General features: G+C 62.0%; 57 protein-coding genes (1 of these 57 only partly in view). 36 read left to right on the plus strand and 21 right to left on the minus strand.

Features of this window, described 5'->3' with window-relative positions:
• Positions 1–231: 231 nt before the first annotated feature.
• Positions 232–2,040, plus strand: a complete 1,809-nt coding sequence (locus ACT01B_RS15210) for a hypothetical protein (protein ID WP_445144075.1) — start codon at positions 232–234, stop codon at positions 2,038–2,040.
• 116 nt (positions 2,041–2,156) lie between these two features.
• On the opposite strand, the gene ACT01B_RS15215 is transcribed toward ACT01B_RS15210, so the two are convergent.
• Positions 2,157–2,759, minus strand: coding sequence for a TetR/AcrR family transcriptional regulator (locus ACT01B_RS15215; RefSeq protein WP_445144076.1), 603 nt, complete (start codon positions 2,757–2,759; stop codon positions 2,157–2,159).
• A 418-nt stretch (positions 2,760–3,177) separates the two neighbouring features.
• Between ACT01B_RS15215 and ACT01B_RS15220 the strand changes: the two genes are divergently transcribed.
• From ACT01B_RS15220 to ACT01B_RS15235, 4 genes are all read left to right on the plus strand, one after another.
• A complete protein-coding gene (locus ACT01B_RS15220; protein WP_445144077.1) occupies positions 3,178–4,164 on the plus strand; it encodes an alpha/beta hydrolase in 987 nt (328 codons plus the stop codon).
• Positions 4,165–4,276: 112 nt separating this feature from the next.
• Positions 4,277–4,744 (plus strand): nuclear transport factor 2 family protein, encoded by a 468-nt coding sequence (locus tag ACT01B_RS15225; RefSeq protein WP_445144078.1) that lies wholly within the window; start codon positions 4,277–4,279, stop codon positions 4,742–4,744.
• Positions 4,745–4,866: 122 nt separating this feature from the next.
• The gene (locus tag ACT01B_RS15230) at positions 4,867–5,448 is read left to right on the plus strand and encodes a TetR/AcrR family transcriptional regulator (RefSeq protein ID WP_445144079.1); all 582 of its coding nucleotides are present in this window, start codon (positions 4,867–4,869) and stop codon (positions 5,446–5,448) included.
• Positions 5,449–5,507: 59 nt separating this feature from the next.
• The gene (locus tag ACT01B_RS15235) at positions 5,508–6,257 is read left to right on the plus strand and encodes an SDR family oxidoreductase (protein WP_445144080.1); all 750 of its coding nucleotides are present in this window, start codon (positions 5,508–5,510) and stop codon (positions 6,255–6,257) included.
• A gap of 234 nt (positions 6,258–6,491) precedes the next feature.
• Here the strand turns inward: ACT01B_RS15235 and ACT01B_RS15240 are convergent, their stop codons facing one another.
• Positions 6,492–7,391 carry a LysR family transcriptional regulator gene (locus ACT01B_RS15240; RefSeq protein WP_445144081.1) on the minus strand — a complete coding sequence of 300 codons (900 nt, stop codon included), beginning with the start codon at positions 7,389–7,391 and terminating at the stop codon, positions 6,492–6,494.
• A gap of 116 nt (positions 7,392–7,507) precedes the next feature.
• Here ACT01B_RS15240 and ACT01B_RS15245 point away from each other — a divergent pair, with 116 nt between their 5' ends.
• On the plus strand, positions 7,508–8,386 hold the full coding sequence (locus ACT01B_RS15245) for an NmrA/HSCARG family protein (RefSeq protein ID WP_445144082.1): 879 nt from the start codon (positions 7,508–7,510) through the stop codon (positions 8,384–8,386).
• Positions 8,387–8,494: 108 nt separating this feature from the next.
• Here ACT01B_RS15245 and ACT01B_RS15250 read toward each other — a convergent pair whose 3' ends face one another.
• On the minus strand, positions 8,495–8,656 hold the full coding sequence (locus ACT01B_RS15250; RefSeq protein ID WP_445144083.1) for an SDR family oxidoreductase: 162 nt from the start codon (positions 8,654–8,656) through the stop codon (positions 8,495–8,497).
• 168 nt (positions 8,657–8,824) lie between these two features.
• Between ACT01B_RS15250 and ACT01B_RS15255 the strand changes: the two genes are divergently transcribed.
• The 6 genes from ACT01B_RS15255 to mug all read left to right on the plus strand — a co-directional run bounded on the left by ACT01B_RS15255 (position 8,825) and on the right by mug (position 15,776).
• The gene (locus ACT01B_RS15255; RefSeq protein WP_445147500.1) at positions 8,825–9,208 is read left to right on the plus strand and encodes a nuclear transport factor 2 family protein; all 384 of its coding nucleotides are present in this window, start codon (positions 8,825–8,827) and stop codon (positions 9,206–9,208) included.
• Between the two features lie 348 nt (positions 9,209–9,556).
• A complete protein-coding gene (gene speC, locus ACT01B_RS15260) occupies positions 9,557–11,809 on the plus strand; it encodes an ornithine decarboxylase (protein WP_445144084.1) in 2,253 nt (750 codons plus the stop codon).
• Between the two features lie 281 nt (positions 11,810–12,090).
• The gene (gene tehA / locus ACT01B_RS15265; RefSeq protein WP_445144085.1) at positions 12,091–13,047 is read left to right on the plus strand and encodes a dicarboxylate transporter/tellurite-resistance protein TehA; all 957 of its coding nucleotides are present in this window, start codon (positions 12,091–12,093) and stop codon (positions 13,045–13,047) included.
• 41 nt (positions 13,048–13,088) lie between these two features.
• Entirely contained in the window at positions 13,089–13,337 is a 249-nt protein-coding gene (locus tag ACT01B_RS15270; protein WP_445144086.1) for a hypothetical protein, read from the plus strand.
• Positions 13,338–13,450: 113 nt separating this feature from the next.
• Entirely contained in the window at positions 13,451–15,109 is a 1,659-nt protein-coding gene (locus ACT01B_RS15275) for an acetolactate synthase large subunit (RefSeq protein ID WP_445144087.1), read from the plus strand.
• Positions 15,110–15,263: 154 nt separating this feature from the next.
• Complete coding sequence (gene mug, locus ACT01B_RS15280) at positions 15,264–15,776, plus strand: G/U mismatch-specific DNA glycosylase (RefSeq protein WP_445144088.1); 513 nt, start codon at positions 15,264–15,266, stop codon at positions 15,774–15,776.
• Positions 15,777–15,809: 33 nt separating this feature from the next.
• Here the strand turns inward: mug and ACT01B_RS15285 are convergent, their stop codons facing one another.
• The gene (locus ACT01B_RS15285; protein WP_445144089.1) at positions 15,810–16,433 is read right to left on the minus strand and encodes a DNA-3-methyladenine glycosylase; all 624 of its coding nucleotides are present in this window, start codon (positions 16,431–16,433) and stop codon (positions 15,810–15,812) included.
• A gap of 437 nt (positions 16,434–16,870) precedes the next feature.
• Here ACT01B_RS15285 and thiM point away from each other — a divergent pair, with 437 nt between their 5' ends.
• Positions 16,871–17,674 (plus strand): hydroxyethylthiazole kinase, encoded by an 804-nt coding sequence (gene thiM, locus ACT01B_RS15290; protein ID WP_445144090.1) that lies wholly within the window; start codon positions 16,871–16,873, stop codon positions 17,672–17,674.
• 79 nt (positions 17,675–17,753) lie between these two features.
• Here the strand turns inward: thiM and ACT01B_RS15295 are convergent, their stop codons facing one another.
• Complete coding sequence (locus tag ACT01B_RS15295; protein WP_445144091.1) at positions 17,754–18,740, minus strand: oxidoreductase; 987 nt, start codon at positions 18,738–18,740, stop codon at positions 17,754–17,756.
• Positions 18,741–18,816: 76 nt separating this feature from the next.
• On the opposite strand from ACT01B_RS15295, the gene ACT01B_RS15300 reads away from it, so the two are divergent.
• Positions 18,817–19,785: an AraC family transcriptional regulator gene (locus tag ACT01B_RS15300; RefSeq protein ID WP_445144092.1), complete on the plus strand. Its 969-nt coding sequence runs from the start codon at positions 18,817–18,819 to the stop codon at positions 19,783–19,785.
• Between the two features lie 718 nt (positions 19,786–20,503).
• Entirely contained in the window at positions 20,504–22,180 is a 1,677-nt protein-coding gene (locus ACT01B_RS15305) for a hypothetical protein (protein WP_445144093.1), read from the plus strand.
• A 206-nt stretch (positions 22,181–22,386) separates the two neighbouring features.
• Here ACT01B_RS15305 and ACT01B_RS15310 read toward each other — a convergent pair whose 3' ends face one another.
• On the minus strand, positions 22,387–22,809 hold the full coding sequence (locus tag ACT01B_RS15310) for a YciI family protein (protein ID WP_445147501.1): 423 nt from the start codon (positions 22,807–22,809) through the stop codon (positions 22,387–22,389).
• 316 nt (positions 22,810–23,125) lie between these two features.
• Between ACT01B_RS15310 and ACT01B_RS15315 the strand changes: the two genes are divergently transcribed.
• The 3 genes from ACT01B_RS15315 to ACT01B_RS15325 all read left to right on the plus strand — a co-directional run bounded on the left by ACT01B_RS15315 (position 23,126) and on the right by ACT01B_RS15325 (position 26,621).
• On the plus strand, positions 23,126–24,670 hold the full coding sequence (locus ACT01B_RS15315) for a glycoside hydrolase family 30 protein (protein ID WP_445144094.1): 1,545 nt from the start codon (positions 23,126–23,128) through the stop codon (positions 24,668–24,670).
• A 71-nt stretch (positions 24,671–24,741) separates the two neighbouring features.
• Positions 24,742–26,184, plus strand: coding sequence for an MFS transporter (locus ACT01B_RS15320; protein ID WP_445144095.1), 1,443 nt, complete (start codon positions 24,742–24,744; stop codon positions 26,182–26,184).
• On the plus strand, positions 26,181–26,621 hold the full coding sequence (locus ACT01B_RS15325) for a MarR family winged helix-turn-helix transcriptional regulator (RefSeq protein ID WP_445144096.1): 441 nt from the start codon (positions 26,181–26,183) through the stop codon (positions 26,619–26,621). Before ACT01B_RS15320 ends, ACT01B_RS15325 begins: the two co-directional genes overlap by 4 nt.
• A gap of 147 nt (positions 26,622–26,768) precedes the next feature.
• Here the strand turns inward: ACT01B_RS15325 and ACT01B_RS15330 are convergent, their stop codons facing one another.
• A complete protein-coding gene (locus tag ACT01B_RS15330) occupies positions 26,769–27,230 on the minus strand; it encodes a VOC family protein (RefSeq protein ID WP_445144097.1) in 462 nt (153 codons plus the stop codon).
• Between the two features lie 208 nt (positions 27,231–27,438).
• On the minus strand, positions 27,439–27,921 hold the full coding sequence (locus ACT01B_RS15335; RefSeq protein ID WP_445144098.1) for a YybH family protein: 483 nt from the start codon (positions 27,919–27,921) through the stop codon (positions 27,439–27,441).
• A 252-nt stretch (positions 27,922–28,173) separates the two neighbouring features.
• Here ACT01B_RS15335 and ACT01B_RS15340 point away from each other — a divergent pair, with 252 nt between their 5' ends.
• From ACT01B_RS15340 to ACT01B_RS15350, 3 genes are all read left to right on the plus strand, one after another.
• Positions 28,174–29,001, plus strand: coding sequence for an alpha/beta fold hydrolase (locus ACT01B_RS15340; protein WP_445144099.1), 828 nt, complete (start codon positions 28,174–28,176; stop codon positions 28,999–29,001).
• A 382-nt stretch (positions 29,002–29,383) separates the two neighbouring features.
• Positions 29,384–29,893 carry a peptide-methionine (S)-S-oxide reductase MsrA gene (msrA, locus tag ACT01B_RS15345; RefSeq protein WP_445144100.1) on the plus strand — a complete coding sequence of 170 codons (510 nt, stop codon included), beginning with the start codon at positions 29,384–29,386 and terminating at the stop codon, positions 29,891–29,893.
• 41 nt (positions 29,894–29,934) lie between these two features.
• Positions 29,935–30,336, plus strand: a complete 402-nt coding sequence (locus ACT01B_RS15350) for a cupin domain-containing protein (RefSeq protein ID WP_445144101.1) — start codon at positions 29,935–29,937, stop codon at positions 30,334–30,336.
• 125 nt (positions 30,337–30,461) lie between these two features.
• Here the strand turns inward: ACT01B_RS15350 and ACT01B_RS15355 are convergent, their stop codons facing one another.
• Entirely contained in the window at positions 30,462–31,259 is a 798-nt protein-coding gene (locus ACT01B_RS15355; RefSeq protein WP_445144102.1) for an SDR family NAD(P)-dependent oxidoreductase, read from the minus strand.
• 117 nt (positions 31,260–31,376) lie between these two features.
• Between ACT01B_RS15355 and ACT01B_RS15360 the strand changes: the two genes are divergently transcribed.
• Positions 31,377–32,354: a GlxA family transcriptional regulator gene (locus ACT01B_RS15360; protein ID WP_445144103.1), complete on the plus strand. Its 978-nt coding sequence runs from the start codon at positions 31,377–31,379 to the stop codon at positions 32,352–32,354.
• Between the two features lie 29 nt (positions 32,355–32,383).
• Here the strand turns inward: ACT01B_RS15360 and ACT01B_RS15365 are convergent, their stop codons facing one another.
• From ACT01B_RS15365 to ACT01B_RS15375, 3 genes are read right to left on the minus strand one after another with little or no spacing between them, the layout of a single operon-like run.
• Positions 32,384–33,703 (minus strand): HAMP domain-containing sensor histidine kinase, encoded by a 1,320-nt coding sequence (locus ACT01B_RS15365; protein WP_445144104.1) that lies wholly within the window; start codon positions 33,701–33,703, stop codon positions 32,384–32,386.
• Positions 33,700–34,440, minus strand: a complete 741-nt coding sequence (locus tag ACT01B_RS15370) for a response regulator (protein ID WP_445144105.1) — start codon at positions 34,438–34,440, stop codon at positions 33,700–33,702. Before ACT01B_RS15370 ends, ACT01B_RS15365 begins: the two co-directional genes overlap by 4 nt.
• Positions 34,441–34,476: 36 nt before the next feature.
• Positions 34,477–35,163: a thioredoxin family protein gene (locus tag ACT01B_RS15375; protein WP_445144106.1), complete on the minus strand. Its 687-nt coding sequence runs from the start codon at positions 35,161–35,163 to the stop codon at positions 34,477–34,479.
• A 174-nt stretch (positions 35,164–35,337) separates the two neighbouring features.
• On the opposite strand from ACT01B_RS15375, the gene ACT01B_RS15380 reads away from it, so the two are divergent.
• The 7 genes from ACT01B_RS15380 (at position 35,338) to ACT01B_RS15410 (ending at position 39,373) form a co-directional block, all read left to right on the plus strand.
• Positions 35,338–35,757 carry an organic hydroperoxide resistance protein gene (locus ACT01B_RS15380; protein WP_445144107.1) on the plus strand — a complete coding sequence of 140 codons (420 nt, stop codon included), beginning with the start codon at positions 35,338–35,340 and terminating at the stop codon, positions 35,755–35,757.
• Between the two features lie 47 nt (positions 35,758–35,804).
• Positions 35,805–36,080, plus strand: a complete 276-nt coding sequence (locus tag ACT01B_RS15385; protein WP_445144108.1) for a BufA1 family periplasmic bufferin-type metallophore — start codon at positions 35,805–35,807, stop codon at positions 36,078–36,080.
• Entirely contained in the window at positions 36,077–36,634 is a 558-nt protein-coding gene (locus ACT01B_RS15390; RefSeq protein ID WP_445144109.1) for a DoxX family protein, read from the plus strand. Before ACT01B_RS15385 ends, ACT01B_RS15390 begins: the two co-directional genes overlap by 4 nt.
• The gene (locus tag ACT01B_RS15395) at positions 36,627–37,382 is read left to right on the plus strand and encodes an alpha/beta fold hydrolase (RefSeq protein WP_445144110.1); all 756 of its coding nucleotides are present in this window, start codon (positions 36,627–36,629) and stop codon (positions 37,380–37,382) included. Before ACT01B_RS15390 ends, ACT01B_RS15395 begins: the two co-directional genes overlap by 8 nt.
• Positions 37,383–37,433: 51 nt before the next feature.
• A complete protein-coding gene (gene bufA2, locus ACT01B_RS15400) occupies positions 37,434–37,718 on the plus strand; it encodes a BufA2 family periplasmic bufferin-type metallophore (protein WP_445144111.1) in 285 nt (94 codons plus the stop codon).
• A gap of 63 nt (positions 37,719–37,781) precedes the next feature.
• Positions 37,782–38,627, plus strand: a complete 846-nt coding sequence (bufB, locus tag ACT01B_RS15405; RefSeq protein WP_445144112.1) for an MNIO family bufferin maturase — start codon at positions 37,782–37,784, stop codon at positions 38,625–38,627.
• Positions 38,624–39,373 carry an HvfC/BufC family peptide modification chaperone gene (locus ACT01B_RS15410; RefSeq protein ID WP_445144113.1) on the plus strand — a complete coding sequence of 250 codons (750 nt, stop codon included), beginning with the start codon at positions 38,624–38,626 and terminating at the stop codon, positions 39,371–39,373. The genes bufB and ACT01B_RS15410 overlap by 4 nt, the downstream gene beginning before the upstream one ends.
• 94 nt (positions 39,374–39,467) lie before the next feature.
• On the opposite strand, the gene ACT01B_RS15415 is transcribed toward ACT01B_RS15410, so the two are convergent.
• From ACT01B_RS15415 to ACT01B_RS15440, 6 genes are all read right to left on the minus strand, one after another.
• Positions 39,468–40,733, minus strand: coding sequence for an MFS transporter (locus ACT01B_RS15415; protein ID WP_445144114.1), 1,266 nt, complete (start codon positions 40,731–40,733; stop codon positions 39,468–39,470).
• 109 nt (positions 40,734–40,842) lie between these two features.
• Positions 40,843–41,082 carry a tautomerase family protein gene (locus ACT01B_RS15420; RefSeq protein ID WP_445144115.1) on the minus strand — a complete coding sequence of 80 codons (240 nt, stop codon included), beginning with the start codon at positions 41,080–41,082 and terminating at the stop codon, positions 40,843–40,845.
• A 50-nt stretch (positions 41,083–41,132) separates the two neighbouring features.
• Complete coding sequence (locus tag ACT01B_RS15425; protein WP_445144116.1) at positions 41,133–41,843, minus strand: SDR family NAD(P)-dependent oxidoreductase; 711 nt, start codon at positions 41,841–41,843, stop codon at positions 41,133–41,135.
• 101 nt (positions 41,844–41,944) lie between these two features.
• Positions 41,945–42,916, minus strand: a complete 972-nt coding sequence (locus tag ACT01B_RS15430; protein WP_445144117.1) for a LysR family transcriptional regulator — start codon at positions 42,914–42,916, stop codon at positions 41,945–41,947.
• A 424-nt stretch (positions 42,917–43,340) separates the two neighbouring features.
• On the minus strand, positions 43,341–44,417 hold the full coding sequence (locus tag ACT01B_RS15435; RefSeq protein WP_445144118.1) for an NAD(P)H-dependent flavin oxidoreductase: 1,077 nt from the start codon (positions 44,415–44,417) through the stop codon (positions 43,341–43,343).
• Between the two features lie 519 nt (positions 44,418–44,936).
• Positions 44,937–45,281: a glycine zipper 2TM domain-containing protein gene (locus ACT01B_RS15440; protein ID WP_445144119.1), complete on the minus strand. Its 345-nt coding sequence runs from the start codon at positions 45,279–45,281 to the stop codon at positions 44,937–44,939.
• A gap of 519 nt (positions 45,282–45,800) precedes the next feature.
• On the opposite strand from ACT01B_RS15440, the gene ACT01B_RS15445 reads away from it, so the two are divergent.
• The 5 genes from ACT01B_RS15445 (at position 45,801) to ACT01B_RS15465 (ending at position 50,766) form a co-directional block, all read left to right on the plus strand.
• A complete protein-coding gene (locus ACT01B_RS15445; protein WP_445144120.1) occupies positions 45,801–46,091 on the plus strand; it encodes a lipid-A-disaccharide synthase N-terminal domain-containing protein in 291 nt (96 codons plus the stop codon).
• Positions 46,091–46,366, plus strand: coding sequence for a lipid-A-disaccharide synthase N-terminal domain-containing protein (locus ACT01B_RS15450; RefSeq protein ID WP_445144121.1), 276 nt, complete (start codon positions 46,091–46,093; stop codon positions 46,364–46,366). Before ACT01B_RS15445 ends, ACT01B_RS15450 begins: the two co-directional genes overlap by 1 nt.
• Before the next feature lie 47 nt (positions 46,367–46,413).
• Positions 46,414–47,940 (plus strand): ArnT family glycosyltransferase, encoded by a 1,527-nt coding sequence (locus ACT01B_RS15455; protein WP_445144122.1) that lies wholly within the window; start codon positions 46,414–46,416, stop codon positions 47,938–47,940.
• A 57-nt stretch (positions 47,941–47,997) separates the two neighbouring features.
• Positions 47,998–49,878 (plus strand): asparagine synthase (glutamine-hydrolyzing), encoded by a 1,881-nt coding sequence (gene asnB, locus ACT01B_RS15460; protein WP_445144123.1) that lies wholly within the window; start codon positions 47,998–48,000, stop codon positions 49,876–49,878.
• Between the two features lie 297 nt (positions 49,879–50,175).
• Positions 50,176–50,766 (plus strand): lipid-binding SYLF domain-containing protein, encoded by a 591-nt coding sequence (locus ACT01B_RS15465; RefSeq protein ID WP_445144124.1) that lies wholly within the window; start codon positions 50,176–50,178, stop codon positions 50,764–50,766.
• On the opposite strand, the gene ACT01B_RS15470 is transcribed toward ACT01B_RS15465, so the two are convergent.
• The 3 genes from ACT01B_RS15470 to ACT01B_RS15480 form a co-directional block, all read right to left on the minus strand.
• Positions 50,763–51,236, minus strand: a complete 474-nt coding sequence (locus tag ACT01B_RS15470) for a hypothetical protein (RefSeq protein WP_445144125.1) — start codon at positions 51,234–51,236, stop codon at positions 50,763–50,765. The two genes, ACT01B_RS15465 and ACT01B_RS15470, sit on opposite strands and share 4 nt — an antisense overlap.
• A 185-nt stretch (positions 51,237–51,421) precedes the next feature.
• Entirely contained in the window at positions 51,422–51,853 is a 432-nt protein-coding gene (locus ACT01B_RS15475) for a hypothetical protein (protein WP_445144126.1), read from the minus strand.
• A 315-nt stretch (positions 51,854–52,168) separates the two neighbouring features.
• Positions 52,169–53,818, minus strand: coding sequence for a M20/M25/M40 family metallo-hydrolase (locus ACT01B_RS15480; protein ID WP_445144127.1), 1,650 nt, complete (start codon positions 53,816–53,818; stop codon positions 52,169–52,171).
• Between the two features lie 135 nt (positions 53,819–53,953).
• Between ACT01B_RS15480 and ACT01B_RS15485 the strand changes: the two genes are divergently transcribed.
• Together ACT01B_RS15485 and ACT01B_RS15490 are read left to right on the plus strand one after the other, a co-directional pair.
• Entirely contained in the window at positions 53,954–54,886 is a 933-nt protein-coding gene (locus tag ACT01B_RS15485) for a hypothetical protein (protein ID WP_445144128.1), read from the plus strand.
• 107 nt (positions 54,887–54,993) lie between these two features.
• A protein-coding gene (locus ACT01B_RS15490; protein ID WP_445144129.1) for an alpha-amylase family glycosyl hydrolase crosses the window boundary here: on the plus strand, positions 54,994–55,862 show its 5' end (the start). 1,462 nt of this gene lie beyond the right edge of the window; 869 of the gene's 2,331 nt are visible here — the first part of the coding sequence; its start codon is at positions 54,994–54,996; its stop codon lies beyond the right edge, outside the window.

Here is a 55,862-nt window from a genome sequence, read left to right on the forward strand (position 1 = left end):
GCACAAACTCTGGTAATCCGTCCCGGACAGACTTTGGTGTCATGCCCACTCGGCGCAAGCACCTGGTCCACGCCAGCACTGGATCGGTCTTGGAGCGCCGGCTCGCCAGCTGCACCGGCGGTCGCGGCAGTGCGTTTATACTTAAGCTTTGACCCAGAACAATACCCACCAAACATGTTGCGAAGCGATCAAGTTCTCGTCACTGTCGGCACGGCCTGCACGATGTCGGCAGTGGGCTCCACCGAAACGTACCAGGCCCTGGTGGCCCGGTCCGAGGAATTCCTACCACTGGCGGCGTTTGACGCAGGCCTGGTTGAAATCGACCCAACCGCTGAAAGCGCTGTGCACGGCATGCGCTGGGCCACGGGCGAGCATGCGGGCGAGCGAGCCACGCTGGAAGACCTCAGGCGCCTGCATGGTGATTCCCTGCGCGCAAACCTCGGCATCCGCCACGTGCCGGGCGTGCGAACGCTTGCCCCGCGTGTGGTTACCGACATCGCAGCACCTCTTCCGCACGATCTGGAAACCGTGGGCCTGCGCAGGCTGGCTGGGCTGCGCTTTGACGATATCCGTGGCTCGGGTCTCAAAGATATGCACGGACTCTTCCAGGACGACCCGCTGCTCAGCCCGTCGTTGCAGTCCCAGCTCTTTGCTTATGGCGCTCTCGGTGCTCTGGCAGGACTGCCGCGTCCCCTCTCCGAACTCGTGCCCAACCCGTTCGGCTTCCGCGTCGTCTCGGCTACCGCCTTTGGTGGCATGGAAGCACTTGGCCACTGGCTGCGGCCGGATGCGCCGTTGCCCGAGGGAGGTTTGCCCAAGGACACCTTCGCCGTGCGCCTGTCGCATTCGTTGGGCTCCCACGGCCCGGCGCTGGTGTCGACCATGCTGGCACCGTCGTACAGCATCAGCCGCGTGCTGAAGAATCCGGCGTTGCGCGAATCGCTTAAATCGGACGATGTCGGTTTCATGCGTGTGCCGCAGACGCCCATGACGGTCGTGGGCGCCTGCGCTTCCAGCCTGGTCGCCCTGGCGGATATCGCACCCCAACTGCTGTTTGATTATCCCGGCTTCCAGAAGCCGCAGATCGTGCTGCTCACCGCCGCAGACGCTGCTCTCCAACCGAGCTACGGCATTCTCGAGGCCTTTGGCGGCGGCGCGCTGATGACCGGCGAGAAGCTCGCCGCCAAGAATGCGGCCCATGTCGACGGCATGAATCGGAGCGTGCACGACTCGCTCGCTCCGTTCGACGTGGACGCCGACGGCACCGTAGTCGGTCATGGCGGCTCGGGACTCTTGGTTACCACGCTTGAGTTCGCATTGCGCAATCAGCTGGACATCACGTCGATCATCGTTGGCTGGGGCCAGAGCGCGGAAGCCGGCGGCAAGGCGCATTTTGCCGGCGTCGGTTTCGGAGGCGAGAACGCCCTCGTTCAAGCGCTTGACATGGCCTACCAGGGTCACGGCTACGGCGTGAGCGAATTTCAGTACCTGGCAGCGCACGCCACGGGCACACGCACCAACTCCAAGACCGACCTCGGCACCGCGTTGGCGGGCTTGCGTGGCGCCGCGCAGCGACAGGGGTTTGAGGGCGAACTGCCCAAGGTTTTCGTCGGTACGCCAAAGGCCGTCGGCGATGGTCATACGATGGGCGAAACGGGTCTGAAGGCGCTATCGCAGGCCCTGCAGTTCGTGCTCGGTCGCCAAGCCCCCGGCGTGCCGACGTTACGTCGGCTCGACCCGGACCTGGCCGACGTCGCTGGCCATTTCCTGCTGCAGGCGGAGCCGTCACCTGGCAATGCCAATGGCGGCGCGATCTGCGCCACTCAGGGCTTTGGAGGCTACAACGGCGCAGTGGCGCTGCGATCGGCAACACCCGAGGCCCTGGCGCGCTACGAGTGCGACGCCGATGTACTGGCAGCCTACCTTGACGCCTGGGTGGCCATCCGGGCTGAGCGTGAGAGGCGTGAGCGAGTATTCCGACGTGGTCCGAAACTGGCCCTGGCGATGGCCGAGATGCATCGCTGGATTGGGCTCGATTGATCCAAGCCCTCTTGCGATATTTGCATTAGCTGCCCGATCGACGGAAACGGGATCGGAAAAGACACCGGGGGAAGTTACATGACACTTGGACGCCTCTATCCCCGGTGTCGCGTGTCTTAACTACCCCCGGTTTGCTGTTCGGCCTCGTGTGAGGCCTGCAACGCTCGCAGCAGAAAGGTCAGTGGCTCCAACGCTTCATCAGCGCTGTGTGTGTACTGGGCGCGAACGCAGGCGCCATCCACGGCGAGCGCGATGGCCGATGCTTCCAGCTCGTTGGCTGCCCCGGGTGGCAGCAAGGCGCGGATAGCCTCGGCCATCTCCTGCTTGTGCTCCCGCGAGGTCTGCTCGAAGGTCGGCACGCTGGTGCCCAACTCCACGACCGTGTTGATAAAAGCGCAGCCGCGGAATGTGTCTTGCGTGAACCACTCGCGCAACGCGCCAATCACGGCGTTCACGCCCTCTTCCTTGCGGCGCGCCAGGGCGTCCCTGAACCAGCTCATCCAACGCTCGTGGCGATATTCCAGATAGGTCTGCACAAGGTCGTTCTTGCTGGGAAAGTGCCGATAGAACGTGACCTTGGTGACCCCGGCCTCGGCGATGACACGATCGATACCGGTTGCACGAATGCCGTCCTGATAGAAGAGGTCGTGCGCGGTGCGCACGATGCGCTCACGCGCGGGCAGCGATTCGGCTGAAGTGCGGGTTGAGGACTTGGCCATGCGGGCATTGTAGACAGAATTGTCTACATACGCCAGGACGCGACCTGCAACAACCCTGCTAGCGCTGCCCAGGACCAAGCAAGCCATCCAAGCCTTGGCCACATTCCAGCGGTCGCCAGACCGTTTTCTTGCACCCGTCGCGTCCCGCCTGTCGCGCCCGGCCAGGCGCGCTCAAGCCAGTACAAAAATAAATGTAGACAAGTCTGTCTACATGGATTACCTTGGCCATGTAGACAGACCTGTCTACGTGCCGCCACCGTTGCCGGGACGGCAGCAGGACTCGACAAGTCAGTCACCAAACCTCGATCACCACTTAGGGCAGAGCCGCGCTTACCCCGCGTGCCACCCCTCACCGGAGCCTATGACCATGAAACGCCATGCCTTTCTAGCCGCCACCCTCCTAATGGGAGCTTCCGTCATGAATCACGCCGCCTACGCCGCTACCGATGTCGCTACCGACTCGAACCTGGATCCGCAGATTCGCTCATTCCTGGTCCAGATCAACAAGGACGCCAGCCCATTCTGGACGCTTCCCCAGCCCAAGCCCCAGGAGATCCTCACTGGCTTGCAGGCGCAGACCCCAGTCGACATGTCGGGGGTGACCACGACCGTGCAGACCATCACCCAGGATGGCCGGTCGGTGAAGGTCTACATCATGAAGCCCGATCACGTACAGGGTAAGCCAGGCGTGCTGCTGTTCATCCACGGCGGCGTGTGGATCGTCGGCAATTTCCAGAACCACCAGCGCCTGCTGCGCGACTTGGTGGTGGGCTCTGGCCAGGTCGGCGTGTTCGTCGAATACACCCCGCTGCCGCAAGCCAAGTTCCCCACCCAGCTGGAAGAGAGCTACGCCGCGCTGAAGTGGGTTTCACAGCACGCCGGCGACTTCGGCGCTGACGGCAGCCGCATCGCGGTGGCCGGCAATTCGGTCGGCGGCGATATGACTGCCGCGCTCACCCTGATGGCCAAGGATCGCAATGGCCCCAAGATCAGCTACCAGGTCCTGCTGATCCCGGCCACCGACGCCAGTGTGGACACGGCGTCGTACCACGCATACGGCGATGGCCGCTTCCTTTCCCGCGACTTCATGAAGTACGGCTGGGACCTGTACGCGCCAGACGCCAAGACGCGTGACAACCCCTACGTGTCGCCGCTGCGTGCCAGCACGGCCGAGCTCAAGGACCTGCCGCCGGCGCTGGTGATCACCGCGGAGAACGATCCGCTGCGCGACGAGGGCGAAGCCTATGCGCGCAAGCTCAAGGCCGCTGGTGTAGAGGTGAACGCGGTGCGCTACAACGGCACCATCCACGACTTCGTGTTGCTAAACGCCTTGCGCCATGTGCCCTCCACGGAAGCGGCCTTGCAACAAGCCAGCGAAGGCATACGCGAGCACCTGTCGCACTGATGCGTCGTTGTGCGCCAAGCGATTCATACCTTTCCGAAGCCCGCAGTCCGACGTGCCAACTCACCCAAGGTGAGTCGGCACGTCCATCCAAATCCCATGTCGAGGTGCTCCTATGGAAACCCGTCCCCCCGTACCACCGTTCACCGTTGAAACCGCTATTCAGAAAATCCGCATGGGCGAGGATGCATGGAACAGCCGTGACCCCGCGCGAATCGCTTTGGTCTACGCGCCTGACACGCACTGGCGCAATCGCGCGGAATTCGTCGATGGCCGTGACAGCGTCCAAGTCTTCCTGCAGCGCAAATGGGACCATGAGCTGGACTACCGCTTGATCAAGGAACTCTGGGCATACGCCGGCAACCGCATCGCCGTGCGCTTCGTCTACGAGTGGCACAACGACTCCGGCCAATGGTTCCGCAGCCATGGCAATGAAAACTGGGAGTTCAACGAACAAGGGCTCATGACCTATCGCCACGCGAGCATCAACGACCAGCCCATTGCCGAAAGCGAGCGCAAGTTCCACTGGCCGCTTGGGCGTCGCCCCGATGACCACCCCGGCTTGAGCGATCTCGGGCTCTGAACGACCAGCCTAGCCGCCGCGTCTTGATCATCGGTAAGAAGCGCGGCGCTTTCAAGCATTCCACTGTCATCGTGGCCAGTCTAATTATTGACTACTTGTTCCATAACTGGCAGGATGCATCCATGGCTCGACCACGCAACTTCAACGAGGACCAGGTTCTCGACATCGCCATTGGGGTCTTTCGCGAGAAAGGTTACGAAGGCACGTCGACTGAGGATCTCGTTTCCGCCATGGGCATTGGGCGCCAGAGCCTCTACGGCGCGTTCGGCGACAAGCGGTCGCTCTATCTCGCGGCGTTGCGACGCTACAACACGCAGAGCGTGACGGAGCTGCTTGACGTCGGTCGTGGTGCCTCGTCGCCGATGAAGGCCATCGAAGCCATACTGGTCCATTTCGTGCGCCACCATGGCCGCCCCGAAGCGTCGGCTTGCATGGGTGTCAACGCCATTTGCGAGTTCGGCACGTCCGACGAGGACGTACTTAGCATCACCCGCCAAAGCGGCAAATTGCTCGAACAATCGCTGGCGCGATGGATCAACGAAGCTCGGGACAAGGGCGAAATCGACAAGACGATCGAGCCCAAGGCCGCGGCCCAGTTCGTGGCCGCCGCGCTGACCGCCTTGAAGGTCACTGCACGTGGAGGGGCCGCACCCGCCACGTCCCGCAACATCGTTGCCTACACGCTGAGGAGCCTGTCCAACTGACGGACCAGGCATTTTTATTTGCTCAATTATTGACTGAATAGTCAACTAAGGATCACGACATGAACCGTTTTCAAGACAAGATCGTTGTCGTCACGGGTGGCAGCTCCGGCATAGGCCTCGCCGCGGCCAAGCAGTTCGTCGCCGAAGGTGCACACGTCTACATCACCGGACGGCGGCAGCGCGAACTGGAGCTCGCCGCACAGGAGATCGGCCACAACGTCACGGCCGTGCAGGCAGACGTCTCGGTGACCGCTGACCTCAAACGTCTCTACGACACCGTGAAGACCGGGCATGGCCACATCGACGCAGTGTTCGCCAACGCGGGCTTCGTTGAGAGAGGCGCCCTGGGCGAACTTTCGGAGGAGCAGTACCACCGCCAGTTCGATACCAACGTCAAGGGTGTGGTGTTTACCGTCCAACTCGCCCTTCCGCTCATGGCACCGGGTGGAACCATCGTGCTGTGCGGCTCCATCAGCGGATCGAAAGGCTTCGCTGACAGCAGCCTCTATGGCGCATCGAAAGCCGCACTGCGCTCGCTTGCCCGTTCGTGGACAGAAGATCTCAAGCAGAGGGGTATCCGCGTCAACGTGGTGAGCCCAGGACCCACACACACGAACGTGCTCGAAGCGAGCGGATATACGTCCGCTCAGATCAGCCATGCACACGATCAGCTCGCACGCATCATTCCGCTGGGCCGCATGGCCGATTCCGCGGAAGTTGCCCGCAGCGTCCTGTTCCTTGCCTCCAATGACAGTAGCTTCGTGGCGGGCGCCGAGCTGTTTGTGGACGGCGGTCTCGCGCAGGTGTGACGGTGCTGACGCGTGCGGCGTTGGCCTCCAGCGCGCGAGCCCAGCCAACTCGAAGGACATGTCCGCCTGGGGCGATAGTGGACGCCCCGAGCTTCTCACTGACACACTCATTGGTTTCCTAACCTGCACACATTTTGATGTCATGCCCACAGTGTGGGCACGACATCCATGTAAGTACCGGTTGTGCAAGCATCGGCATCACAGGCGACGCAAACGTTGAAAGTCAGTGTTGCCTCATATCGGCGAAACAAACGTCCGATTGGGAAACGCCTCCTCAAGCACATCGAGGAACGCCCGCACCTTGGCCCCCACCAAGTGACGCGAATTTCGGAGCGCCCAGATTTCCACGGGCGGGCTGATATCCGTCCCCCAATGCGCCAGACGACCGCTCTTGATGTCCTCTTCGACCAGCAGTTTGGGCAGCAGCGCTGCTCCCGCGCCGGCCAAGACCGCATCGCGCACCATCTGAAGCGAGGATAGGCGCAAGGACGATACCGGCTTCAATGCAACGTTCGCCCCATGGTTGTCGCGAAATCGCCAGACAACATCGGGCGCGGCCCGGTTGAACAAGACAGCGCTCACCTCGGACACCAGCGTCTCGTCGGTCGAAGTGGAAGGCATGACAAGGTCCGGGTGCGCAACCACCAAGCGCTGATCATCCAGGATGCGCCGACCAACGAGTCGTTCGTCGCGAGAAGGATCGACGCGGATGACTAGATCGAAGCCATCTTCGACCGGATCGACGTACCGGTCGTCGGCCACGACTTCGAGCTGCACTTCAGGATACGCCAGGGCGAAGCGCGCGCTCACCCGACCGAGCGCGACATGCGCCAACACCAGCGGTGCGCTCACCCGCAGCCGGCCCCGTGGAATCGATGCCCCAAGCGTCACGGCTTCCTCCGCTTCGACGATTTCCGAAAGCGGCCCTTGCGTGCGCTCGTGCAGCACGCGCCCCTCGTCCGTCAGGCGCAAGCTCTGGGTGCCACGTTCGATCAATCGAACCCCCAGGGTTTGCTCGAGTTCCGCCACGCGTCGCGACAGCGTGGCTTTGGATCTGCCCGAAATCCGGCTGGCTCGGCCAAAGCCACCATGGGTAGCCACCAGGGCGAAATCGGTGAGCGCTTGCAGATCCATAAGGATGTTCCAAATATGAGACGGCCTGCCCAATTATTGGCATCTTCTCGCCATAATTGAAACCACTTAGCGTGTGCCTACCCCAACTGTCCATGTCACACGACGAGGAGATTCAAATGTCCATTTTGGTAACCGGTAGTACCGGCACGATCGGCTCCCAGGTGCTGAACCACCTGAGTGGATCGGAAGCCGAGATCCGTGCGCTCACCCGTGCACCTGGCAGGGCTCAGTTCCCCCACGGCGTCGTCCCCGTGGCCGGCGATCTCGCCGACGTCGATTCGTTGCACGCGGCACTGGAAGGAGTCAGCACGCTTTTCCTGCTGATACCGAACGTGGCCGACGAGCTGACCCAAGCGATGCAGGCACTGACCGTCGCTCGCGAGGCCGGCGTCAAGGGCATCGTCTATCTCTCCGTGTTCAAAGGCGAGGCTTACGTCGACGTTCCCCACTTCGCGGGAAAATACACGGCAGAACGGATGATCGATGCGCTCGACCTGCCCGCGACTGTGCTCCGTCCCGCCTATTTCATTCAGAACGACCTTCGCCAGAAAGATCCGCTACTGAATGCAGAGGTCTATGGCGTGCCGATTGGCGACACGGGCATTTCGATGGTGGACATTCGGGACATTGGCGAGGCCGCCGCCCTGGAGTTGCTGCGCCGGGAGCGTGCACCCGCGCCCTTGCCACGAGCAACCTATGCCTTGGTCGGCCCCGATCCACTGACCGGCGGCGACATGGCCCGGATCTGGAGCGAGGCGTTGGGACGCCAGATCCGTTACGGCGGCAACGATCTTGTTTCGCTGGAGAAGCGTATGAAGACCATGATGCCCGCATGGCATGCGCGCGACCTTCGCATGATGTTCGGCCGCTATCAATCAGACGGCGCCATTGCCGCGTCGGACGACGTCGAACGCATGACACGCCTGCTTGGTCGTCCGCCGCGCTCCTATCGCGACTTCGCGAACGAAGCGGCGTCGCAATGGCAAGGCCGCTGAATTCGTCGGATATTCAACGCTCATGGCAGGAAGCGGAAGCGCGGTGTATCAAACGGAAAACACCGCGCTGCACGCATCGGTACCACCGACGGAAAGCGAATCCATGGCTTAGCGACCCGCACTCTGACCGCTGTCGACGTGCAGGACTTCTCCCGTGATGAACGCTGCCGTATCAAGAAACAGGATAGCGTTGGCGATATCGCTCATCTCGCCTATACGCCCGAGCGGATGGAGCGCGCCCAAGGCCTGGTGCGTTTCGGGCGCGTGCATAGGCGTCGCTACTCAAAATCGGGGGGACGTCACTTGTCTCCCAGCTTGGCCCAGTGCAACCTAACTATCCATCCAAGCGCTTTCGCGCACGGCGCGCCGCTCAAGACGGGCGTCGGATGCCGCCAAGCCTTGGTGTTGCAAGCATGCGAACTCGAACGGAGGCCGATGATGGAAGCGCAGCAGATTCGGATAGCCATTGATCGACATTGGGCTGCATCCGCTGCCGGCGACCTGGTTGCCGAGCATGACATCTATCACGACGATGCCGTGTGCGAGTACCCACAGTCAGGCGAGGTCATCCACGGCCGGCGTAACCTGCAAGCGCTGCGTAGCCATCACCCAGGCCGACCGTCGGGGTTTGTGGTCCGGCGTATCGTCGGCGAGGTCGATCTCTGGGTCACCGAGTATGTGATTACCTACGAAGGCAAGCGCGCCTACACCGTGAGCATCATGGAATTCCGCGATGGAAAGGTGTCGCACGAGACTCAATACTTCGCCGATCCTTTCGACGCCCCTGCTTGGCGTGCCCAGTGGGTGGAGCGGCAGGCGTGAGCAACGGCATCTAACCACGACAGGCAGCCGATACCGAATACGGTGCGGCGGGTGCCGCGCCTTTGGCCTCCACGACCAAGGCTAAGCATGGCGACGGCCGTCTATTCCTGGCAGCGGTGCCATTCATTCCGGGCTTCATAGGCGCCTTCGCCGCGTACGAGATGTCCATCCCGTGGTGCGCATGCTCAGCCTCTTGATGCGGCAAGCCTCTTCGCGACCGATTCACGCCATCGCGCGCATGCTCCCGGCGCCGCCCGAGGTAGGACCCCACTCGGGGGCTCTCAAGGGGACTCGGGTCGCCGCCGGCGAACATCAGTCCGCGCAGCCGTTCCAACGGGAGTGGTCACGATGAGTATCCCCTTCATCCATTATTTCCGCGTCCTCGTTGCAGGCGAGCGGAGCGAAGAAGTCAGCAGCGTCATCGAGCAGGATCTGCATATCAGGACCGTCGTCGTGCCCGCCTCGGGTATCGCCGAGGCCATCCGCTCCGGCGCCGACCTGGGCGCCATCGTGGTGTCGCGTGAGCTTACGCCAGCAGCCATCGCGGCACGCGACGAGCGTGGCTTGCGCATGCCCATCTTCATGATCAGCGAGCGCCATGATGAGACCTTTCACGACCCCTTCCTGAAATCGCTCGACGGCATCGTCATCGCCGATCTGGAGAGCCGGGACTTCTATGAGAAGCGCCTGGTGGCCTCCATGGAGCAGTACGTGTCGAGCCTGCTGACGCCCTTCTTCGGCACGCTCATGCAATACGACTTCGACGCCAATCGCACCTGGGCGTGCCCGGGACACCAGGGCGGACAAATGTTCATGCGCCATCCCGTAGGCCGTCTCTTTTACGAACATATGGGCGAGAACGTCTTCCGCGACGACATCTGCAACGCGATGGTGTCGCTGGGCGACCTGCTGATCCACGAAGGGCCCGCACTGGCGGCGCAGCAGGCGGCGGCACGCGTGTTCCAGGCCGACCGCACCTACTTCGTGCTGAACGGAACATCCGCGTCCAATAAGGTGGTCAACACTGCCCTGCTCACCAGCAGGGATATCGTTTTGTTCGACCGCAACAACCACAAGTCCAATCATCACGGCGCACTGGTCTTCGCGGGCGCCATACCGATCTACCTCGAGACCGATCGCAACGGCTTCGGCATGGTGGGCCCGATCGACTGGTCGGCCTTTGACGAGGGCGCGATTCGCGACAAGCTCAAACGCCACCCGCGCCTCAAGGATACCGATGCCTGGAAGCGCGAGCGCCCGATCCGCGTGGCCATCATCGAGCAATGCACGTATGACGGCACCGTGTACAACGCAAAGAAGGTACTGGAGAAGATCGGGCACCTGTGCGAGTACATCCATTTCGATGAGGCATGGGCGGGCTTTGGCGCGTTCCATCCCTTGATGAAGGATCACTTCGGCATGAGCCTGTCCCTGACCGACAAGGATCCGGGCATCATCGCCACCCAGTCGACACACAAACAACTGGCGGGCTTCTCCCAGGCCTCGCAGATTCACGTAAGAGACACCCACATCCGGCAGCAACGTTTCCGCCTGAACCATAAGCGGTTCAACGAGATGTTCATGCTGCAGGCGTCGACTTCACCTTTCTATCCGTTGTTCTCGAGTCTCGATGTCAACGCGCAGATGCATGCCGACAAGGCGGGACGCGTGCTGTGGGACGACATGGTGAAGCTGGGCATCGAGGCGAGGAAGGCGATACGCAAGCGCTTTGCCGGCTTCCTCAATCCCTTTGTGCCCGACACGGTGAAGTACCAGGGCGAGCGCATTAAGTGGGAGGACGTACCCACCGACGTGCTCGCCAGCGAACAGCAGTACTGGCAGCTCGACCCGAGCGAGAAGTGGCATGGCTACAGCCACCTTGGCCAGGATGTGGCGATGGTGGATCCGACCAAGCTGATGCTGACAACGCCCGGCGTCGATCCCAGGACCGGCACCTATGCGAGCACCGGCATACCGGCCACGATTCTTGCCAATTACCTGCGCGAGAACCACGTCATCCCGGAGAAGAATGATCTCAACAGCATTCTTTTCCTGATGACCCCTGCGGTGGGCGAAGGCAAGATGGCCATGCTGCTGGCGGCGCTGGAGCGCTTCAGGGATCACTACGATGCGGACGACCTGCTCGATGACGTGCTGCCGAACGTAAGCCGCAAGTATCGGGAACGCTACCAGGGCTACACGGTGCGCCAGCTCGCCCAGGAAATGCATGACTTCTACGCGTCAAGGAACGTGAAGGAGCTGCAGCGACTGAGTTTCCGTCACGAGTCGTTCCCGGAACAGGCCATGTCGGCACGCGACGCCAACGAGGCGCTCGTTGGCGGTCATGTCGACTTCGTAGCCATGGACGAGGTGCAGGGAAGGGTCGCGGCAACCCTGGCACTGATCTATCCCCCAGGCATTGGCATCATCGTGCCAGGCGAGCGCTACGACGAGCGCGCCAAACCGATGATCGACTATTTCCTGGCCTTCGAGGAAAGCTGCAATCGCTTCCCGGGCTTCTCCTATGAAGTGCAGGGTGTCTACCAGGTGCCCGAGGGCGGCAAGATCCGCTTCTATACCTACGTGGTCCAGGAAAGCTGAGCCGGTCGTGCCAAGCGCCGCCTTGGTGCAATCGCGGTAGCGATACCGGGCGAGCACGGTGCGCGAAGGAGGCAACGCGTGCCGGCGCTTGGGTGCAATGACACTCAGGGAGGCGCTTGCCTTCACTTCGCACGACGTAGACGTGCGGAATGCTCGAATCGGAACTGGGGCGTGGGCGACAGCGCGAAACGCTCTGCGATCTCACAAAAAGATGCTTTCTCCAAACGACCTGGCGCAAGCCGCACATCGCATGTCGCTCCGATCCATCGAGGCGCGCCACCATGGCACTTCTGAGCAAGCTACCGATTGTCCCCGCAAGCTTCTTTGGCATCGTGCTTGGAATCGCAGGGCTGGGTGGCGCCTGGCGAGCGGCACACCGCGTGTGGCACCTGCCGGCGCTGATCGGTGAGGTGCTGCTGCTCGTCGCGACACTGGTCTGGCTGATCATCTTGGCCCTCTATGCGGGCAAGTGGATCTCTGAGCGATCCGAAGCGCTCGGCGAGATTAGGCATCCTGTGCAATGTTGCTTCGTTGGGTTGGCCGGACTTACGACGATGGTGATCGCGGCGGCGGCGCTGCCCTATTCGCGCACGGCAGCCCTGATCCTATTCGTGCTTGGCTTCATCTACACCGTTGCCTTCGCCGTGTGGCTGACCGGCAGCCTATGGGAAGGTGGGCGAGACAACGCGCATATCACGGCTGCGCTCTATCTGCCTGTCGTAGGTGGCTCGTTCGTCGCGGCGGCGGTCGCTGCCGCCTTGGGGTACGCTGGTTGGGGCGAGCTCGCGTTTGGTGCCGGCGCATTCACCTGGCTAGCCGTTGATGCCATGCTTCTGCAGCGCCTTTATGCCTCCGAGGCGCTACCACTCAACATTCGCCCGACCATCGGTATCCAATTGGCGCCGCCAACGGTTGGCGCGCTGGCCTATATCAACCTGAGCAATGGGCCGCCGGACATGTTCGTTCACGCCATGCTTGCTTATGGCTTGATGCAAGCAGTTGTGCTCATACGTATCCTTCCGTGGATCGTGGCGCGGCCTTTTTCAGTAAGCTACTGGGGCTTCACGTTCGGCGTGACGGCGCTTTCAACCGCGCCCTTGCGGCTCATCGAGCGTGGCGAAACCGGGCCGTTTGCCGCGCTCGCGCCATATTTGTTCATCGGCGGGAATCTGATCATCCTCCTGATGATCGTGGCGACCATCCGCTTGCTATTTCAAGGGAGGCTGCTTTCCGCCTAAGCCAGACCCTACTTGAGGGCAGGTCAGATAAGGAGTTAGCCATGATTTCAGCCATTTTCTTGATCGCGCCCCACCTTGCCAGGACGGAGCACCTTGAGGAGGCGCCGGAGCTTCTTGAACGCGATGGCGTCACCTTTTCTCTTCGTGGCGGACCTCGGCAACCGAAGCCAACGGACCGCGTCTGGGATTGTGTCGCTGTATATGCGCCGGACGAGTTGACGGAAGAAGAGTTTCAAGCACTCTACGAAGCCAGCCGGCCGCAAGTACCCGAGTTGAATCTGCATTACTGAGAGTCACGAACGTCGCGCGTTGATCGATAGGGAAGCGTTTGACGTCGTGAGATCCGAATTCCCCCTCGCGGCTTCCAGCCGGCTTTGGAAGCTGCCACTTGAGGTAACCGATCATGGCCAAGGGCTCTGACTTGTTGGTGGCGGCGCTGGAGAACGAAGGCGTCGATCGCATCTTTGGTATTCCCGGTGAGGAGAACCTGGACTTCGTGGAGTCGTTGCGGGCATCGAAGATCGAGCTTGTACTTACGCGCCACGAACAAGCCGCGGCCTTCATGGCCGCCACCCAAGGTCGACTCACCGGTCATCCTGGCGTGTGCCTATCGACGCTTGGGCCCGGGGCGCTGAACTTCACTACCGGCGCCGCCTATGCGCATCTCGGTGCGATGCCGATGCTGATCATCACCGGGCAAAAACCCATCAAGAGCGCGCGGCAGGCGCGCTTCCAGATCGTCGACGTGGTGGCCGCCATGCGGCCGCTGACGAAGATGACGCGGCAGATTGTGTCAGCGGCGTCCATACCTACCTTGGTGCGCGAGGCATTTCGCGTGGCCAGTGAGGAGCGGCCGGGACCGGTCCATCTGGAGCTACCGGAGGACATTGCGGTGGAAGAGGCCGAAGCACGACTGCTGCCCCCGCACCCAGTCGACAACCCTGTAGCGGCTGCGCCCGCCGTTGAGCGAGCGGCCGAGATGATCGCCAGGGCCGCATGCCCCATCATCATGATCGGTGCCGCGGGCAACCGACCGCGCCTGGTGGAACCGCTTTCGGATTTTGTGCGCCGGCTAGGGGTCCCCTTCTTCAACACGCAGATGGGTAAGGGCGCCGTCACCGGCGGCTCGAATCTGTATCTCGGCACGGCTGCGCTCTCTGAGCACGACTACATTCATAGCGCAATCAAGCGGGCGGACCTGGTGATCGCGGTCGGCCACGACACCGTGGAAAAGCCTCCGTTTCTGATGGGAGGCATCACCGGTGGCCCGAAAGTCATCCATATCGGCTACGAGTCCGCCCATGTAGAGCAGGTGTTCTATCCCGACGCCGAGTTGATTGGCGATATCGGCGCCAACGTGACTGCGCTGGCCGACCGTCTTGCTGGCCGCGTGAAAACCGACCCGAACATGCTGGCTCTACGCAAGCGCATTCTTGAGCGTATCAACGAGCGAGGCGATGACGCCGCATTCCCGCCTATTCCACAACGCATCGTGCGCGATGTCCGTGCGGCGGTGCCCGACGATGGCATCGTCTGCCTCGACAACGGCATGTACAAGATCTGGTTCGCCCGCGGGTACCGCACGCATGTGGCCAATACCCTGTTGCTCGACAACGCGCTGGCCACGATGGGCGCCGGCCTTCCTTCGGCTATCGCAGCAAAGATGCTTTATCCGCATCGTCGCGTCATGGCGGTCTGCGGGGACGGCGGCTTCATGATGAACAGCCAGGAGTTGGAGACAGCCGTCCGGCTGGGGCTTGATCTGGTGGTGCTGATTATTGAGGACAGCGCCTTTGGCATGATCCGCTGGAAGCAAGCTGTCGATGGATTTCCCGACTTTGGCATGGGCTTCGGCAATCCCGACTTCGTCCAGTACGCCAAGGCCTACGGTGCGCAAGGCCACCGCATAAGGTCTACCGATGCGCTCTTGCCGACGCTTGAGCTGGCGCTGAACGCCGGCGGCGTGCACCTGGTCACCGTGCCGGTGGACTACAGCGAAAACACGCGCGTGCTTATCGATGAACTAGGCAACCTGCCCGACAACATCGACTCGATTGAATGATCTCCTGGTCAATCAAGGGAGATCGACGGGCGACGGCGAGCTCGCCTTGAGTTTCAATGGCCAAGTCTGCGCGAGGGAGCCGGTCATTTGCCCTGGGCCCACCAGCAGCATCGGATGACGGCAGGCAGTGCTTGTCGTGTGCGAGAGGCGCGCCGTGGTTGATCCGCTTCCCGACATCATTGCTCCGCGTCTTGCCGTGCTGTTCTGCGGGATCAACCCGGGCATGCTGGCGGCGGCCACGGGACATCATTTTGCCGGACGAGCGAATCGGTTCTGGCGGGTCGTACATCTCGCCGGCTTCACGCCACAGGAAATCCAGCCCGAGAACGATCGCCAGATCCTTCAATACCAATGTGGCCTCACGTCGGTGGTCAAACAGCCAACCGCACGGGCGGACCAGTTGTCGCCGGGGGATTTCAAAGCTGCCGCCGCCGAGTTCGAGCAGAAGATTGCGCGTTATGCACCTCGTTTCGTCGCCTTTCTCGGCAAGACGGCGTACGCCGTGCTATCGGGTCAACGCGAGATCGCCTGGGGTTTGCAAGACGCCACCATCACGGGCTCGGCCATTTTGGTACTGCCCAATCCCAGCGGGCGGAATCGTGCGTTTACGCTCGATCAACTGGTCGAGGCTTACCGGCAACTCTATCTGTTAGCACGAGAGGGTTGAGCTTGACCCACGCACCGGTCACGCGCCATTCCCTCAGGCCCTGGTTACCATGGGGCCGGATACGTAACGATTGTTCGGTACGCTCCATCGCCACGGCAGATCTTTTGCGAGCCGGATGCCGATTCGCGGCCCACCCGCTAGTCCTTTCGGCGGCGCGGTGCCGTCGTCAACGATGGCATAGCCATCGCGCGCGCCTACCAGATCAATGCCATTTTGCGCCCCTGTGATGCCCATGGCTTGCGTCAAGCGAGCCGGCCCACGGCACAGGTCACGGTCCTTGGTCGCCCACGGGCGCGCATCACGCATTCGCTCCAGGCCATGCAAGGGCTCCAACGCTCGTATAAGCACACCCTCGCCCGCCGGCATGCACACGCAATTGCAACACCAGTGCATGCCGTAGGTGAAGTAAACATACATATGCCCGGCCGGGCCAAACATGACGGCGTTTCTCGCCGTCTTGCCACGAAACGTGTGCGCTGCAGGGTCGATAGACCCGACATAAGCCTCCACTTCGACGATGCGACCCGCACGGCCGTCTGCGCAGGCCAGGATTTTATTGAGCAAGTGCGGCGCCACGGTGGTTGCCGGTCGCTCGAAGAATCGCCGCGGCAAGACAGATCCCGGCCAGACGACCGTCTGATGGGTTCTTTTGGCCATCCAACCGCTCCGTCCATTGCGCCGATGACGACATTCTAGGCGTTCCGAGCGTTGCCCTTGGTCAAGATGTCCCAAAAGAGTGCCTCGACGTGCGGGTAATCAGGGCCACGCGGGCGCGATCCGGCGTAGCACGCACTTTGATTTTCAGGTCTGCGGATTGACCGGATGGCCGCGCCGGCCGCGTTTGTTGCCGGCCTTGAAGGCGCGTACATTCCGGCGGCGAAACTGACGCTTGATGGCGGAACGCGTTTTGTTGACACGCGAGGGGACGCCGCATCCGTCTACAGTGGACCGCTAGTGCGATTGCTTCCATCATAGGCTGAGTCGACGCTTGCGTACCCCAAGTACGGTATTCAACCCACCCGAGATAAGCGTTGGTTGTGGTCTACGCGGTAGCCCACAGCCAGGCGTTTCCGCTCTGCCCGGAGTATGGTTTCATGTCGCTAACCCAAGGCGATGAGCTGACATCGATGCGGGCATCCGCCCCGCTCGTACACTGCATTACCAACTACGTTGCGATGAATATCGCTGCAAACGTGATGCTCGCAGCCGGAGCATCGCCAGCGATGGTGCATGCGGAGGAAGAGGTCGCGGAGTTCGCGTCCCTGGCCACGGCGCTGACGATCAACATCGGCACGCTGTCCTCATCCTGGCTGGCCGCCATGAAGTTGGCGGCAGGCAGCGCCAGCGTTTCGCATAAGCCGTGGGTGCTGGATCCGGTAGCCCATCACGCCACCGCCTTTCGGCGACGAGCCATTGGCGAACTCCTTGAACTCCGCCCCACGATTATTCGTGGCAACGCATCGGAGATCATTACCTTGAGCGGTGGGCACAGCGAGAGCCGTGGCGTCGACAGCAGGGACGCCGTCGCAGCAGCCGAGGACGCTGCGGTACGCGTAGCCGAGCATCGAGGAGCAATCGTTGCAGTCACGGGGGCCGTCGACTTCGTGACGGACGGTGACAGCGCCGTCCGTTTGACCGGCGGATCGCCACTGATGCCGCAGATCACCGCACTGGGCTGCTCGCTGACCTGCCTGATCGGCGCCTTTGCAGGAAACCGCCCCGCCGATCCATTTGGCGCCACCGTTGCAGCGTTGGCTTATTTCAAACTGGCAGGTGACGTGGCGGGACGACAGTCGCCAGGTCCTGGATCGTTCTCCTGGCATTTTCTCGATGCCCTGGCATCGATTGAACAGAGCGACCTCAGCCTGTGGATGGAAGACTCCGTCGCCATGCTCTAGTGACAGAAATGCCGCTGGTTGCGCCCGTGCGAAGGCCACATATCGGGCTCTCTTTGATGCCGTCCACATCGGCCATACGCTAGATGCCCACGCCCGTCATCTGCTCGCTAAGCACCCACAGGTGCTCAGCGGCCGCAGGGTCAACCGCCCAGGGGCGAACGCCAGCGGACATGCCGGCGCTGCCGGCTGCCGTGACCTCGCCGTCAGGTGCGAGGGCGGCGATGTCGCAGTCCTCGCAATAGACGCCGCCCAGTCCGCTGAGCTGAGCGTGGCTTGCCGCCCAAACGCTTGTTGCCGCGCCCTGTGCCGTGCTTTTCATGCCTCGCTCGATGTCGACGATGGGACGACCGTTCTCATCAAGCGCACCGGCCTTCTGGAGTTCCTCCACGCTCATGTGCCGCGCGAGGTCGGTGATGATGCGGCCGGGATGGACGGAGAAGGCGCGTACGCCGTGCGCTTTGCCGCGTGCGTCCAGTCCCACGGCAAATAGCGCATTAGCCGACTTGGACTGGCCGTAAGCGATCCAACGATCATAAGCACGTCGTTCGAAGTGGGGGTCGTCCAGGTCCACCGCCGCATAGCGATGCCCCAGCGATGACAGCGCGATCACGCGTGCGCCGCCGGCGCGTACCAGTGCGGGCCAGAGGCGGGCCGTCAGCTGGAAATGTCCAAGGTGGTTGGTGGCGAATTGCGCCTCGTAACCCCGAATATCGCGGGTCAGTGGGCAGGCCATGATGCCGGCGCTATTGATCAGGATATGCAATGGCGCGCCGGATGCCAGGAAGGCATCAGCGAAAACGTCGATCGAGGCGGGATCAGCCAGATCCAGGGCCGCCATCTCGACATCCATGCCTGCCATGGCCGCCCTGGCTTTCTCGGCATCACGCGCCGGAACGATGACTCTTGCGCCCGCTGCGCGCAGCGCCCGGGTGGTCTCGGTGCCAATGCCGGAGTAGCCGCCGGTGACTATGGCTGTCTTGCCAGACAAGTCGATGCCCGCGAGCACGTCTTGTGCGGTCGAGCTAGCGCCGAAGCCCGACGGGAGGGGCGTCTGCAGGTTGGACATGGAGTGACTCCGGTGGGGAATGTCGCCAGCTTATGCGCCCTTTTGAGGACGATGAATACTTGAAAGTCCGCAATACATGCGCAATCGTTCAGGGATGAAGGGCGATCCACTTTCCGATGTGCTCAAGCTTGCCAATGTCCAGTCGGTGATGTCGGGCGGCTTCGCGGCAACGGGCGACTGGGCTATCCGGTTTCCACCACCCGACAAGATCAAATTCTTCGCTGTAGCTCGCGGCGCTTGCTGGCTCCGCTTTGAGGGCAACGACGAACTGATCCGGTTGGAGACAGGCGATGTATTCCTGCTGGCGGCAGCGCGCGGTTTCGTGTTGGCCAGCGACCTCGCGGTTCCACCGCTTGATGCCAAGGTTCTGTTTGAGCACCGCGCCGAGGCCATCGTTGCCGTAGGAAACGCAGGAGAAGCTGACAGCGACGTGCTGCAGATCGGCGGGCACGTACGCCTGCATCCCACTCACGGCGCCTTGCTGGCCGATGTACTGCCGCCCTTCATCCATGTGCACGGGTCGGCGCCAGAGGCGCGCGCCTTGCGCTGGATCCTCGATCAGTTGGTGCTTGAGCGGGAGGGCTTGCCCGGTTCGGCGTTTGCGACGGCGCAATTGGCGCACCTGCTGTTTGTCCAAGCGCTACGTGCCTACCTTGCTGCCGGCGGGCAGCTAAGGGCGAGCTGGTTACGGGCTGCTACCGATCCGCGTATCGCGCCGGCGCTACGGCTGATGCACGGCGAGCCCGGGCGCACCTGGCGACTCGAGGAGCTGGCTCGGGCTGCTGCCATGTCGCGCACGAGCTTCGCCTCGTACTTCAGGACGGTGGCAGGCGAGGCACCGTTGACGTACCTGGCTCGTTGGCGCATGCGTCTGGCCGAGCAGGTCCTGCGGCGCGGCGACGCGCCCGTCGCGGCGCTGGCGCAAGACTTGGGCTATGCCTCCGAGAGCGCGTTCAGTCATGCCTTCAAACGCATCGTTGGCCTGTCGCCGAAGCGCTATGTCATGCACATCCGCGCATCCGATCGGCCGACGGAGGCAGAATAATTCTTGCTCCCGCGAGGAAGGCCGCCAACTGTCGAACGTTGGTTTGCAGACGAGTCGTGGCGGGACGTCAGAGGCATGGCCCGCGATCCCGAACAGCGCCAACGACCTGCCGGCCATCGCACGCCTATCGATGAAAATACCTCGGTGAAACACGGGAAATGACCGATCAAGCGCCGCTGCGTGCGTCGGCTTATCGAAGGGAGTGCTATGAGGCTTGAACGCGATGGTTAGACCGGGCGAAATTTGCCGCACACCAGTTACTTATTGCTTGTGCCTAAGGGTTAAAGTTTCGCAGCTTCCACATCCACTTCCGAGCCAATTGGGGACATTCCCTGCCTCTATTCGGCAATCGAATAAACTTTCTGGACGTTCCGCGACTTTCTCTTCGAACCGCGATAATTCACGAAGTATGCTCATGACGCCGGCTTTAGGAATTGCATGACATCGGACTGAATATCGCGCTAGCGGGCCCGGGACTTACAAAGTACGGACGTGGTTTTCATCGATGCGTCCAAGCGTGTGTCAAACCTGTCACACATTTCGAATTCCGGTGTGACGTAGGCTCTTGCGATTAATCCACTGCGTTGCTTAGCGTGGACGTATAGATGGCTTATTTGTTGTTTTAAGACAGGTCGCTTTGTCAAGAATCCTTCATCAGTTGTCACTAGCGTGGCCCTGCTCGCCCAACCCTGGGCAGGCCTGACCCCTGGAGACCACCATGACAAATCGTTTTGCTCGGCGACGTATCGGCGCGACGCTTGCGCTCGTTTTGTTCGGCAGCGGCGTTGTCGCCCAAGCCGATGATTCATGGAATCGGCGCGACTTCCACTTCTCGCCGGGCAATCTTGTGCTGAGTCGCAGCGTGTACGACGACAAGGCCAGCAACGTCCAGGTCGGCACGATCCTGCCAGTGAATTGCGCCAGTACGACGGGCGGTTGCGGCGCCGCCAGCGGCGCCCCGTATGACGGTACGTATCCTTATGTATGGAACAACGACCTGTACGACGCAAGCTTCGGTATCACAGCGCGCATCTATCTGGACCAGCTGACGCCGGACGGCCATTTGATCGATTCGTTGCAGGTCCCCAACAGCCTGTTGCCGACCGCGCCAGAAGGCGCGCTGGTGACCAGCTTCAGCTCAAAGTCGGAGCTTGCCCTGCATCTGTCGCAGGATCACAAGTACCTGAGCTTCATGGGCTACGTCGCCCCGGTGAACGCCATCGATGTCTCCAATTCCAATACACCCGGCGCTGTTGATCCCACCAATCCGGATGGCCAAAGCGTTTATCGGGCTGTGGCCACGGTTGACCGCGATGGCCATTTCAACTTCACCGAAACCAATGCTTACAGCGGCAACAACGGCCGTGCTGCCATCCTGCTCAACAGCGGCGGAAGCGACTACTTCTTCACCGCCGGCAACGCAGGCAATGGCAGCAATCCGCAGCCAGCCGGCATCGTTCTCGGAGCCGGCGCACAATTCATCACGCCAGTGCATCTGCCCGAGATCGCGCAGCAACCGGGCACCAACACCCCGCTGGCCAGCTTCTCCATCACCGCTCTTGGGCTGAAGGCCGACAAGATCGGCAAGGACGACAACTTCCGCGGCATGACTGTCCACGACAACGTGGTTTATTTCAGCAAGGGCAGCGGCAGCAATGGCGTGAATACGGTGTATTTCGTCGATACCACCGGCACGGCTTGTCCCAACGGTGTCGGCGTGCCGGTCGCCGGCGCGGCACTACCCAGCGCCCCGCTCGCTTATGACGCAAGCACTCTGCTGAGCAATGGCTTGCCGACCAATATGTGCATCCTCGCCGGATTCCCGAGCACGCCTGCGAAGACTGCCAAGACACTGGCTTATCCATTCGCGCTGTGGTTTGCCGACGCCAACACCCTCTATGTAGCGGACGAGGGAGACGGCTATACAGGAGGTGCTGATCTGTATACGCACGCTACCGCGCAGACCACGGCGGGTCTGCAGAAGTGGGTGTACGACAGCAGCAGCAAGACGTGGTCGTTGGCTTATACCTTGCAAACTGGCCTCAATCTGGGCCAGGCCTATACGCTAACCGGTTATCCGACCGGCACCAACATCGCCACTGACCTGCCGTGGTCGCCGGCTACCGACGGTCTGCGCAACATCGCGGGCCGGGTCGATCACGACGGCAAGGTGACGATCTGGGCCACGACATCGACGATCAGTGGCAATGGCGATACGGGTGCTGATCCGAACCGCCTGGTGGCCATCCGCGACGCCCTGAAGAACAGCGACGCCACGGTCGCTGCCCAAGAGAAGTTCGTCACACTACGCACGGCCAACTTCGCCGAAGTATTCCGTGGCATCTCGTTTGCACCTGATCGGGATGCGGACGAGCATGACCACGATCATCACTGAGTCGGCTACTGCAAAGCATTAGAGCCTTACTGCAGGCGCCGGCGGGCATACGCCGGCGCCTCGCGGTTGATACTGAGGCGGGCGGATCTGCAACGACCGTCTGAAATCCTAGTCAAACGCCGACAGCGTTCGCCGATCATAGGCAGACTGAGCACAAGGGCCCGGTTGACGAGCAATCCGCCCCCTGGGAGTTTGGGCGGAGCGACTTACTTGCCGCCCAACTTTTCCCGGGTGCGCTCGTGCAGCTCGGTTGCCTCAGGGGTGAGGACTTCCGCGAAGTCCGCCATCTCGTAGACGGGGCGAATTTCAAGCTCGCTCGGGCCAGGCATGGGATTTGGGCAGCGTCGGGCCCAGGCAACAGCATCGTCCATGTCCTTGACATCCCAAAGCCAATAGCCGGCGACCAATTCGCGGGTTTCAGTGAATGGTCCGTCGATGACGGTGCGATTCGGGCCATCGAACGCGATCCTCTTGCCGTTCGAGGAAGGCTTGAGGCCATCGCCGCCCACCATGACACCTGCAGCAACCAGCTCCTCGTTATACCGCCCCATCGCTTCGAGTAACTCGGGCGAAGGCAAACGCCCCTGTTCGCTGTCATCCGTCGCTTTTACAAATACCACAACACGCATGATCAAATCCTCGTTGATGGAGGCCATGAGCAGCCTCCTAGCCTATCGACGAAAGAGACCCCTCGAATTCGACATCGATGCCGATGTCAGGCTGCTCATCAGCACAAAGGCGCCGCAATCATTTGGTGCCCCCTCGCCGTCAAAGCGGCGTCAAGTTCGCTATCCTGCAAGTACGGGTCGGATTCACTCCCGGGTTTGAAGGCAGTGAACCCGACCCCGTTTCGAAAATTGAACCCACCCCTGTTTTGATGCCGAACCCCCGGGAGCTTCGTGATCCACGAGAACTGCAACGTGAGCGATGGGCTTTGCACGCGCCATGGATGAGCGAAAGTCGGCTTCCGGTCGGGCTGCCCCCGTCTTCATCGTTTTGATCACCCTGCTCACCCTGGCAGCCCTTTTCGCGCCGCGCTACCAACATCCCATCGTAAAGGCCAAGCCTGCCCCTTCGACGCGGCCGATCATGCCTACCGTCGAGCTATGGCTGAGCACGGCGGATCGTCGACTGAAGCTGGTGCCACAGCCCGATATTGAGATGAGCGCCCGCGGCTCATTGCCCGCCGATGTGGTTATCGACGTCAACAGGAAATATCAAACCATGGTCGGCTTCGGGGCGGCGATGACGGACTCGTCAGCTTGGTTGCTCCAGAACAAACTCAATGATTTGCAGCGCAGCACCTTGTTGCACGAGCTGTATGGCCCACCGCCCAACCTCAACCTGAACATGATGCGCCTGACCATCGGCGCCTCGGATTTCTCGTTGAAGCCTTATACCCTGGACGATGTTCCCTTCGGCGAGGTCGACCCGCAATTGCAGCATTTCAATGTCGTGTCCAATTTGCACGACGTGATACCGACCGTGCGTGAGGTCCTTTCCATCAATCCGGGGCTGCGCATCATTGCGTCGTCATGGACCGCACCGGCGTGGATGAAGACCAGCGAGAACCTGATTGGCGGGGAGTTGCTGGAGCAGTACGAAAGTACGTTTGCGGACTATCTCGTGAAGTACCTCGACACGTACCAGGGCTATGGCATCCCGATCTACGCATTGACCTTGCAAAACGAGCCCGGCTTCATACCGATCACCTACCCGGGCATGGAAATGCCTGCGGCCACGCGGGCGCGAATCGTCGCGCAACAGCTCGGCCCGAAGCTGGCAAGCCGCAGGCCAAAAACACGCATTCTGGAATGGGATCACAACTGGAACCAGCCCGAACAGCCATTGAATGCGCTGGCCGCTCCCGAGGCTGCACGCTATATCGATGGTGTTGCCTGGCATTGCTACCAAGGTAGCCCCTATGCACAGAGCCGTGTACATCGTGTGTATCCCCAAAAGGACGTCTACATCACCGAGTGTTCCGGAGGCGATTGGGCGTCGAGCAAAAACGGCGAGCTGCTCTGGTTTTCACGAGACCTGCTGATCGCCGGAATCCGGCAGTGGGCTCGCGGCGTCGTGTACTGGAACCTGGCGCTCGACGAGAACCACGGCCCGCATTTCGGCGGGTGCGACGCTTGCAAGGGTGTGATCACGATCGATTCGCAAACGGGGGCGGTGAGTCGCAACGACGAATACTATGCGCTAGCCCACTTCAGTACCTTCGTCCTGCCCGACGCCGTCCGCGTGGAATCCACCGCCACCGACCAGGGCATCGCCAATGTGGCATTCCAGAATCCTGCCGACGGATCGATCGTACTGGTGATGGTGAACAGCAATGCGGATGCGCGCCGCGTCTCGGTGGCAGAGGGCAAGACGCGTTTCGAATACGCGATGCCGCCGCTAAGCGTGGCGACCTTCGTATGGGATTCGAACCCGGCGAGCGCATGGATGCGACGTGTCCTCTGGTGGCTGAAAAGGGCCGGGTAGCGGGGCCTGCTTGTGGGTTCATAACACGGAGTCTCATTGACACGAGACTATTGTTAATAAACAATGATTGTATGAATACAACTATCGGCGACGCCAGACGCGCCACGACCCATCCGAACCTTATTCTCGGTATCTGTTGCCTGAGCCTGCTGATGGTCGCGATGGACGCCACCATCGTCAACGTCGCCCTGCCCTCGATTCGGCGCGATCTAGGTGCCTCGATATCAGGGCTGCAATGGGTGATCGATGCCTACACCATGGTGGTTGCAAGCCTGCTGATGCTGGCCGGGTCGATGGCCGACCGCTTCGGGCGTCGTCGCGTATTTCAGTCGGGCATGGCGCTCTTCATGCTGGGCTCGCTGCTATGTAGCCTTGCCCCAAATATTCACGGACTGGTCGCGTTTCGCATTGTGCAAGCGCTGGGGGCGACCATGCTCAACCCGGTCGCCATGTCGATCATCGCCAACACGTTTCAGGAACCGAAGGCACGCGCACGCGCCATCGGTATCTGGGGGGCGGTCGCTGGCGTATCGATGGCGCTAGGTCCGGTGATCGGCGGCGTGCTAACCGAAAGCGTCGGCTGGCGCTCCATCTTCTGGGTAAATTTGCCCGTCGGAGCCGCGGCCATGCTGCTGGCCGCTCGCTACATTCCGGAGTCCAAGGCAGCGCATCCGCGGCGAGTGGATTCGATCGGGCAACTCCTGGTGTTCGTCCTCCTGGCCACAGTGACCTATGCGGTGATCGAAGGGCCCCATGCCGGGTGGAACTCGACGACGATCATCGGCCTGTTCGCCACCGCCGCGTTTGCGCTGATCGCTTTGCTTATTTATGAACCTCGGCGTCATGAACCGCTGATCGATGTTCGGTTCTTTCGCAGTGCGCCCTTCAGTAGCGCGACACTCATCGCCGTATGCAGCTTCTCGGCTTTCTCCGGCTTTCTCTTCCTCAATGCGCTGTACCTGCAGGAAGTGCGTGGCCTGTCGGCTTTCCATACCGGCTTGTGCACCTTGCCGCTGGCACTGGCGACGATACTTTGCTCGCCGCTCTCCGGGCGCTTGGTCGGCACGCACGGCACGCGGTCCTCGTTGCTGGCCTCCGGTACAGCCACCATCGTCAGCGCGCTGATGATGACGCGGCTGACGGCCACCACGCCGCTGCCCCTATTGTTGCTGACGTACGTGCTCTTCGGGATCGGTTTTGGCATGGTGAATGCACCCATTACCCATACCGCCGTGTCTGGCATGCCCAAGGCGCAGGCGGGTCTTGCGGCGGCGGTCGCCTCCACCAGTAGACAGATCGGCGCGTCGCTCGGCGTCGCCCTTGCCGGCACGATCCTGGGTGCGCACATCCATGACGGGTTCGCCGAAGCCTCACGTCCGTTCTGGTGGCTGGTTACTGGCGGCGGCGTCACCGTGTTGTTGCTGGCGTGGTTGTCCAACACGCGCTGGGCGCGCGATACCACTCGACACGCGGCGCACCTGCTGGACGAAGCGCCTACCGGAGTGCCGGCATGACGGGGCATGCCAGCAGCGGCAGTGAAGCCGACAGCATCTGGCAGGTTCTGGTCGGCATGGTGTGGGAAACCCGCGGTGAATGGCGCAGAAAAGTCAGCGATGCCACCGGCCTGCCCTTCAGCCGCATACGCGTACTGTGGCGACTGCTTGATGCGCCGACCACGTTGAAGCAGTTAGCTGATATGACTGGCAGCGACGCACCTGCTACCACCGTCGCGGTGAACGACCTTGAAGATCGGGGCCTGGTCGAACGCCATCCTCACCCGGATAACCGGCGCGCGAAATTGGTGTCGCTCACGCCTGCGGGGCGGCAGCTCGTCGACTTGGTACGCCGCACGGTGCGCGACGATGCACCACCAGCGGTCCAGCAACTTTCCAAGACCGATCTCGCGCACCTGCGCCGGATTCTTGAGCGGATCAATCGCCACGAGCGCTAGCAAACGATGCCACGGTCATCGCTTTAGAGTCTTCCTGAAGTGCCACTGAGTTAACCATCAGATGCACGTTCGGGGTGCCCACCGCGATCGGTGAAGTTCTGGCTCATATCGACATGATCCGTCACGCGCTCAAACATCGCAGCTTGCCTAATGCTTCGGCTCCCACAGTTCGATCTTGTTGCCTTCGGGATCCAGAATCCACGCGAAGCGCCCGTTCGGGTCCTTGTCGTCGCGCTTCAGAATGGCCACGCCTTTTTCGCGCAACCGTGCGAGTAAAGCGTCCATATCGTCGACGGCATAGTTGATCATGAACGCACTGGTCGATGGCGCGAAGTAGTTCGTAGAGGCAGGGAATGCATTCCAGATCAGCGCCGAAGGATGCTTTGGTGCGTCGTAGCGCAGCGCTGCACCGCCCCAGGCCTCCATCGGCAGTCCCAAGACGTCGCGATACCACGCCGCGAGTGCCTTCGGATCTTTCGCTTTGAAAAACACGCCGCCTACCCCGGTGACGTGTCCGGGAGGCACGGCAGGGGCGGCAGGGGCGGCTTCACCCAGATTAGTCATCAAGAGAAATCCCAGGCACAGCACCAGGATCGATCGCACTGACATTTGCTCGCTCCTTTGCGATGGATACGGCCGATGGTGGCACACCGGCTTTATGTAAGGCGATGTAACGAACTGGGATATAGAGCAATCGGAGTAGAAAGCCTAGAGATGCCGCTGAAGCAATCCGTCCAAGCGGACTAGCCCTGCGCCTTCCGCAGCCTGAAGACGGGCGTCGTGCAGGTGAGCCGCCTGTTCAAGCGAACGGGCACCGCTAGTGCGGGAGCGACACCTGGTAGTGGCAAATGCGCCAGCCGTTCACCACTCGCTTGACCAGTACGCACAGATAGACGTTCAAGCTGGGGCGATCCGTGAACATGAAGTCGACGCTCAAGTAGCCCTGCACGACGTCAGCGGCGAGCTGCCTGGTTTCCAGAATCCGATACGTTGCCGTAAGGCCTCGCGGCTGGGATTCGTAATAGGCGGCGACGCCCTCGCGTCCCACGCTGTACGGGTGCAGCCCCTGGAAGATCGCATCCTCGGTAAAGAGGGAGGCGACCCGCTGCGGTTCATGACTGTCGACGCCGTCCTTCCACGGGTCAAGGACGTTGCGAAGGATCGCTATGCTGTCTGCCGTGCTGCTCATGATGGCTTTCCTGCTAGTGGGAAGATCATAGTGAGCCTCAATGCACCAATCATAGGCCTGCGGCTCAACAAATCGCCGCGCCGCGATCACCTCGCGATAGGTCGTATACATCGCATTAACCAAAAAGCGGCGATCCTGCGGAAGCACAGCGGCGACATCGCAACACCCCCTGGCATGAGGCCTCAGATCATCCGTTCGCATGGATGGCCGGCTTCGTGGTCTTGGCGCGTTGCTGCTTTTGCAGCCATGGCACCCCGGACGCCGGTCGCCGCTGGCATCGCAAGGCCGCTTCTAACGATTACCCATGGTGCCAGCGCGAACCCAACGGCTACGACACCGTATTCGACCACTGGAGAGTCCTGAATGAGCAGCACCATCACCACTAAAGACGGCGTCGAAATTTTCTACAAGGACTGGGGTAGTGGGCAGCCCATCGTGTTCAGTCATGGCTGGCCGCTCTCGGCCGATGATTGGGACGCCCAGATGCTGTTCTTCCTGGGTCATGGCTTTCGCGTGATCGCTCATGATCGACGCGGGCACGGGCGCTCCACCCAGACCGCCGATGGCAACGACATGGACCATTACGCCGCCGATCTCGCCGCGTTGACGGAGGCCCTTGATCTGCGCCATGCCATCCACGTCGGACATTCAACCGGCGGCGGCGAAGTGGCGCACTATGTGGCCCGTCACGGCCAGGAGCGGACCGCGAAGATCGTCCTGATCAGCGCCGTGCCGCCGATCATGGTCAAGACCAAGAACAACCCGGAGGGAACCCCGATAGAAGTCTTCGATGGCTTCCGCGCGCAACTTGCCGCCAATCGCGCCCAGTTTTACGTGGACATTCCTGCAGGGCCTTTCTATGGCTACAACCGCCCGGGTGCCAAGGTTGACCAAGGGATCATCCAGAACTGGTGGCGCCAGGGCATGATGGGCGGCGCCAAGGCTCATTACGACTGCATCAAGGCGTTCTCGGAAACCGACTTCACCGACGATCTGAAGAGCATTCATCAGCCGGCCTTGGTCATGCATGGCGACGATGACCAGGTTGTGCCCTATAAGGACGCAGGTGTTCTATCGGCGAAGCTGCTGAAGAACGCGACGCTCAAGATCTATCCCGGGTTTCCCCATGGCGCATTGACGACCCACGCCGATGTGATCAATGCGGACCTGCTCGCCTTCATCAAGGCTTAGCGCCAGGTCGTGGGATGGGCTGTCGATGGTCGCATCCCAGCGAAACGATTACAGGACATGGGCCGGGTCACCGGAAAAGTGCCCCGGCCTCCCTGGATGATTAGCTGGGTATACCAGCCGTTATTTCCTATCTCCGATAGCCTTGAGGAGGTTGCTGCTCAAGGGGGAAATTCCTTTTGCGATCTTGAGTAGTCTTTGGATGTCGCGCAGACGCCTACCAATCCTGATCGGGCGCCCCAACATCTACACGGCATATCCGACACCGAGGCTGGCCCGCTGCATCTGGCGTATTCTTTGCGATCCGGGCAGTCACGAGCTCGGCGCTTTGCATCGCACGGCAGCCTGATATGCACCACGGTCAATGACTGCGAAGGACAAACAGATGACGACGAAAACCGAAACGGCCATCCTTGCTGGCGGTTGCTTCTGGGGTATGCAGGATCTGCTGCGGCGCTACCCGGGCGTAGTGTCTACGCGCGTGGGTTACTCGGGTGGTGATGTGGCTAATGCCACGTATCGTAACCATGGCACGCATGCCGAAGCGATCGAGATTGTGTTCGATCCGAGCCGCCTCAGCTATCGCCAGATCCTCGAATTCTTTTTCCAGATCCACGACCCGACGACGATGAATCGCCAGGGCAACGATGTGGGTCTGAGTTACCGCTCGGCCATCTTTTATGGCGACGACCAGCAGAAACACGAAGCCGAGGACGCGGTGGCCGATGCCGACGCGTCGGGCCTCTGGCCCGGCAAAGTCGTCACCGAGATTTCCCCCGCGGGTCCGTTCTGGGAAGCCGAACCAGAGCACCAGGACTATCTGGAACGCTATCCCAACGGGTATACGTGCCACTTCATCCGGCCGGACTGGAAGCTGCCCAGGCGCGGGCAATGAAGTCGATAGGCAACGTTTAAACGATCACCCAGGATGCCTCCATGAAACCGACTCGAAACGCGGCAGCCATGCTGCTGGCCGCCGCTACTGCCTTGGCGCCCCACGCAGGACAGGCGCAACAGGCGGGAGTCCATCGCACCGGTCTGCAACGGCATGACCTCAGCATCCCTGGATGGGAGGCTATCCAGGTGCGCGTCGATATCGACCCGGGCATGACCGCCCCGAATCACCGGCATCCCGGCGAAGAGATCATTTACGTGCTTGCGGGCTCGATGGAGTATCAACTGCAGGGCAAGCCTCCGGTGACGCTCAAGGCTGGCGATGTCCTGTTCGTCCCGGCGGGAGTCATCCACAGCGCGAAAAACGTCGGCCACGATAACGCGTCCGAACTCGCGACCTATGTCGTGGAAAAAGGAAAGCCGCTGGTCGAGCTGATCAAGTAAGAAGCAGTCATCGCCACATTCTTCTGGGCAACGCTTGCCGAGGATGTGCATCGCGTGCTTACCGGCCTCTATTTGAGGCCAGTAAGCATCGGGTCTGTTGACGACAGTCAGCTCGGGCGAGCGATTCAAGCTACCTCGTAGCGCGCTGCAGGCTTGTCACGCGACAGGTTGGGCAGCAACGCCTGACGTGCCTCTTCGTAGGCTTTCCAGTCCGCCGCATCCGGTAGCGAGGGGACGGTGAAGATCTCGCCCTGATCAAGGCCAGCCAAGGCCGCATCCACCAGGTCCGTCGCCGACATCACCATGGCTGAAGGCAGCTGGTCGACCGGATGGCCCACCACGTCCCAGAACTCGGTGGCGATCGCGCCCGGCAGCACAGCCTGCACACGCAGGCCCCTGGCAGCGAGTTCGTGATGGAGCGATTGCGTAAAGGCCAGCACATAGGCCTTGGTGCCGCCGTACACGCCATTGAGGAGCTCTGGCGCCACGGCCACGATGGAGGCGACATTGATCACCGTACCGCCGCCGCGCTCGACGAGGCCGGGGACCGCCGCATAGGTAAGGCGCGTAAGGGCGCCCACATTGAGCGAAATCATCTCGGTCATGCGTGCGACGTCGGATGCAAGCAGCGGGGTGGCGGCGCCGAATCCGGCATTATTGACCAGTACCGAGATGCTCCGGTCCTCTCGCAGCAGGTTCTCCACGCTGGCCAGTTCTGCGGGATCGTTGAGATCGGCCGGAAACACCTGAATCGAGCGCCCTGTCTCGTCGGTCAGGCGACGCGCCAGTGCGTCCAGCCGCTGGCGATTGCGCGCCACCAGGATGAGGTCATGGCCGCGGCGCGCCAGGCGGTCGGCGTAGATGGCACCAATGCCGGTGGAAGCGCCGGTGATAAGGGCTGTGCCCTTGTGCGAGGAATTCATGCGGAGGTCTCCGTTTGCGCCAGCGGGATGCCGGCGTCACGAACACCTTTGTAGGCCCAATCGGTGTAGACTCAAATGTCTAATATGCCACCTTTTATGCCATGCAGGAGAACTGCCATGCATCGCGTCGGTTTTTTGGTCTATCCCGGCTTTCAGGCCATGAGCCTGGCGGCGGTGTCCGCGTTCGAATTCGCCAACCTCACCATGGAACGCAAGGTCTACGAAGTCCGCTACGTATCCGAAACGGGCGGTCCCATTGCTGGCTCGTTCGGCATGACCATGCACACCGATGCCTTCGCTCGGCGCAGCTTCGATACCGTGTTGGTGGGTGGAGGCGTTGGCATTCCCGAGTCGACGCCCGCGCTGCTTAAATTCATACGCAGCGCCTCGCGACGATCGCGGCGCATCGCCGCGATCTGCACCGGCGCTTTTCTGTTGGCCGAGGCAGGCCTGCTCGACGGACGCCGTGCGACCACGCACTGGCTGCTCGCGCGCGAACTCAAGCAGCACTACCCCGAGGTAACCGTGGAAGCGGACCGCATCTTCATCATCGATGGAGCGACCTGGACATCGGCGGGTATGAGCGCCGGCGTCGATCTCGCGCTGGCCATGGTCGAAAAGGACCTGGGCGCCGAAGTGGCGCGCACGGTGGCCCAGATGCTGGTGGTCTACCACCGTCGCTCCGGCGGCCAATCGCAGTTTTCGGCGCTGTTGGAACTGGACCCCAAATCGGATCGCATCCAGAACGCACTCACCTACGCGAGAAGCCATCTCCAGTCGGCGCTGACGGTGGAGGAACTGGCCACCGCCGCGAACCTCAGCCCGCGCCAGTTCAGTCGGACGTTTCGTGCCGAGACCGGCCAATCGCCCGCCAAGGCCGTGGAACATCTGCGCGTGGAAGCGGCCCGACTGATGATGGAGCAAACGCGGCACCCCATCGAAGTGGTGGCGCGCGAAGTGGGCTTTGACGATCGCGAACGCATGCGTCGCGCCTTCATTCGCACGTTCGGAAAACCGCCTCAGGCGATGCGGCGTCAGACGTTCGGGTCGGCGCTGGGCGAACGATCCGCAAACGGGGTATCACGCGCCGCCTAGCGAACGACGCACGCTGGTGGCAAGGCTGCTCAAGGCAGCGTGACGGTTGCCGTTAGACCGCCGCCCTCGCGGTTGGCAAGCGTCAGGCTGGCGCCGATGGAACACGCCAACTGGGCCGAGATGGCCAAGCCGAGTCCCGCGCCGCCGGTATCGCGGTTGCGCGATGCTTCGAGTCGATAGAACGGTTGCAACACCTGCTCCATTTCCTCTTCTGGGATGCCGGGCCCACGGTCGGATACCTCGATGCACAGGGCACCCTGCCCGTCTCGCCAGGCGGAGACCTCGGCCACACCGCCGTATTTGACGGCGTTATCGATGAGGTTGCCCAGCACGCGCCGCAACGCCTGCCGGCGAACCATGGTGGGACCGCTGACGGACGTCACCAGGGAGACCGGCCGGCCCACATCCTGGTAGTCGAACACGAGGCTCTCGAGGAAGGCGCCCACATCGATGCGAACCGGCGTTTCCGCCCCACCGTGTGCACTGCGGGCATAGGCCACGCCTTCGCGCACGAGGTGTTCCATGGCACGCAAATCATCGAGAATTTTCTCTCTCGCCACGCCCTCGTCCAGCGCCTCGGCGCGTAGCCGCATGCGTGTGATCGGTGTTTGCAGGTCGTGTGAAATCGAGGCGAGGATATGCAGTCGCTCCTTCAGATGGCGACGGATACGCTCCTGCATGGCGTTGAAGGCCACGGCCGCCCGGGCAACTTCGGTCGGTCCGTCCTCGCTCATTTTCGATCCGTCCACCGTAGGCGTCATGGACTCGGCGGCCTTTGCCAGCCGGCTCAAAGGGCGCGTCGCCAGTCGCACGGCAAGCCATGTGCACAGCAGGAGAAGCAGGACTTGCAGAACCAATACGACGGGCAGCCATTGCGCCACGCGCATCACGCGCGGGGTGACGTCGAGCGTAAGCGGGGAACCATCACGCAAGGTGAAGTGCACTTGGTAACGCCCCGAGGCAGCGCCAATGGTGTCGCTATGCACGCCAAAGCGGGCGCCAACTTCCTTGGCGATCAGGCGTGTTACTTCATGCGACCGCTCGGAGATCAACAGCGTACCGGGTTGACCCGGACCGAGGACGTAATGGTAATTGTCGCGCTGCAATCGCCCGAGCCAGTTCGGGCGTTCATCGGCGGGCAAGTGGTCCAGCACGGCGACGGACGTACCTATATCGTGCTCCATGGTGTTGAGCATCATCGTGGTGGCGCTTTGATAGCGCTCATAGAACAGCAGCGCCAACGAAAGGCCCTGAGCGAGCATGAGGCCGGCGAAGATGATCAAGTAAAGGCGCGAGGCCAGACTGCGTGGCAGCCAGTGCCTGGCGACGGCCGAGGCCTCCGTGCTCATGCGTCCGCCCCAGGCACGCTGACCGGCATGCAGAACACATAGCCCTCGCTACGCACGGTCTTGATATAGGACTGATCCTTCGCATCGTCATCGAGACGATTTCTCAGCCGACTCACCAGCAGGTCGATGGAGCGATCGAACAACTCCGCGTCCCTGCCCTGGGTCAGGTTGAGCAGCTGGTCCCTCGACAGCACGCGTTGCGGGTGATCAAGAAAGACCCGCAGCAGTCGAAACTCGGCGCCGCTCAGCGAAATGATGGTGCCTTCTTGGTCGACCAGATGGCGTGCCGCCGTGTCCAACCGCCAACGGCCGAATGCGAGCGTTTCGGCCGACTCCGTGATGCGCAGATTGGGCGGCAACATGCGCGTTCGCCGAATCACTGCCTTGATTCGCGCGAGCAGTTCCCGCGGTGAAAATGGCTTGACCACATAGTCGTCAGCGCCCATCTCCAGGCCGATGATGCGATCGGTTTCGTCATCGCGCGCGGTGAGCAGCAGGATCGGTACGGCGCGATGCTTGCCACTGCGCAACGTGCGGCAAAGCACCAGGCCATCATCGCCGGGCATCATGATGTCGAGCACGATCAGGTCGTAGGCCGAGCGATCGAGCTGCGCAAACATGTCGCGGCCATCGACAGCGGCACTGGCACGCAGGCCGTTCTTACGCAGGTAGTCCACGACTCCCGTACGAATATCGTGGTCGTCATCAACGACGAGAATGTGATCGATGTGTTCCATGTTTACTCGTCCCAAGGATTACCACGCTTTCCTGCCTCATGACGCTTCGCCTAGCAATACGCGAACGCGCTTCTCGGTCTCTTCGTAATTGCCCTCGCCAAAATGGCTATACACGATGCGACCATCGCGATCGATCAGATAGATGGCCGGCCAGTAGCGATTTCCATAGGCATTCCAGATGCGATAGTCATTATCTACTGCAATCGGCCAGGTGATGCTGAACTCATTCAGGGCCGCCTGGAGGCTCTTGGCATCCCGTTCCTCGTCGTACTCGGGTGTATGGACGCCGACGACCACCAGACCGTCCTTGCCGTACTTGTCGTAAAGCGCCTTCGTGTGGGGCAGCACGTGGATGCAGTTGATGCATTCACGCGCCCAGAACTCGACGAGTACGACCTTGCCGCGAAGCTTTTCCAGCGTCAGCGGCGGGGAATTGAACCAATGGTCCGCGCCTGCAAGGTCCGGCGCCGGCGTTCCGGACGCGGGCTCTTGTGCGCTGGCCATGGTCCATAGATTGGGCCAGACGGCGATGAACGCGGCGCTCAGGGCGACCAGCATTGCGGCTACACGCAGGGATTTCATAAAGGCTTGCCTCACGGACAGGGACGCGGTGCCACAGCGCACCGCCATGGGCGCTATTGAATCGAGTCCGCTTGTCCCGGACGTGTCCGCTTTACCGGCTTTTTGTATCCGTTTGTACAGCGCCGTCGGGCCGAGCTGCACGCGTCCGCTGCGCCTTTTGTATCGGAATGTATCCAGCCCCGGTCGCGACACATTGCGATGCCTTTTGGCTCATCTGACGACACATCCGGGATACGTCCCGGCGGTTTCCTATGCCGACCAACCCATCCTTCGCCACCACTCGGGGCGAGCGGCCGCTCGACCAGGAAACCGATCATGTCCCAGAACAACGCCATTCTGTACACCGGCAAGACCCACACCACCGGCGGCCGCGAAGGCCACTCGCACAGCAACGACAACCGCCTCGATATCAAGCTGTCGCTGCCGGGCTCCCAGGGCACCGGCACCAACCCGGAGCAGCTGTTCGCCGCAGGCTGGTCGGTCTGCTTCCTCGGTGCCATGCAGCGCAATGCTCAGGCGCTTGGCGTGCGCTTTCCGGCCGATGCCGCGGTCGACGCCGAAGTGGACCTCGGCAACAGCGCAGAGAACGGCTTTTTTCTGCAAGCCCGCCTGAACGTGAGCCTGCCCGGGCTGGATCGCGCGGTGGCCCAGTCCATCGTCGAGCGCTCCCACCAGACCTGCCCGTATTCCAAGTCGATCCGCGGCAACGTGGACGTCACCACCACCCTCATCTGAAGCGCGCTCGTATCCGAGCCCCCATCCTCGCATCCCAGGAGAACTCCATGAACCGTTCACATGCCACGCTGGCTGCCACGTTTGCCCTCGGTCTCGCCTGCCTCGCCTCGGTAGGCCACGCTGAGGATGCCAAGAAGCCTATGGAAAAATGCTACGGCGTCGCTCTCGCCGGCAAGAACGATTGCGCCGCCGGCGCCGGCACGAGCTGCGCCGGCACCTCGAAAGCCAATTATCAGGGCAATGCCTGGGTGCTCGTCGACAAAGGGACCTGCACCACCATCAAGACTCCCAAGGGCCATGGCTCGCTTGAGGCTCAGTCGTGATCTCTTCCACGGAGCTGGTGGCGATTCGCGTAACGCCACCGCGCACGGAGAGTCCGAGTTTCGCGAATCGGTGGTCAGGGCTCTTCCCGGATGCCTTGCTGCTGTTGATCGCCCGCTTGGGTATCGCTTCGGTGTTCTTCCTGTCGGGTCGCACCAAGGTCGAGGGATTCCTGTCGATCAAGCCGTCGACCTACGACTTGTTCGCGTCGGAGTACCACGTCCCCTTGCTTTATCCGGAATGGGCTGCACGCCTGGCGACCGGGGCGGAACACCTGTTTCCCGTGTTGCTGGTGCTGGGGCTGTTCTCACGGGTGTCGGCGCTCGCCTTGCTTGGCATGACAACGGTGATCGAGATCTTCGTCTATCCGGACGCCTGGTCGACGCACCTGAGCTGGGCGGGTTTGCTCCTGCCGATCCTCGCCCGAGGTGGTGGCAAGTGGTCGCTCGACCACGTCTTGCACCAGTGGCGCGAACGCCGCGCAACGCAACGCCTGGCCGCTTCCCCGTCCCACCCCTTTTCATCACTACCCTCGCAGGGAATCCATCATGCGTAAGTTGTTGAGTTTCGCCGTCGCCATGGCGGCAGCGACCGGCCTGGCACACGCGACCGATGCCGCGCCTGCCGGTGTCAAGAACATCGTGATCGTCCCCGGCGCCTTCGTCGACGGTTCGGGCTGGCACGTCGTGCACGACATCCTGATCCACAAGGGCTACACCGTGAACGTCGTGCAGCCCCGCATTGACTCGCTGGCCAACGACGCCGAGGCGGTTTATCGCCAGTTGCGCAAGGAAGACGGCCCGACCCTGCTGGTCGGCAGCGACTACGGCGGCGCCGTGATCAGCCAGGCCGGCAATCGTGACAAGGTCAAAGGGCTGGTCTACGTGGCTGCGGTAGCACCCTCGGTCGGCGAAAGCACGCTCCAGCTGCTCGAGTCGGTGCCTGAGCCCAGCAACGATTTCCAGGCCTCCTGGGACGGTTATATCTACATCAAGGAAAAGCAGTTCGGCGCCGACTTTGGCGGCGACCTGACCAAGAACCGCACCGACTTCCTGGCCGTTTCGCAGGTGCCGGGAACGGTCGGTGCGCTTCGCACCGTCAGCGAAGTCGCTGCATGGCACAACAAGCCTAGCTGGGCTGTCGTCGCCACCGAAGATCGCGTGTACAGCCCCGAGCTGCAGCGCTCGATGTACCAGCGTGCCGGCTCCAAGGTCACCGAGATCAAGGGCAGCCATCTCGTCTACATGTCGCAGCCCGAACAGGTTGCGCAAGTCATCGAAGACGCGGCCGAGAGCCTGAAGTAACGCCACATCAATCACCACGGTCCGTCCGGACCCATCCCTAGGAGTAACACCATGTCCACCATCGCTACCAAGTCTCGCAGCGGCTTCGCCGCGGCAGCCGCCGCCGTCGCCCTTGCTCTCGCCTCGCTGCATGCGCCCGTGCACGCAGCCGACCAGGGGTCCCAGAAGCAGGAACCGACCCGCTGCTACGGCGTCAATTCCTGCAAGGGCCAGAGCCTGTGCGCCACGGCCAAGCACGACTGCAAGGGCCTCAACGGCTGCAAGGGCCAGGGCGTCGTCGTGAAGACGCCGAGCGAGTGCGTTGCCGCTGGCGGCACGCTGACCGAGCCGAAGTGATCGCACCGCTGGACCCGCGCCGCGCGGGTCCAGCCCTCGCCTGCCCTGCCAAGGATTCTTGCCATGCTCACCTCCATACCCACTTTTGCAGGCTTCGGACTTGGCTTGCGCCGGGAGCATTACCGTGACTTCCTCGAAACCGACGTAGCCGTCGACTTTGTCGAAGTGATCTCGGAAAACTTCATGGTCGATGGCGGGCAGCCGCGCCACATCCTGCGCCAGGTGCGCGAACGTCATCCCGTCGCGCTGCACGGCGTATCCATGTCGATCGGTTCAGCCGACGGCCTCAATCGCAGCTACCTCCGCCGGTTGCGGGCGCTGGTCGATGAGATCGATCCGCTGTTCGTATCGGATCATTTGAGCTGGTCGCGCATCGATCGCTTCAACTCGCATGATCTGCTGCCCCTTCCGTACATCGAAGAGGCGCTGGCGATTGTCTGCAACAACATCGCCATGGCGCAGGACACGCTCGGCAGGTCGATGCTGTTCGAGAACCCGTCGAGCTATATCGCCTTCCCCGGACAATCCATGACCGAGTGGGAATTCCTCGGCGAGATGTCCCACCGCACCGGCTGCGGTCTGCTGCTGGATGTCAACAACGTCTATGTAAGTTCCCGCAACCACGGACTGGATGCCCATGCATACCTTCGTGGCATCCCCGCTGAGCGGGTACGCCAGATCCACCTTGCTGGACACACGCAAGGCCCCGAACTGCTGATCGACACCCACGACCAAACGGTCTCTGACGATGTCTGGTCCCTGTACGCCGAGGCGACGTCGATGCTCGGGCCGGTGGCGACGATGATCGAGCGCGACGATGCCATCCCTCCGCTTGCCAACCTGCTCGACGAGCTGGATATCGCACGCGATATCCAGCGGAACAACCGTGGGATGTTGGAGGCCGCATGAACCTGGTCGCGATGCAACGGGATTTCCGCGATTGGCTGACCGCCTCATCCGCCGAGGCCGCGCTACGACACCTTGACGCCAAGTCCGCCGCTGGGCTGGACGTATACCAGAACAACTATCGCGCGCAGTTGGTCGGCTGCCTTCAGCTAAGCTATCCGCAACTGCACGCCTGGCTTGGGCAAGAGGCCTTTCTGGACGCGGCAATCACCCATATCGACAGTCACCCACCGCATGCCTGGACCCTCGATGCCTATGGCATCGACTTCAATGAGACCTTGCGGGCGAGATTTCCGCACAACCCTGACATCCAGGAACTGGCCTGGATCGAGTGGGCATTGTCGGCGTCGTTCGTCGCCGCCGACGCGATCCGCATGTCGAGTGACGAACTGCAGACGGTCGATTGGGACACGGCCCGCCTCTGCCTCCATCCCAGCTTGCGACTGCGCACCGGGACGACCAATGCAGAAACCATCTGGTCTGCACTGCAGGATGGGGCGGAGCCGCCGGAGAGCGAAATGCTGCAAACGCCGGGCGCCTTGATCGTTTGGCGTCACGAGTTCACTTCCCGTCTCAAATGGATCGACATCGTCGAGTACGCCGCACTGTTGTCGCTACGCGACGACGACCGCTTCACCAGCCTGTGTGATGCTCTGGTCGAACACTTGGGTGAAGAAGACGGCATAGCGATGGCAGGCAAGCTGCTCGCGGACTGGCTATCCGCCGGCATCGTCACGGGAACCCAGTGAAGGTTGGGTATGGCGCTTATTGCGCCATGTCACTGTCACCGCCATAGATCGTTGAAGATCCTCCTCTACAGAGACTTTAGGAACGCCTCTGGCGTTATCGCGTTGTCCGCACACGTACCCACTGATTGAGTCCTGCACAAAGTGCGAGTAACGCGGCGGTAACGAAGAACACCTCGCTCAATCCCACCCATGCGCCGATTTGTCCACCGACGAGTGGGCCGATCACCTGCCCGGAAAACTGCGCCGACTGCAGATAGCCCAGGGTCTTGCCGGCCTTACTCTCATCGACCGCATGGCGCACCAGCTTGGCCACTGCGGGAAGCAGGCCAGCGATCGTCATGCCCATGAGTCCACGCAGCGAGGCCAACTGCCACCACTGCGTCACGAAAGCCTGCGGCAGCATCAGCGCACTGGTCGCCAGCAGGCAGCCAATGATGACCTTGCCGCTGCCGACGCGGTCGGCCAGCGCACCGAGCCGGGCGGCCGTCAACATGCTGCCGAACGCCGAGGCGGCCATGACCAGGCCTGCCGTTTGCGCCAGGTGATCGTGCGGCACGCCAAGCTGTCCGATATACACGGTGATGATGGGCTCGATGGACATATTGGCCAGCAATACCATCATCGAGGTGGCGAGCAAGGCCGCGATCAGCCAACGGCCTGTGCGGATCGACGGTGCGGCCTTCGCCGCCATGCGCGCCCTGGCGTCCTGGACGCGATCGAAATCCTCCCTGACAAACACGATGGTCGCCGCCGCGGCCAGCGCAATCACCGCGCCGCCCACGAAGAAGGTTCCACGGATGCCCACCAGGCCAGGAAGAAAGCCGCCCACGAGCGGCCCCACCAGGTTTCCCGTCAATGCGCCCGTGGACAGCACACCGAGTGCCCATCCCGATCTTTCCCGTGGCGTCTGCGTACCGATCATGACGACGGAAGCCGAGGCATAACCGCCGACCAGGCCCGCCACCAGTCGAAGTGCGACGAGTTCGATCACGCTGTGCGCCATGCCGATCAGCGACATCACGATGGCCATGCCGATGGCGGCGCGCACAAGCATGGGCTTGCGGCCATACCGATCTGCCAAATGCCCCCATAGCGGCGCCGTGATGGCCGTGCCGAGGAAGGTCGCACCAAACGCAATGCCTGACCATTGCACGATGGACGAAGACGACTGCACCCCAAGCTGCTCCACGTAGAGCGGCAGGAAAGGCAACAGCATGCTGAGGCTCACCAGGGTAGTAAACGAACCAAAGGTGCTGACCGCGAGATTGCGTTTCCAGTAAGCGGCGTTGCGTTCGGCGTAGCTGGCCTGCCCTTGATCCGGCACAAGGCCATAAGTCGCCGACGGCATCTGCGCTGACATGTTGTAAACCTCCAGACGACACGTAGCGGCATCCACTGGACACTGGCTGCGTTCGACTCGACGATGAATGAAGCGGCGGTTGCGCGACGAGGCCGCGCAACCGCTAGCCCTACTTCTGCTTCAACTGTTGCTGTTGCTTGCGGTATTCCGGGACCGACAAACCGCCCCAGCCCCAGTTTTCCAGTTCGACTTCGTCGATCGTGACGAAGGTGGAATCCAACGGCTTGTTCAGCACGTCGAGCAACAACTGGCTGACGCCCTTGATCAGGGCAGCCTTCTGCTCCGTGGTGGCTGCGCTGAGCCCGGGTGCAGAACCCTCGCGGGTAATCTTGATGTTCACGAAAGGCATGACCGTCTCCTCGAAGGATGGGGTGGGCATGCTGCCCACCCCGCTTCGCCTTAGTGTCCGGCGCTCTGGCCACCGTCGACGTGCAGGATCTCTCCGGTGACAAAACCGGCCGAGTCGAGATAGATCACGGCGTCGGTGATGTCGGAGATCTCACCCATGCGACCCACCGGGTGCAGACCGGCAAGCCCAGCGTGCGTCTCGGGTGTATGCATCGGGGTCTTGATGATGCCCGGCGCCACTGCGTTCACGCGGATACCGCGCTTGGCGTACTCGATGGCCAGCGACTTGGTCGCTGCGTTGATGCCGCCCTTGGTGAGCGAAGCCAGCACTGACGGAACGCCGTCGATGGCGTGGTCGACCAGGCTCGTGGTGATGCTGACGATGTGGCCACTGCCCTGCTTCTCCATCTCCGCGAGAGCGAGCTGGGTGATGTGGAAGAAACCATTGACGTTTACGGACAACACATCGGCGTAGTCTTCCGCCGTGTAAGCGGTGAACGGCTTGGCGACGAAGATGCCTGCATTGTTGACCAGGGTGTCGATGCGGCCAAAGCGCGACAAGGCTTCTTTCACGATGCGCTCGGCAACGGCGCGATCACCGATATCGCCGGCCACCGCGATCACATCGGGATCGCTGGACGGCTTGATCGAACGGGAGTTGGCAACGACGCGGTAATTACGATCACGGAAGGCCTTGACCAGGCCAGCACCAATGCCTTGCGACGCGCCGGTAATGACGGCGACTTTCTGTTGATTGCTCATGGTATGTGCACTCGTAGATTTAAGGGATGACGTGATGTCTATCGGGCTTGTGGCTCCGATGTGCCCAATCTAGGCGCGTATAGGGGTTTAGCGAATCCCTGCTATTCGGCAGACATTCTTCCGCGTCGCGGTGGAATCAGCGTCTCGGGCGGCATCTCCGCCTCCTTCGCCAGGCTCGCGAAGCGCGAACGCAGGCGCGGCAGCGCGAAGTCGACGAAGGCACGAACCTTTGGCACGGACAAGCGTCCGAACGGCGATACGATATGCACGGGGAATGGCGCGGGCTCCGCGTCGGCGAGCACGACCCGCAGCAAACCCTGCTTGATTTCCGACGCCACGTGGTACGAAAGAAGCCGCGTCACGCCATGCCCCTCCACCACCGATGCGATGGCACCGCGTACATTATTGATCACCAGGCGAGGGTTTAACGAGACGGAACGAGGGACCGACGATCCCTCCAACGGGGGAAAGCTCCACGATTCCATGCCCATATGCGCCATGGCGATGATCTGGTGTTTTCCCAGGTCGGCGGGCTCGACGATACGAGGATGCGTCGCCAGATAGCGTGGCGAGGCCACAATCACCCGACGCACCTCGCCAATCCGATGGGCGACCAGGGTCGAATCGGCCAGATGCGTGATACGCAAGGCCAGGTCCATGCCTTCGTCGATCAGATTCACCGCTCGTTCCAGCATGTGCAGCCGAATGGTGACGGTGGGGTATTCGTCCATGAACGCGTCGACGATGGGCCGGAGAATTTCCACGCCGGCGAATACGGTCGCCGTGATGGTCAACGTTCCGCGAGGCACGGAACGCTCGCCTGCCGCGCTGCGGTCCGCCTCCTCCAGATCCATCAGCAGCTTGCGGCAGGCCGTGGCGTAGCGCTCGCCGGCCTCGCTCAACTTGATGGAGCGTGTCGTCCTGTGCAGCAACGGCACGCCGACATGATCCTCAAGAAAGGTGATGGCCCGACTCACCGCCGCTGGCGACCGTCCAGTCTTGCGACTGGCGCCGGCGAGGCTCCCTTCATCCAGCGCCGCAACGAAGACTTTCATGGCATCAATGCGGTCCATATGACCTTCCTAGCGAATGCGCGATGGAGAACGGAGCCTGGTGAGTGTCCTACTGCCGTGCAAGCTCGGCTAGCCGCCGTCGATTTCCTTGAGGTTGCACGTATCGTGCTCGTGAACGACCACGCTGACAAACCCGGGATCAGCCCCAAGGGTGCCTGGCATGGCCTCCATGAGTTCGCACGCAAGCGATCGCCCTTGCTCGCGCAAAGGCCGCCGCCCGACCTGTCACGGGGCAAGCGGCTTGGAAAATCCAAGGTTTGCCATGGAGCTTAGACGTTCGTCCCATCGATGCTGCGCATGACCGCCCTGGCCTCCCTGGATGGATACGCGGGCGCCCTGCCAGCCCCGCCTTGGCTAGACCAACACAGCCGTCGTCTACCGGGCTGCAAACGACGCCTTCTTCACCGAGACGGCGATCGCGAGCTTAGGCCGAGGCGTGCCGCAGTTCGTCGATGAGCGCCTGCATGAGTGCCTGCGAGGACATGGCACGAGCCAAGGGCGCACCCTGGCCCGCCCAATGCGCGCCATAGCCGGCTTCTCCCACCGCACGCCCGGCCGCATTCAGCGCCTTGCCGGCGTCGTAGGTGATCGGATAGTCGGGAACGACATCGTCGGGTACGTCAGCGCCAAAGCCGGTGAAGCGGTTGGCCAGGCTCCGTGCTAGCCGCCCGGAAATGACACGCGTCATCACCGTCGCATAGGCCGCGTCACTCGCCAGCAGCTTTCGATAGCCCGCATCCGCCAGCGACTCATCGGTGGCTACAAACGCCGTCCCAAGTTGTGCGGCACTCGCCCCTAGCGCGAGCACGGCGGCAATGCCGGCGCCGTCCATGATGCCGCCGGAGGCAATCACCGGAACGCGCACGCTTTGCACCAGCAGCCGGGTCAGCGCCAACGTCCCCAGCCGACTGTCCGTGGCATCGGGGTCAAACACACCTCGGTGTCCGCCCGCCTCATAACCCTGGGCCACGATGACGTCGATGCCTGCGTCCTGGATGGACCGCGCCTCCTGTACATGGGTGGCCGTCGCCATCAGCACGATGCCGGCGCCGTGCAAGGCAGCGACCTGATCCAGCCTGGGCAAGCCGAAGTGAAAACTCACCACCTTGGGTCGTTCTTCGACCAGCACGGCAAGCATGTCGTCATCGACCAGGAAGGATTTGTAGATCTCCTTCAATGCCAAGGGAGGCGACGCCCCGACACCATCGAATTCGGGGGTCAGTCGCTGTAGCCAGGCTGCTTGTTTGGCCTCGTCGGCGTGCGCTGGTCGGTGCACAAACAGGTTCACATTGAGCGGTCCGTCGCTCAGCTGGCGAAACTCCCTGATCGCGCCACGCGCCTTTTCCGCGGTCATGGCGCCCATGCCAAGCGAACCCAGTCCACCCATCCTGCTCACCGCCGCGGCCATGGCGGGTGAGGAAATGCCAGCCATCGGTGCCTGGATGATCGGCACGCTCGTGCCGAGCAGATCGAGCAGCGCCAACGAGCCCTGAGTCGCCATAACCGTTCACTCCTGCAGTGTCGCGCGAACCAGATTCCATTGACATGGCGTCGCTCGTTACCTGGAGCAACGTGCCGCCCTAGCGAAAAAGTTGGCTGAATTTACACTTGGCCCACCCGGCGGCGAAGACATGCTGCGCGGCAATCAGTATTCCATCAAATGATGGGAATCGCGCCGACTTAGCGAAGGCCCGGCCCCACAGGCTCTGGAGCAAATTCCACCACCACGCCTGGCCAGGCCGATACCCGTGCAAAGATCACGCCCCTGTAGACGAGAGAGCTTCGGCCGTTTCCCGGACGCCCGCAGTAACGCGTCACCCGTAGAGTGATGCTGGGTGTGGGACCGACGTTCGTATACCAGGTACAAAACACGGCATCAGAGGACTGGGCTCATGCTGAAACCCGGCACCGAAGGCCGCCAGCGCGATCCGTTTGGACGTCCGTTTTCACGCAATAGCAACGCTTCCAACAACAGATACGGCGCGATCATCCGAGTGGTGAACCACCTTCGACGGGCTCATCACTGCTGGACTTCACGACAGCGGCGTTCCGTCCGGACCGTGGCGTTATTGTTCTGGTTGTTCCTCTGCACCTGATTGCCGACGACGCCACCGGCCACGGCACCGCCCACGGTCGCCAGGGTCCTGCCCCTGCCGCCACCGATTTGGTTACCGACTACGCCACCCGCCACGGCGCCGATGGCTGTGCCGGTGATGCGATTGGGATCATTGGTATTGGTCTGCCTCACCTGCACGTCCTCGCAGACGACGCGCGTGTTTTGAGACGAATTGCTCTGCGCCTGGACCAGGCCAGCAAGACCCGTGGCAAGCGCCAAGGCAAAAGCACTGATGGCTAGTCTTTTCATGGCTGTCTCCGGAAGTACCTCTCTTGGATACGCCCGAGTACGTGATGACAAAGTTAACCCTCAGCTACCTCAGGAAGGCTTAGTTTTTCCTTAGCCAGAAGCCACTCGCGAGAAAATTTCGCTGAGCGCCGGCTGGGATGAACCGCAACACGTTTTTTGTCGCGCGCGATGCCCCAAAAGACATGTGTCCTCGCTATGCTCAGCCAATTCCCAATCGGTCGCGATAGCCACCATGCCCGAACGCGTTTCTGCTCCTGCATGCTTCATAGATGTAGCACTTTCCTCGCGCAGTACTCGCCCGGGCTCGCCGGTAGCGCATACTGATCTGCGCGCGCGTATCGTGACCGTCATGCTCCGCACCACCGATCGCGCACTGAGAAGGGCCACCCTATCAGCGGCCTGCCTTACGGTGGGCTGACATGAAAATCCACCTTATCGAAGTCTCGCCACGCGCGAGATGCTCGGCGAAACGTTGTTCATTGAGTGCATGCGCCCTGGTTTTTCATTTGGGAGGCGCGTATGGACGGCTCTAGCAGCCGCTGGCTGGTCGTTGGCTTGACCGGGCAGACGATCTTTTCCGCCCGCTTCCTCCTGCAATGGATCTACAGCGAGATCAAGCGCCAGAGCGTCATACCCATGGTCTTCTGGTACGCCAGCATCGTTGGCGGCGCGACCCTCCTCGGCTACGCCATCCACAAGCAGGACCCCGTGTTCATTGTGGGACAAACAGGAGGTGTTCTCATTTACGTGCGAAATCTTCAATTGCGCCTGCGCGAGAACCGGCAGCTACGCCGTGAGGCCGTGAACTGATGCATATCGACAATCAATCCCTGTGGATTGCCGCGGGCCTGGTCGGCCAGGCGCTCTTTGGCGCGCGATTTCTCGTACAGTGGCTGTATAGCGAGGCGCGCGGGAAAAGCGTCATACCAGGCGCGTTCTGGTACCTGAGTGTCGCTGGCGGGTCGATCATTCTTTGTTACGCCATTCATCGGCAGGAGCCGGTTTTCATTATCGGAGAGACCGTGACCTTGCTCGTGTTCCTACGCAATCTGCATATGCTTAGAACACGCCAGGCTCGGCCGTGACAACTTCCATGGCCAACGCGCTTCGAAACGCCTCAAGGAATCTGATCATGTCCGATAGCGCGATCAGTGAAGACCGCTCGCGAGGCCTTCTGGGCAACTCTCGACACCGGCCTTTGCTGTGGTTGATCTTGCTTGGGCTGATCCTGGGCTTCGCGTTCCAGGGCACGCGAGGGCTGTGGAGTCCGGATGAAGGCCGTTACGTGGGTGCCGCGCTGCAGATGCTCGATTCCGGCAACTTTCTCGCACCCGGATACAGCCCCAGCGAACTGAATTTCTCGAAACCGCCGCTCACCTATTGGATCATTGCGTCGTCACTCCAGGTATTTGGCCGAAACACCTGGGCGGCGCGAGCCCCCCATGCCATCGCTTTGGTACTCACCATGTGGGTGCTCTATGCAATGGGCAGGCGGCTGGTGCCGGAGAAACCCTGGTTGCCGGGCCTCATCTACGGCTGCACGCTGTTCCCGTTCTTGACCGCCAACATCATCAGTACTGACGTATTTCTCACGCTATTTGAGGCCTTGGCGGTACTTGGGTTCGTACGTTCGATCGTGTTCGACAGCGAACGTGATCGACGCCAGGGCGTGACCCAGATGTGGCTGGGTTTTGGCCTGGCCTTCCTCACCAAGGGTCCGCCGGGCTTGTTGCCGCTGCTCGCCATCCTGATTTACGCCGCCAGCCGTGATGGCTGGCAGGGCGTGCGACGCGCGTTCACGCTGGCAGGTATCGCGGCATTTCTGGTGGTCGGTTTCACCTGGTATCTGCTCGCCTCCATGCGCTATCCCTGGCTGCTGCACTACTTCCTGCATCAAGAGGTGTATGGCCGCATCTTTACCGCGGTGCATCGCCGGCATCCTGGTGCATTCGGCTGGGCCGTGGTTTATCTCCCCGTGCTGGTGCTTGGCTCGCTTCCGTGGTGGCCCGGCTTGTTTCGCGCCGTGCGCTCGAGCATCTCGCGGGCCAACTGGCGCACCTGGTACGGCCAGCACGCCATCGAACCTTTCCTGCTGCTCTGGTTTCTGGTTCCTTTCGTGGTGTTCTGTCTTTCCCAGTCGCGGCTGCCGCTCTATGTGCTGCCGCTGTTCCTGCCGCTGTCGCTCCTGGTAGCACTTCAGCTTCGCAACAGGATCGATCTTCAGGTACCACGCCAGCGGGTGATGCTGTGCCTATGGGTGATCGCCCTGGTGGCCGCCAAGGGTGTCGCGGCCTATGCCATGCATCCGGCGGAGGACAATCGCCAGGCTGCGCGCGAGATCGCCGCCATGACGCCGTTGCAGGACGTCGCCGCCGTCATCGTCATCGTGAATACGGACGCGATGTATGCCATCGAAGAACAGACGCCGTGGGGGCTTCGCCTGTATTTGAACAAGCCGGTGTATGGCGTCGCCTGGCGAACGCCCGAAGGTGCGGCATCGCTCTGCTCGGCGATACGCGAACAGCACCAGACGCTGGTCATCGTCGATCACACGATTGACCCGGCCGCCATTCAACCTGCCCTGGCCAATTGCCAGGTGCATGCGGCGAACCATCTTGGCATCTGGCGCGGCGACGCGCTGATGCGGATACAGGGCTGACCTGCGCTTCACCTTACTGCTCGGGAACTTGCAACGATGTGCGGAATCGGCGGCATCTTGAATCGGAACACGGGCGAATCGTCTGCAACCATGGAGCTGCAGACCGACGCCATGCTCCGGACCATGGCGCATCGTGGGCCCAACGGAAACGCGACGTTCTCGAGTCGCGACATCGTCATGGCCGTCAATCGCCTGGCGATCCGTGGGGTTGACCAGCAACAGCCGCCCTTGATCGAGCATCAGGACGGTATCGTCGTTGCCTGCAACGGCGAGATCGACAACCACCGCGAGCTGCGGCACATGCTCGAGCAAAGCGGACACGTCATCCCGCAGAGCACGGATGTTGCCGTCATTGCGCCGCTCTATCTCGAGAAGGGGCTCGACTTTCTCGAGCACTTGCAAGGGGTATTCGCCATCGCCCTGTGGGATGCGCGCAATCAACGGCTCATTCTGGCGAGGGACCGCGCTGGCGAACGTCACCTCTACTACGCGACCTCCGACAATGCGGTGTATTTCGCCTCGGAGCTATCAGCCCTGGTGGCGGCTCAAGGCTCCAGCGCGCAGCTTGATCCCGCCTCGCTGGCCCACTATCTGCGCTCGGGATACTGCCCATCGCCGCGCAGCCTGCTGGAAGATCATCGCAAGGTCCGCCCCGGTGAAATGATCGTCATCGAACCGGCCGGTACGCGATATGTGCGTTACTGGACGTCGCCGATAGGCATCGCCAAGCAGTCCACGCCAAGCAAGGACGCTTTCGACCAGATCTTCCGCCATGCCGTGCAGCGACAGAGTGATATCGATGTCGACTACGGCGTGCTGCTGAGCGGCGGGGTGGACTCTGCCCTGATGACGGCCGTTGCGCGCAGCTTGCGCCCGGACAAGAAACTCTCCGCCTACTGCATCCGATTCGCCGAGGCATCGTTCGACGAGGGCGGCCATGCCGCGCAAATGGCCGCCCATCTCGGTTGCGACTTCGTTCCGGTAACCGTTTCCCCGCACGACATTCCGGACGGCATCCGCCAACTGGTCTCGACGACGGGTGAGCCACTTGCCGATCCGGCCTGGCTGCCGCTGGCACTGGTGACCCGACGCGCCTCCCAGGATGTACGCGTCCTGCTCGCCGGCGAGGGTGCGGATGAGCTATTCGGCGGTTACCCCACTTACCTGGGTGCGCACCTGGCGGGACGCTACGCGCAGCTTCCCGCTGTCCTGCGGTCAGGCATCCGGCGCCTCGTCGAGCGACTCCCGGTCAGCGACAAGAAGGTCACCGTCTCTTTTCTGCTCAAGCGTTTTGTGCGCGGCCAGGAACTCGACGGACTGACCCGCCACCTGCTGTGGACCGCGAGCATCTCACCCGAATGGCTGCGACGCCTTGGCGTCGAGCCACCGGTCGACTTCACCGATCACGACCTTGGCGCCGTGGTCGATGCCCTCCAGGCTTATGACTTCGGACATTCGCTGCCCGATGCCTTGATGGCCAAGGCGGACCGCGGCGGCATGTGTCATGGCGTGGAGATCAGGGCACCATTTCTCGATCAGACGGTGATCGAGTTTGCCGCCACGTTGCCGCTGGAGGCGCGCGTTCACGGCCTCACCACCAAGGTGTTCCTCAAGGACTATGCCCAGCGCTACCTGCCCCGCTCCGTGGTGACCCGGCGCAAGCGAGGCCTTTCCGTGCCCCTGGCGCAATGGCTGCGCGGCCCCTTGTACAACTGGGCGAGGTCACGGCTCGCCAGCCGGGCGCTCGCTGGTGCCGGCATTGTCACCGAAGCCGCACAAGAGCTGATGACGGAACATTGCCTGCGTTCCAACGACCACTCGCGCGCGATCTGGACCCTCATCGTGCTCAGCGAATGGCTGGAGTGGCTTGCGCGTACGCGTGCAACGGCAGGCGACGAGGTACACGTCCCGCCCGAACAACTGCTGATGAGTGTCTGACCACCCGCCCTTCGCTCCGAAAGCGACCAGCAACGCAGGCTCCGTTCATCGGCACACGCTGATGGCGCCCTGTATCCGCAAAACTACGTAGTGCCGGCCGGTACTTTTTCGCTGGTGCTCGGGACTCCACGGGTTTCTACTTTGTAGCGAGGCGTGCTGGCATGCGCGTGCCCGGTCGGCTCGTATCCGACCCAGGCGATTTGCGCATGAAGGCATGCGCCATCCAATAGCGGCCAATGATCCATCGTCAGCTTGCCATGCTCCTTCACCGATCTCTCTCCAGAGGAAGTCAACGCCATGTTCAAGCCAATGAGATTTGCTGCAATCGTCCCTATCCTGCTCATGGTGGTGGCCTCCTCCTCAATCCAGGCAGCTCCGTTTCCCGCTGATCCCCCGTCTTCGTCCAAGGACCAGGCGAAAGACGCGAAACTGAGGAACGACAGTTTTGCAGCGCTAAATTCCCTGTATGCATCGGAGCCAAAGGCCAAGGAGTTCGCCGGTAAATCCAAGGCCATTCTGGTCTTCCCGAACATCCTCAAGGCGGGTTTCATGGTCGGCGGACAAGGCGGCGACGGGGTCTTGATCGAGCGTGGCAAGGTGGTCGGCAAGTTCAACCTGTCGGCGGCATCGTTTGGATTTCAGGCGGGCGCGCAGTCGTTCGCCCAGGTCATGTTTTTCACCACGAACGAAGCGGTCGCCTATCTCGACAAGAGCGATGGCTGGTCCGTGGGCGTGGGACCGAGCATCGTCGTGATGGACCAGGGCATGGCCAAGTCAGCGACGACCCAGACGCTTAGCTCGGATGTGTACGTCTTCATCTTCGGGCAACGCGGGCTTATGGGCGGCGCCGGCGTGCAAGGCCAGAAAATCACCCGGATCGGAAACTAGTCTCCGGGGGGTGATCCGGCGGGAATATTCGCTTCGATCCAGCTGGTGACGAATGCTTCTAGCGCCACGCGCGGCGGAACCTCGATGTCGGCTTCCCGAACGAACGCCGCGGCGGCCTTGATGAACGCCTGCCTCGACAGGCTGGAAGCCTGTCGAGCAGCGGCCTGCCGCTGCCTGAGCTGGACAATGTGTGGAGAGGGTTGACCGGGCTTGGCGAACTTCTGGTAACGACGCAGCTCATCGGCTGCCAGTTCGGTATCGAACGCGGCCTGCAACACCGCCTGCTGCGCCTTTAGCAACTGGATCAGGTGGCCGGCGGCGTTCGTCAGCTCTCCCCTGGCGTCAGACGCCAGGAGTATGCCGCTCAATAGCGGGGACAGCGGCGGATCCGGCAGCGACGGACGGGACTGGCTGAGCTGCTCCAGTTGGCTGAGAAAGTCTGCATGGGGAAAGGGCTTTCGGGTTGCCATGGTGGGCCTGAAGCGGGGAGCGTCAACGGCAAGTCTTTCACAGGCAGGTCACCACGTCGCCAACGGCGTGCTGTCTGGCGGCCTCATGCCCGCCCTGCTGCCGAGGACAGGCTACGCGTCATCGGCCTAGGGCGAGTCGCCGATGCGTGGGGAGGGTCGAGCCCTCCCCAACCACACCGTGCACGTCAGGGATTGTTCGCTCGGGCGGCCAGGTCGCTGGCCGTCATTGGCCCTATCGAGACGGTGTCCGTATGCGAGGCGATGAATTCACGAAACTCCAGGGAAGCCTTCAGGCCGATGGCCAGCCCCTTGGCCTTGGCAGCGTCGTCCTCTTTCCTCTGTTGCGCATCAGTCAAATTAGGGGCGATGGCGATGTAGTCCCAGGAATCGCCCTGAAAGTGCCCGTACCACTGCGCGCGTGGCAGACCAAGCTGCTGATCGATGGCGTCCCGATCGGCCATCCATTTGAGGAACGCCGCGTGCTTGCCAGGCGCAACACGATAGAGCGAAATAACCGCGCGGCCGGGCTCCTTCGCCGCCGCGCCACTCTGTGCCATCACCATCGGAGCGGCCAGGGCGAGGCCGATAAACAGACACCTGCTGATCAAACGATGCATGGAATTCTCCTCGTGAACTCGTGTGCCAGAAGTCCGGGACGAACGACGACCAGGGAGCGCCGGTGTCACTCTCAAGCGGGGCGGGCTACACCAAACGAAGAGATTGCCGCAGCAACGTACACCCGCAGTCAGCCGCTCCGCAACAGCGGAGCCGGGTGGCACGCCCACCAAGGCAAAACAAGTACTAGGGAAAGTCAGTCCGCATGTGGTCGCACGGATCCACCTTCACGAAACGAAGGATCCCGACTCAATGGCAAGCTGCGGTATCGCCGGGGCGCGATCGTCATCGCACCCCGGCTGACCGGGATGGGCCGCTTAATGGGTTTGCTGGCCACTGGGATGGGATACGAAGCGCGGCGGCGTCGACCCGTCGGCGAATTGCCATGCACTGAGATAAGCGAGTTTGAGAATCTTCGCCATCTTCCGATAGTCAATCTTGTCGGCGGTATCGCTGGGATGGTGATAGTCCGGATGGAAGCCGGTGAACCACCAGAATGCCGGCACGTTGTGCAGCACGAACGGAAACTGGTCGGAACGGAAGAACACGTTGAGTGCGTATTCGTGGTCAAAGCGATCGTCCAGCACCAGGCCCACCTGCTCGTTCTGCTTGGCCACGGTGCGCTGGTAGTCGGGACTGTAAGCGGCGCCGATCAGGTTGAGCCGGTTGCTGGTATCGGCGGGCACCTGGATCAAGCCCTCCGTCTGCGGGCTGGGCTTCTCGTCGCGACCGATCATGTCGAAATTGATCATGGCGCGCGTGGTATCCAACGGACGCAGCGGATGCGCTGCGAGATAGTAGGCGCCGAGCAGTCCGCGTTCTTCGGCGGCGAATACCACGAACAGCATCGAGCGTTTCGGCTTGACCGGATTCGCGGCGAAAGCACGGGCCAGGGTCACCACACCGACCGTACCCGAAGCGTTGTCGTCGGCACCGTGCCAGATCTTCCCGCCGCTTTCGCCATCGTGATCGTGATGGGCACTGATGATGATGGTTTCAGGTGCCAGTTTCGGATCGCTACCCTCGATCAAGCCGACCGCGTTCCAGGCCACCGCTGCGCGCCGCGAGCTGTTGTGCAGATGGAGACTGATCGCCGTATCCGGCAGCGCCAGCGAATGCGATTTGAGATCCCTGTCGATGGCATTTTGCAGCGCAGCCGGCGTACTGCCACTGCTCGCCAGCAGCTGGGCGGAGACGTCGGCGGAAATCAACATGCTCGGAATGTGCAGCGGATTGTCGGCCAGCGCCTGGGCCGGGATCGGGTTGGCCGCGTGCTCCGCCTGATGCCCAATGCGCGCACGAACCTCCTGCGCTGAAGGGTGGTTGTGGCTGGGCTCGGGCGCGATCAGGACGGCGACGGCGCCGTGGTCCTGCGCATTGAGCACTTTCACATAGCCGGTGGCGTAGCGGGTATTGCCAGTGCCGTTGAAGATTGACGTGGGGTTGGTTTCCTGCGGCTCGTGGTCGAATACCACGACCACCTTGCCCTTCACGTCGAGGCCGGCGTAGTCGTCGTAGTTGAGTTCCGGCGCGGTGATGCCGTAGCCGGCGAACACCACCGGCGCGTCGACATCGCGGTCTTCGGGAAACGCGCCCGAAACGTCAGGGGCCTTCCACTCGGTGCTTTTACCCTGGCGCTTGAGCGCAAGCCGGGTGGCCTGTGCATCGGGCCGGTATTCGGTCAGCGGCACCGCCTGCAAGTAGCTGGGGTGACCCTGGGCATCGCTGGCAATGGGCTTGAGCCCTGCCTTGGCGAATTCCGAAGCCACCCACTGTGCTGCGACATCGTCACCGGGCTGAAGCGAGAGCCGCCCCTGCAAGGCGTCCGAGGCGAGGAAGCCTATATCGGCGCGCAAGTCGGTCTCGCGAATCTGCGCGAGGCCGGCTTGCTCGCTCGTTGGCGCGGCAGCCAACGCCGTGGCGGAAATGCTCGCGGCAAGCGCGATGGCGAGGAAGGTGCGGGGCATGTTCTCTCCAGGGTACGCGGACGTCCAGATGTCCAGAAAGCGGGTTACCGAGGTTGCCATGCCTGCGCCGCTGGGGCAAACGAGGCCCGGCCGATGCGGCCTTTGCCATAGGTTTCGATGGCCCCACGAGGTATCTTGCGGCTACGTCCATCGATCGTGGGGCGCATCATGTGGAAGCTCGGCATGGCATTGGCGCTGGCAACCACCCTGCTCCTGGCTCACGCCATGGAGCCAGAGCGAACGGTTGTCGGCCATACCGTCAGTTCACAGCAACTGCCCAAGATCAGCATTCGCGTACCGGAAGCGGCCCAATACCTCGGCGCAGACCGGTGGATTCTCGGTGGCTACGATGACTGCGAAATGCATCTTTTCGTGGAGTCGGATCCGAGTCGCGTCGTCAAGCGGCTTTACTGGATACAGTTCGAGGCCTATGTGCCCGAGCGGCCCGAGCTGCACCACGACTATGGAGCCTCACGGCATATCACCGTCGGCGGCATCGATTTCTATCTCGACACATGGGTGGCAGGAAAAAACGAACCCGTGTCGCCGGGCTCCGATTCCGAGCACGAACATGAGCTGATCCGCGCGAGGGGCTACCAGCTGCCAACCGACGGCATGTATGTGCGATTGGTGCACCTGCCCGACTCGCAAAAGCGGCACGAAGTGATGATCATTTATGCAGAGAACCTTGCGCCAACCGGCTACACGGCCGCAGAGCTGAGTAAGCATGGCAGCCAACGCAAGCGTTGGGCAGACATCGAGAAGGCGCTGATCGACCGCGCGACGGCCTCCATCGCCGTTCAACGCCGAGCCGCCACCAGGCTCAGTGCCGCTTGCGTCCCCACGAGCTGCCGATCGGGTGGCTCGCAGAGCCGGCCATTCGCCAACCCGCGGACCGGGCCGGTCGGCGACGGTCAAGCTCGCCATGTGACCGACGGCTCAATGAATACGTATGCAGACGCTGGTTGCTGCATTGCGATGCTTCCTACGATGCGAGCCACGCCTCGCTGCCCGGCCGAATCCCGATCAGGCAGCGCTCCATGGAAGCCGGCCTTTGATATCGCGTAGACGACGGCACGTCGTTGCACCCAACACCCTCGCGCCATGGACAGCGCACCCTCACGTCGACTCTGTGGCACCTGATCATCAACGAAGCAGGATGGAGGCAGACCCGCATGAAGTGCTCGAAGATACTCGCCGCCTTACTGGTATGCGCGAGCCTCGCCATCGCGCCGATGATGCCCGCACACGCGGCCATCAACAGCATGGGCCTTGGCGCCAGTTATAACGCGCAGAAAACCAGCGTTACCTTCCAGGTCTATTCCTCGCAAGCCACGCGCATTGTGCTTTACCTCTATGCGAGCGGTTACGGCGCGCAGGAGTCGACGACCTATGTGCTGAGCCCGACCGGCAACGGGGTTTGGTCCGTAACCGTGCCGGTGTCCGCCATCCAGGCCGCCGGAATCACCGGATCGGTTTACTACGGCTATCGCGCCTGGGGCCCGAATTGGCCGTACAACGCGAGCTGGGGCAAAGGCTCCCAGGCCGGCTTCAGCTCGGATGTCGACGCCAACGGCAATCGCTTCAATCCGAACAAGCTGCTGCTGGATCCTTACGCGCTGGAAGTCAGTCAGGACTCGCTCAACACCTCGAACCAGAACGGCAATGTGTTCGCCTCCGGCGCCAGCTATCGCAATATCGATAGCGGTACCTACGCTCCCAAGGGCATCGTGCTGGCACCCAGTGGACAGAGCACCGGCACCAAGCCGACCCGCGCGCAAAAGGACGACGTCATCTACGAGGTGAACGTGCGCGGCTTCACCAGGCAGGACCCGAGCGTCCCGACCGCGTATCAGGGCACGTATTACGGTGCCGGACTCAAGGCGAGCTATCTGGCCAGCCTTGGCGTCACCGCGGTGGAGTTCCTGCCGGTGCAGGAAACCCAGAATGACGCGAACGACGTGGTCGCCAATTCGGACGCGAAGCAGAATTACTGGGGCTATATGACCGAGGACTACTTCGCCCCCGATCGCCACTACGCGTA

The organism is Dyella sp. Tek66A03, from assembly GCF_052567735.1.

Bases quoted from the DNA above. Each gene is read 5' to 3' on its own strand.
- ACT01B_RS15335 (WP_445144098.1), bottom strand. From the start codon at position 27,921: ATGTATACGACCTATCGCGAGGTGATCGCGGCGCGGCGATTTGTTGAG.
- ACT01B_RS15370 (WP_445144105.1), bottom strand. From the start codon at position 34,440: ATGGAACACATCGATCACATTCTCGTCGTTGATGACGACCACGATATT.
- ACT01B_RS15365 (WP_445144104.1), bottom strand. From the start codon at position 33,703: ATGAGCACGGAGGCCTCGGCCGTCGCCAGGCACTGGCTGCCACGCAGT.
- bufB (WP_445144112.1), top strand. From the start codon at position 37,782: ATGCTCACCTCCATACCCACTTTTGCAGGCTTCGGACTTGGCTTGCGC.
- ACT01B_RS15445 (WP_445144120.1), top strand. From the start codon at position 45,801: ATGGACGGCTCTAGCAGCCGCTGGCTGGTCGTTGGCTTGACCGGGCAG.
- ACT01B_RS15435 (WP_445144118.1), bottom strand. From the start codon at position 44,417: ATGGCGACTCAGGGCTCGTTGGCGCTGCTCGATCTGCTCGGCACGAGC.
- msrA (WP_445144100.1), top strand. From the start codon at position 29,384: ATGACGACGAAAACCGAAACGGCCATCCTTGCTGGCGGTTGCTTCTGG.
- ACT01B_RS15415 (WP_445144114.1), bottom strand. From the start codon at position 40,733: ATGTCAGCGCAGATGCCGTCGGCGACTTATGGCCTTGTGCCGGATCAA.
- ACT01B_RS15295 (WP_445144091.1), bottom strand. From the start codon at position 18,740: ATGTCCAACCTGCAGACGCCCCTCCCGTCGGGCTTCGGCGCTAGCTCG.
- ACT01B_RS15315 (WP_445144094.1), top strand. From the start codon at position 23,126: ATGGATGAGCGAAAGTCGGCTTCCGGTCGGGCTGCCCCCGTCTTCATC.
- ACT01B_RS15310 (WP_445147501.1), bottom strand. From the start codon at position 22,809: ATGCGTGTTGTGGTATTTGTAAAAGCGACGGATGACAGCGAACAGGGG.
- ACT01B_RS15215 (WP_445144076.1), bottom strand. From the start codon at position 2,759: ATGGCCAAGTCCTCAACCCGCACTTCAGCCGAATCGCTGCCCGCGCGT.
- ACT01B_RS15285 (WP_445144089.1), bottom strand. From the start codon at position 16,433: ATGGCCAAAAGAACCCATCAGACGGTCGTCTGGCCGGGATCTGTCTTG.
- bufA2 (WP_445144111.1), top strand. From the start codon at position 37,434: ATGTCCACCATCGCTACCAAGTCTCGCAGCGGCTTCGCCGCGGCAGCC.
- ACT01B_RS15430 (WP_445144117.1), bottom strand. From the start codon at position 42,916: ATGGACCGCATTGATGCCATGAAAGTCTTCGTTGCGGCGCTGGATGAA.
- speC (WP_445144084.1), top strand. From the start codon at position 9,557: ATGAGTATCCCCTTCATCCATTATTTCCGCGTCCTCGTTGCAGGCGAG.
- ACT01B_RS15240 (WP_445144081.1), bottom strand. From the start codon at position 7,391: ATGGATCTGCAAGCGCTCACCGATTTCGCCCTGGTGGCTACCCATGGT.
- ACT01B_RS15385 (WP_445144108.1), top strand. From the start codon at position 35,805: ATGAACCGTTCACATGCCACGCTGGCTGCCACGTTTGCCCTCGGTCTC.
- thiM (WP_445144090.1), top strand. From the start codon at position 16,871: ATGTCGCTAACCCAAGGCGATGAGCTGACATCGATGCGGGCATCCGCC.
- ACT01B_RS15350 (WP_445144101.1), top strand. From the start codon at position 29,935: ATGAAACCGACTCGAAACGCGGCAGCCATGCTGCTGGCCGCCGCTACT.
- ACT01B_RS15245 (WP_445144082.1), top strand. From the start codon at position 7,508: ATGTCCATTTTGGTAACCGGTAGTACCGGCACGATCGGCTCCCAGGTG.
- ACT01B_RS15325 (WP_445144096.1), top strand. From the start codon at position 26,181: ATGACGGGGCATGCCAGCAGCGGCAGTGAAGCCGACAGCATCTGGCAG.
- ACT01B_RS15395 (WP_445144110.1), top strand. From the start codon at position 36,627: ATGCGTAAGTTGTTGAGTTTCGCCGTCGCCATGGCGGCAGCGACCGGC.
- ACT01B_RS15330 (WP_445144097.1), bottom strand. From the start codon at position 27,230: ATGTCAGTGCGATCGATCCTGGTGCTGTGCCTGGGATTTCTCTTGATG.
- ACT01B_RS15410 (WP_445144113.1), top strand. From the start codon at position 38,624: ATGAACCTGGTCGCGATGCAACGGGATTTCCGCGATTGGCTGACCGCC.
- ACT01B_RS15475 (WP_445144126.1), bottom strand. From the start codon at position 51,853: ATGCATCGTTTGATCAGCAGGTGTCTGTTTATCGGCCTCGCCCTGGCC.
- ACT01B_RS15300 (WP_445144092.1), top strand. From the start codon at position 18,817: ATGCGCAATCGTTCAGGGATGAAGGGCGATCCACTTTCCGATGTGCTC.
- ACT01B_RS15235 (WP_445144080.1), top strand. From the start codon at position 5,508: ATGAACCGTTTTCAAGACAAGATCGTTGTCGTCACGGGTGGCAGCTCC.
- ACT01B_RS15225 (WP_445144078.1), top strand. From the start codon at position 4,277: ATGGAAACCCGTCCCCCCGTACCACCGTTCACCGTTGAAACCGCTATT.
- ACT01B_RS15270 (WP_445144086.1), top strand. From the start codon at position 13,089: ATGATTTCAGCCATTTTCTTGATCGCGCCCCACCTTGCCAGGACGGAG.
- tehA (WP_445144085.1), top strand. From the start codon at position 12,091: ATGGCACTTCTGAGCAAGCTACCGATTGTCCCCGCAAGCTTCTTTGGC.
- ACT01B_RS15380 (WP_445144107.1), top strand. From the start codon at position 35,338: ATGTCCCAGAACAACGCCATTCTGTACACCGGCAAGACCCACACCACC.
- ACT01B_RS15440 (WP_445144119.1), bottom strand. From the start codon at position 45,281: ATGAAAAGACTAGCCATCAGTGCTTTTGCCTTGGCGCTTGCCACGGGT.
- ACT01B_RS15420 (WP_445144115.1), bottom strand. From the start codon at position 41,082: ATGCCTTTCGTGAACATCAAGATTACCCGCGAGGGTTCTGCACCCGGG.
- ACT01B_RS15470 (WP_445144125.1), bottom strand. From the start codon at position 51,236: ATGGCAACCCGAAAGCCCTTTCCCCATGCAGACTTTCTCAGCCAACTG.
- ACT01B_RS15305 (WP_445144093.1), top strand. From the start codon at position 20,504: ATGACAAATCGTTTTGCTCGGCGACGTATCGGCGCGACGCTTGCGCTC.
- ACT01B_RS15230 (WP_445144079.1), top strand. From the start codon at position 4,867: ATGGCTCGACCACGCAACTTCAACGAGGACCAGGTTCTCGACATCGCC.
- ACT01B_RS15255 (WP_445147500.1), top strand. From the start codon at position 8,825: ATGGAAGCGCAGCAGATTCGGATAGCCATTGATCGACATTGGGCTGCA.
- ACT01B_RS15465 (WP_445144124.1), top strand. From the start codon at position 50,176: ATGTTCAAGCCAATGAGATTTGCTGCAATCGTCCCTATCCTGCTCATG.
- ACT01B_RS15450 (WP_445144121.1), top strand. From the start codon at position 46,091: ATGCATATCGACAATCAATCCCTGTGGATTGCCGCGGGCCTGGTCGGC.
- ACT01B_RS15425 (WP_445144116.1), bottom strand. From the start codon at position 41,843: ATGAGCAATCAACAGAAAGTCGCCGTCATTACCGGCGCGTCGCAAGGC.
- ACT01B_RS15355 (WP_445144102.1), bottom strand. From the start codon at position 31,259: ATGAATTCCTCGCACAAGGGCACAGCCCTTATCACCGGCGCTTCCACC.
- ACT01B_RS15250 (WP_445144083.1), bottom strand. From the start codon at position 8,656: ATGCACGCGCCCGAAACGCACCAGGCCTTGGGCGCGCTCCATCCGCTC.
- ACT01B_RS15340 (WP_445144099.1), top strand. From the start codon at position 28,174: ATGAGCAGCACCATCACCACTAAAGACGGCGTCGAAATTTTCTACAAG.
- ACT01B_RS15275 (WP_445144087.1), top strand. From the start codon at position 13,451: ATGGCCAAGGGCTCTGACTTGTTGGTGGCGGCGCTGGAGAACGAAGGC.
- ACT01B_RS15360 (WP_445144103.1), top strand. From the start codon at position 31,377: ATGCATCGCGTCGGTTTTTTGGTCTATCCCGGCTTTCAGGCCATGAGC.
- ACT01B_RS15480 (WP_445144127.1), bottom strand. From the start codon at position 53,818: ATGCCCCGCACCTTCCTCGCCATCGCGCTTGCCGCGAGCATTTCCGCC.
- ACT01B_RS15455 (WP_445144122.1), top strand. From the start codon at position 46,414: ATGTCCGATAGCGCGATCAGTGAAGACCGCTCGCGAGGCCTTCTGGGC.
- ACT01B_RS15320 (WP_445144095.1), top strand. From the start codon at position 24,742: ATGAATACAACTATCGGCGACGCCAGACGCGCCACGACCCATCCGAAC.
- ACT01B_RS15220 (WP_445144077.1), top strand. From the start codon at position 3,178: ATGAATCACGCCGCCTACGCCGCTACCGATGTCGCTACCGACTCGAAC.